The organism is Mammaliicoccus sp. F-M27 (assembly GCF_022387115.1).
GTDB lineage: Bacteria > Bacillota > Bacilli > Staphylococcales > Staphylococcaceae > Mammaliicoccus > Mammaliicoccus vitulinus.
Genome location: NZ_JAJNIE010000015.1, coordinates 1 through 48,320, shown reverse-complemented (window position 1 = coordinate 48,320; position 48,320 = coordinate 1). Strand labels below are relative to the sequence as shown.

Genomic DNA, 48,320 nt, shown 5'->3' with positions numbered 1-48,320 from the left:
TTCCCATGCCGAACACAGAAGTTAAGCTCTTTAGCGCCGATGGTAGTTGGGCTTACGTTCCGCGAGAGTAGGACGTTGCCGGGCAAATATTCATTATTCCACAGTAGCTCAGTGGTAGAGCTATCGGCTGTTAACCGATCGGTCGTAGGTTCGAGTCCTACCTGTGGAGCCATGGCCCCTTGGTCAAGCGGTTAAGACACCGCCCTTTCACGGCGGTAACACGGGTTCGAATCCCGTAGGGGTCATTTTTTATTCATGGAGAATTAGCTCAGCTGGGAGAGCATCTGCCTTACAAGCAGAGGGTCGGCGGTTCGAACCCGTCATTCTCCACCATTTTCAAGTAAATAAGCTGGAGGGATAGCGAAGTGGCTAAACGCGGCGGACTGTAAATCCGCTCCTTCGGGTTCGGCAGTTCGAATCTGCCTCCCTCCACCATGATTGGGCTATAGCCAAGCGGTAAGGCAACGGACTTTGACTCCGTCACCCGCTGGTTCGAATCCAGCTAGCCCAGCCATTTTTTTAGAGCCATTAGCTCAGTTGGTAGAGCATCTGACTTTTAATCAGAGGGTCAGAGGTTCGAATCCTCTATGGCTCATAAGTAAGAGACCTAGTTTATACTAGCGTCTCTTTTTTTGTTTTTTATTATAAGAAAAATATACATATATTTATACATATACGCATAAATATTTGGAATATATTAATATTATCCACAAAACCTTGTATAGCTTGATGTAAGTGCTTACATATACTAGAATGTAATAGTAATGCTAAATAAGGGGGATTTTATTTCATGAAAAAATGCATTGAGATTATAGGTGCACCAACAGCTTTTGGTCAGCGTAAATTAGGCGTTAATTTTGGGCCAGACGCATTAAGATATGCAGGTTTAATAGAAAGAATAGAAAATATAGGTCATGAAGTAATAGATAAAGGTAATGTCGAATCACCAGCTATTGACATGAAAAAATATAAAAACGAACAAAAAGGGTTAAGAAATTTAGATGAAGTTATTAAGTTTTCTACTAATTTATATGAAGCTGTAAATGAAACAAAGCGTAAAAATAATTTCCCACTCATTCTAGGCGGAGATCATTCTTTATCCATTGGTTCAATTGCAGGTATTAGTAAACACTATGAAAATTTGGGTGTGATTTGGTATGATGCTCATGGTGATTTAAATACATTAGATTCTTCTCCGAGTGGTAATATTCACGGTATGCCTTTAAGAGCATTATTAGGTGATGGAGACGAGAATCTGACTAATATTGGTGGGTATAAAAATAAAGTGAAGCCTGAGAATGTTGTCTTAATAGGGATGAGAGATTTAGACGATGGGGAAAAGGAATATATTAAAGAAGTAGGCATCCGTACATACACGATGGCAGATATCGATAAACTTGGAATGAGTAAAGTCATTTCTGAAACAATCGATTATTTGAAAGATAAAACAGATGGTATTCATCTTTCTCTTGATGTAGATGCTTTAGATCCTGTTGAAACACCTGGTACAGGAACGACTGTCCCTGGAGGTGTAACATATAGAGAAAGTCATTTAGCAATGGAAATGCTACATGAATCCAATTTGATTGTTTCAGCTGATTTAGTTGAAGTTAATCCTCTTATTGATGAATATAATAAGACTGCACACCAAGCTATAGGTTTGATGGGATCATTCTTCGGTGAAAAATTATTATAATTGACAATTGTCTGTAGAATATATTTAAAGAAAGAAGTCTCTAATGAAGAGACTTTTTTTATTTTATATATAATTAAATTAACAATATATCTAAAAAATTGTTATAATAAGCACTAGGTAAATGAAACACGGAGGAGATACTATGCAGTTACCTGATATTTTTGGTGAATTAAGTGCCTTAAAGGTTATAACAGGTATACTTGATTTAATTATTGTATGGTATGTATTGTACTTGATTATAACTGTTGTTAAAGGTACAAAAGCGATACAATTATTAAAAGGTATATTTTTCATCATAATAGGTAGAACAGTAAGTAATTTTTTAAATTTAACAACTACTACAGTCCTATTTGATTTTGTATTGCAGTGGGGTTTTTTAGCAATCATTGTAATATTCCAACCAGAGTTCAGAAGAGCTTTAGAACAATTAGGGCGTGGAAGTTTATTTAAACGAGTCAATGTCACGACATCAGCAGAACAAGAAAGGTTAACTGATAGTGTCGATAAAGCAGTACAATATATGGCTAAAAGAAGAATTGGTGCATTAATTGTGTTTGAAAAAGAAACAGGACTGCAAGATTACATAGAAACAGGTATACCTATTAATGCTGACATTTCTCAAGAGTTACTCACTAATATTTTCATTCCTAATACGCCATTACATGATGGAGCAATGATCATTCAAGAACAAAAAATTGCTACAGCGGCAAGTTATTTACCTTTATCTGATAGTCAGAAAATCTCTAAAAGTTTAGGTACTAGACATAGAGCGGCTGTAGGAATATCAGAAGTATCAGATGCATTTACAGTTGTTGTATCTGAAGAAACGGGTTCGATTTCTGTAACGATTAACGGCAAACTTAGAAAAGAAATATCAAGTGAAGCATTTAGAGAATTACTAGTTGAGCATTGGTTTGGTTCTGTTCAAAGCAGAAAGGATGTGAAGTAGATGCTAGAGTCTAAATGGGGATTACGTTTTGTAGCTTTAATACTAGCATTACTCATGTTTTTATCTGTTAATAATGTATTCGGAAGTTTGTTTTCAGAAAATGCATTGAAAAATTCTGCGCATACTATAGAGGATGTACCTGTTGATACGTTATATAATACGAAAGAATTATATTTGTCTGGTGCACCTAAAACTGTAGATGTAAAAGTTTCAGGACCTCAATCAACAATATTACAAGCTGAGAAATTATTGAATTTTAAAGTAGAATTGGATCTACGAAATAAATCAGTTGGTCAATATAAAGAAAACTTTAAAATTAAAGGTTTAAGTGATGAATTAAAAGCTACAGTTATTCCAAAAAGTGCTAATGTTACGTTACAAGAAAAAGTATCGAAAAAATATCCGATTGAAGCTGAAATCAATCAAAATAGAATTGCTTCAGGTTACGAATTAGTTGGAGAAACGATCAGTCCATCGCAAGTAACGATTACTGGTGGCCAGGAAGAGTTGAATAAAATTGCCTATGTTAAAGCAACGTTGGATGAAAACAAGCAATTAACAGACAATACAACTGAAAAAGCTGGTATCAGTGTGCTTGATAGTAACTTAAATAAATTGGATGTACAAATTAGACCAGATACAGTAAATGTAAATATAAAAGTAGCGAGATCTAGTAAAACAGTGAGTTTAAATCCCATTACAAAGGGTTCAACCTCAAAAGGTATTAATATAAATGAGATTAATTTAGATAAAACTGAAGTTAAAATATATGGTTCACGAAATGTACTTGATGGCATTGGATCAATAGATGTACCTGTTGATGTTTCTAACGTTGATGGAAATACAACTAAAACAGTTGGTTTGGACTTGCCTGATGGTGTGGATGAAGCAGATGTTAAAGATGTTGAAGCAAAAATTGAAACTTCTAAAAACTAATGGAATTAAAGGAGAATTATAATGGGCAAATATTTTGGTACTGACGGTGTAAGAGGTGTAGCCAATTCTGAGTTGACGCCAGAAATCGCATTCAGATTAGGTAGATTTGGTGGTTATGTATTATCAAAGAAACACAATAGTGAGAATCCAAAGGTATTAGTAGGTAGAGATACACGTGTTTCTGGAGAAATGTTAGAATCAGCTTTAATTGCTGGTCTTTCATCAATTGGTGCAGAAGTAATGAGATTAGGTGTTATTTCTACTCCTGGTGTTGCATATTTAACGAGAGAAGTAGATGCTGACCTTGGTGTAATGATCAGTGCCTCTCATAACCCTGTTGCTGACAATGGCATTAAATTCTTTGGACCAGATGGCTTTAAGTTAACTGATGAAGAAGAATTAGAAATTGAAAAACTATTAGATTCAACAGAAGATAACTTACCACGACCAACTGGGAACCAATTAAATCATACTTCTGATTATTTTGAAGGTGCTCAAAAATATATAAGCTATATTAAATCTACAGTTGATGGAGATTTAGATGGACTGAAAATTGTGTTAGATGGCGCGCATGGTGCTACATATTCACTTGCACCATACTTATTTGGAGATTTAGAGGCAAATAGTGAAACGATTGGTTGTAAACCTGACGGATATAATATCAATTTGAATGTCGGTTCTACACATCCAGAAGAATTGGCTAAAGCTGTAGTAGATTATGGTGCTGATTTAGGCTTAGCATTTGATGGAGATGGCGATAGAATTATTGCTGTAGATGAAAAGGGTCAAATCGTTGACGGAGATCAAATTATGTTCGTTTTAGCTCAAGATATGGCTAAAAATGGTGACTTAAAAGACAATATGGTTGTTTCTACTGTTATGAGTAATTTAGGCTTTTATAAAGCACTTGAAGAAGAAGGAATTAAATCTAATAAAACAAAAGTAGGCGACAGATATGTTGTTGAAGAAATGAGACGAGCTTCTTATAGTCTTGGTGGCGAGCAGTCTGGACATATTGTTCTTATGGATTATAATACAACTGGTGATGGATTATTAACGGGTGCACATTTAGCAAGCATCGTTAAAAGATCTGGAAAAAGTCTTAGTGATTTAACGAGCAAAATGAAAAAATATCCACAAAGATTAGTGAATGTAAGAGTTTCTGACAAATACGGCGTAGAAGAAAATACAAAAGTTGCAGAAATCATTACTAAAGTGGAAGTTGAAATGAATGGTGAAGGTCGTATATTAGTAAGACCTTCAGGAACTGAGCCATTAGTTCGTGTGATGGTAGAAGCTAAAACAGAAGAAGATGCTGAAAGATATGTAAATAGTATTGCAGAAGTTGTAAAAGACGAAATGGGCATTGAATAATAGTAATAGAGGTGGGGACAAGTTAATTGTCTCTGCCTCTTTATTTTATTGTGAGTAGCTGGCTGAATGGGAAATGTAGTTAAAAATGTGTTAGAAAGTAACATATTAAAATGAAATATCGTATTATAATTGCACTACTTACTAATTCATTGTAGAATGAAGGAAGCTTACTTAAGGAGGAATGTGAGGTTTGTTAAAATAAGGAAACTTATAGCGCCTGAACAAAGATCATACATGACTGTAGATGCGTGTATATTCAGATACATGTTGATTGAATGTTGTTGTCTTTGTTGACGAGGAGGATAGTTATCGAATTATCGGCGGATGCTATCCCGGATGTGGCCCATTCGAAAGTTCAATGTTTAAAGCATACAGGTGACTGTATGTCCAAAGTCATTGAAATAGCCATAAATTAAATTAAGTATTGAAAGCGACTGGACGATATTTTGGAATGTCTAACCGCTTATTTAAAATTGGAGGAAATTTGTTTATGTGTGGAATAGTAGGATATATAGGTTCAGAAAATGCTAAAGAATTGTTACTTAAAGGTTTAGAAAAACTAGAATATAGAGGTTATGATTCAGCAGGTATTGCTGTTAGAAACGAAGAAGAAATTAAAGTGTTTAAAGCAAAAGGTAGAATAGCTGAATTACGTAAAGCAGCTTCAGATGATTTCGATGGAAATATTGGTATTGGACATACACGTTGGGCAACACACGGTGTGCCCAACTATGAAAATGCTCACCCTCACCAATCTACATCTGGACGTTTTACACTAGTACACAATGGTGTAATTGAAAATTATGAACAACTGAAAAGTGAATATTTAGAAGGTATCACATTCAAATCAGATACTGATACTGAAGTAATTGTAGAATTGATTGGACATTTCTCTAATGAAGGTTTGACAACTGAAGAAGCTTTCAATAAAGTATTATCATTATTACATGGTTCTTATGCACTTGGTTTATTAGATGAGCAAGATGCAGAAACAATTTATGTAGCTAAAAATAAATCACCTCTATTAGTTGGTATCGGAGAAGGCTTTAACGTTATTGCTTCAGATGCAATTGCGATGTTAGCTGTTACAGATACTTACAAAGAATTAGTAGACAATGAAATTGTAATTGTTAAACGTGATGAAGTAATCATTAAAAATCAAGATGGTGAAGTAATCGAAAGAGATAGCTATAAAGCTGAAATCGATGCTTCAGATGTTGAAAAAGGTACTTACGAACATTACATGTTAAAAGAAATTCATGAACAACCTGGTGTTATGCGTAACATTATTCAAAATTACCAAGATGAAGAAGGCAATCTTAAAATAGATAAAGCAATCATCGATGATGTAGCTCAAGCTGATAGAATTTATATCGTTGCTTGTGGTACAAGTTATCATGCAGGTTTAGTAGGTAAAGAATTTATTGAAAAATGGGCTGGCGTGCCAACAGAAGTACATGTTGCATCTGAATTTGTTTATAACATGCCTTTATTATCTGAAAAACCATTATTTATCTTTATTTCACAATCAGGTGAAACAGCAGATAGCCGTGCAGTATTAGTAGAAGCGAAACGTTTAGGACATAAAGCATTAACAATCACGAACGTTCCAGGCTCTACGCTATCACGTGAAGCGGATCATACATTGATCTTACATGCAGGTCCAGAAATCGCTGTTGCTTCTACAAAAGCATATACAGCTCAAATAGCAGTATTAGCAATTCTTTCTCAAGTAGTGGCTAATGCACATAATAAAGAAACAGGTGTTGATATTATACCTGAGTTAGCAAAAGTGACGACAGCAATTACAGCAATTGTTGACGATGCACCAAAAATGGAACAAATTGCAAAAGACTTTTTAGAAACGACTCGTAACGCATTCTTCATTGGACGTACAATGGATTACTATGTTGGACTTGAAGGTGCATTAAAACTTAAAGAAATCTCTTATATACAAGCAGAAGGATTTGCTGGTGGAGAATTAAAACACGGTACAATCGCATTAATTGAAGAAGGTACACCAATTGTTGCTTTAGCTACTCAAGAAAAAGTTAACTTATCAATTAGAGGTAATGTTAAAGAAGTTGTAGCACGTGGCGCTAATCCATGTATCATTTCAATGGAAGGTTTAGAACATGATCATGATACGTATGTTATTCCACACGTACATGAAATGTTATCTCCACTTGTTTCAGTTGTTACATTACAACTTATTTCTTACTACGCAGCATTACACAGAGGCTGTGACGTAGACAAACCACGTAACTTAGCTAAATCAGTTACAGTTGAATAATTAATATAGAAAATCAGAGGCTGGGACAATTAATTTGTCCCGGCTTTTTTCATTATTATGTTTAAATTGAGCATTCACATTGAAAAATATACGATAGGGGGGTATAGTTGTATTTAAAGAGAGGACGTGAAGTTATGAGTGAGTTTTTACATGAACATACAGTAACACCAAGAACTAAAGAAGAGAAAGATAAAGTTATAAATAGACTTAAGCGTATTGAAGGTCAAGTTAGAGGAATTCAAAATATGGTTGAAGAAGATAGATATTGTGTTGATATTCTTGTACAAATTAGTGCCATTCAATCTGCATTAAAAAATGTAGGATTTGCTGTTACTGAACGTCATATTAAACATTGCGTTACAGATGCTATTCAAAACGGAGAAGGCGAAGAAACAATTGATGAATTGATGAGTGTACTTAAGCAATTTTCTAAGTAAGGAGGTCAACTAAATGAATGAAGACAAACAAGTTACTATTGGCGTAACAGGTATGACATGTGCTGCATGTTCAAGTAGAATTGAGAAAGTCTTAAACAGAATGGACGGCGTAGAAGCACAAGTGAATTTATCTACTGAAAAGGCTTCTATTAAGTTTAATGATGATTCAACTCAATTATCTGATGTAACGAAAAAAATAGAAAATTTAGGCTATGGTGTTTTGACTGAAAAATTAGATTTAGATGTTTATGGTATGACATGTGCTGCATGTTCAAGCCGTATTGAAAAAGTTTTAAATCGTCAACAAGGGATAGCAACTGCAACTGTAAACTTAACAACTGAACAAGCGAGTGTTGAATATAATCCAGAGTTAATCGATGAAAAGTCAATTATTGATAAAATTAAAAATATTGGCTATGATGCAGAGTCTAAAAATGATTCAAAAGACAAAAAGACATATAAAGAAAATGAAGTTAAACAAATGAAAATAAAACTTATTGTTTCAGCTATTTTGTCATTACCGCTTATATTAACGATGTTTGTTCATTTATTTAATCTTCCAGTGCCACAAATGTTAATGAATCCATGGTTCCAATTTGTATTAGCAACACCTGTTCAATTTATAATTGGTTGGCAATTTTATGTTGGAGCATATAAGAACTTAAAAAATGGTGGTGCAAACATGGATGTACTTGTTGCATTAGGGACAAGTGCAGCATATTTTTATAGCTTATATGAAGCGATAAAAACAATTGGTAGACCAGATTATATGCCTCATTTATATTTTGAAACAAGTGCGGTATTAATCACTTTAATATTATTTGGAAAATATTTAGAAAAACGTGCTAAAAGCCAAACGACAAATGCATTATCTTCACTATTAAGTTTGCAAGCTAAAGAAGCAAGAGTAATACGAAATAATGAGGAAATCATGATACCAATAGAGAATGTAGCTGTTGGTGATATTTTAAGCATTAAACCAGGCGAAAAGATACCTGTAGACGGTATTATTCAAAAAGGGCGAACGGCTATTGATGAATCTATGATAACTGGCGAATCTATACCAGTTGAAAAGTCAATAAACGAAGAAGTTATAGGTTCTACAATTAATAAAAATGGTTTAATTAATATGAAAGCAACAAAAGTAGGAAAAGATACTGCGTTGGCATCTATCGTTAAAGTTGTCGAAGAAGCTCAAGGTTCTAAAGCACCTATTCAAAGGTTAGCAGATGTTATTTCAGGTTACTTTGTTCCAATAGTTGTAGGTATAGCTATTTTAACATTCTTAATTTGGATTACTTTAGTTGATGCTGGTCAATTTGAAAATGCACTCGTTGCGGCAATTGCTGTTCTTGTTATTGCTTGCCCTTGTGCTTTAGGATTAGCAACACCAACATCCATAATGGTAGGAACAGGAAAAGCTGCAGAAAGCGGCATACTATTTAAAGGTGGAGAACATTTAGAACGCACACACCAATTAAATGCAATCGTATTGGATAAGACTGGAACAATTACAAAAGGTAAACCAGAAGTAACAGATTTTACAGGAGATATTGAGACATTGAAATTATTAGCTAGTGCTGAAAAAGGATCAGAGCATCCATTAGCTGAAGCCATAGTGGCGTATACAACTGAGCAAGATATAACACTAGCAGATGTAGAAGATTTTGATGCAATCCCTGGATACGGTATACGGGCATTAATAAATAGTGAGAATGTATTAGTAGGTAATAGAAAATTGATGTCACAAAACGGCATTGACACAAATATATTTGATGAAGATTTATCTAAATTAGAAACTGAAGGTAAGACAGCTATGCTAGTGGCAGTAGGTGGCGTTTTTAAAGGTATTGTTGCTGTAGCTGACACAATTAAAGAGAATGCACCTGAAGCTATTAAAATGTTACAAGATGAAGGTCTAGAGGTTATAATGCTAACTGGTGATAATGAGAGAACAGCTCAAGCAATAGCGAAACAAGTAGGTATTCATAATGTTATATCTGAAGTATTACCAGAAGAAAAAGCAGACAAAATAAAAGCCATTCAAAATACAGGTAAAAAAGTAGCGATGGTAGGAGATGGTGTTAATGATGCACCAGCACTAGCTATAGCAGATATAGGTATTGCAATAGGTACAGGAACTGAAGTGGCAATAGAAGCAGCTGATGTAACGATTTTAGGTGGAGAATTATTGCTCATTCCAAAAGCGATTAAGATTAGCCATGCTACAATTAAGAATATTAAACAAAATTTATTTTGGGCATTTGGTTACAATACAGCTGGCATACCGATAGCTGCATTAGGTCTCTTAGCTCCATGGGTTGCTGGCGCAGCAATGGCATTAAGTTCTGTAAGTGTTGTGTCGAACGCGCTAAGATTAAAAAAAGTTAAATTATAATAAAACTGGATCCAAAATAAAACTGAAAAATATTCATTCTTAAGTCTGACTCTTATTATGATTGTTTTATTATATAATTAAGTTAAGTATTATTTTTGAAGGTTTATGTTATAGCTTGAAAAGGTATTTATATAAAGATGATAACTTAAAGGAGCAAATTAATGGAGAGTTGGATTACAAGTATCATGGAGCAATTTGGTTATTTGGGTATAGCCTTATTAATATTATTAGAAAATGTTTTTCCTCCTATTCCGTCAGAAGTAATTTTGACGTTTGGAGGATTTATGACAACTAAATCAGAATTAACAATAGTAGGTGTGGTTATTGCCTCTACTATAGGATCAGTTTTTGGAGCTGTTATTTTATATTGGATTGGTCGTATACTTAACGTTGATAGACTCGAAAGAATTATTGAAAAGTGGGGCAAGTATTTAAGATTAACGAAAGAAGATGTAAGAAAAGCTGATGCATGGTTCGATAAGTATGGTCCATGGACGGTGTTCTTCTGCAGATTTATTCCACTTATTAGAAGTTTGATTTCTATCCCAGCTGGTATGAGTGGTATGAATCAATGGTTGTTCTTATTATTAACGACTTTAGGTACACTTATTTGGAATTTAATACTAGTTATAGTTGGTGCTAAAGTTGGAGATAATTGGCATCAAATAGTTAACTATATGGATGTTTATTCAAACTTTATGTATGCGATTATTGCTATTGGAATCATTGTATTTATTATCTGGTTTGTTAAACGTAAGAAAGCTTAATAAATTGAAATGTTGTAGGTGAAGTAATGATATCATTATGTAAGTTTTTAACGGAAAGACATTATGAATTGTTATCTTTAGCTGATGACAATCAACAAGCGATTAATGATTATACTTTAAGAGGTAAAGTTTACATTTATGAGGAACAAGGTCAAACAATCGGTATTGTAGTGGGATTGTTAACGAGACCAAATACTTTGGAATTAGTTAATTTAGCTGTTGATCCTCAATTTCAAAACAAAGGGATTGGTCGTCAATTAATTGAACATATTATAACAGTCGGTAAAGAATTAGACTGTCATACTATAACTGTAGGTACCGGAAATTCTGGTATTGGTCAATTAAAACTTTATCAACAAGCTGGTTTTAGAATGAAATCTATAGATATTGATTATTTCATTAAATATTATAAAGATCCTATTTTTGAGAATGGCATACAATGTAAAGACATGGTAAGACTTGAATTAGAGATATAAAAGAACTGTTCATAGACGGACTTACTGATGAGTATGACGTTTATGGGCATTTTTTTAAACATATTAGTATACTTTTTATAGTATATAAAGTATACTAATATTATTGATAAAGAAAATAGAAGAGGTGTTATATATGTTTCATGGTAAAGATGCAACATTAGTTAAAGGTATCACGTTAAATGTTACAGATTTAGAGAAAATGACAGTATTTTATGACAATATAATTGGATTAACAATAAGAACTAAGAATGAAACAGTATTTGAAATAGGTGATTCAGGACATACGATTACTTTGAAATTATTAGAAGATGGAAGAAAACCTAGTATAAGAGAAGCGGGTTTATTTCATATTGCAATATTACTACCTACAACAGCAGATTTAGCAGATTTCTTAATTCATGCTTCAAGATTAAATGTTCAGTTAGGGGCTGGTGACCATATAGTGTCTGAAGCACTATATTTAAATGATCCAGATGGAAATGGTATAGAAATATATCGTGATCGTGATGCACGTAACTGGGAATGGAACGATGGCAATGTTGCAATGGATACACATGAGGTGAATGCAGAAGCGCTAGTTGAACAAGCTTCAAATGAAGGTTGGAATGGAATGCCTGCTGATGCAAAAATTGGACATTTACATTTAAAAACAAATGATATTGAAGCGTCTAAAGAATTTTATTTAAATACTTTAGGTTTAAAAGCAGTAGTAGATAATTTTCCAAATGCTTTGTTTATGTCTACTAAAAATTATCACCATCATATTGCGATTAATACTTGGCAATCAAATCAAAAAAGAGAAGAATCAGACAATAGTTATGGTTTAGCAAATATAGTGGTACAAATGCCAAATGCAGAAAGCAAGATTCTAACTTCACCGGATGGTTTACGATTCGAAATAAACCCTGAAATACAATAAATTATAAATTACCTTCTGATCCAATCATCTTTAATATACTTAAACTTTCATGTACAATTAGTGAATATTATGAAAACAGTAAATTAAAGGGGATGTAAATATGCTTCTTGATTTGAAACATATTAACTGGATACGTGAAGGTAAATACATACTAAAAGATATTTCTTGGGAAATAGTTGATGGAGAGCATTGGGTATTGTACGGATTAAATGGAGCAGGAAAATCCACAATGCTTGATATTATTAATGCGTATACAGCGCCTTCTTCAGGTGAATTTGAAATATTAGATATGAAACAAGGTGAACTTGGATATTCAGCTGATGGTATTAGAAAGCAAATTGGTTATGTTTCTCAATCTTTATTTAAGAAAATGAGAAAAGAAGACAATGCTTTTACGACTGTTATTAGTGGTGCTTATGCGTCAATAGGTGTATATGAAGAACCAAGTAAACAAATTAAAGATAAAGCAAATGAAATTTGCGAAGCATTAGGTATTACCAAGGATTATATTAACCGAAGATTTGGGAATTTATCACAAGGTGAACAAACGCGTGTATTAATTGGTAGAGCTTTAATGTCAGAACCGAGACTTCTAATACTTGATGAACCAACAAATGGCTTAGATTTTGTTGCAAGAGAAGATTTATTGGAAAGAATTGAGAATATTGGTCAAGATAAAAGTGGTCCAACAATGATATATGTTACGCATCATCTAGAAGAAGTGTTGCCTGTATTTAAGCAAATTTTATTATTAAAAGACGGTAAGGTATTTCGATCAGGAAATATTAATGACGTTGTTAATGAAAAAAATATGAGTAACTTATTTAACATAAATGTTGATGTTTCATTTAAGAACAATAGACCAATATTATCTAAAAAGTAATATAAATCTAAAATATTGCCTTTATTATATGAGCATGAAATAATAGATATTGATAAATTATATGGAGGCATCAACATGACAACGCAAGTGGTTTTTTTAGATATGGATGGCACAATTTTAAATGAAGAAAATAGAGTAACTGATTATACTAATGAGATTATTCAAGAAGTTCGACAAAAAGGCATTAAAGTATTTATAGCTACTGGACGAGCTTATGATGAGATTTCATATTTGGTTCCTGAGAATTTTGAAGTTGATGGTATATTATCATCCAATGGTGCAGTAGGTTATATTAATGGCAAAGAAATATTTAAAAATCAACTACCGATGGAAACTGTACATAAACTTGTTGATTTAGCAGAAAAGCATCAAATATATTATGAATTATTCCCGTACTATAAAAATAGAATTGCATTAAACCGCGATAAAACATTGCTACTGTCAGAAATATCCACTGAACAAGCAGGAGATGTAGAAGCTAATGAATGGAAATCTCGACAAGAAGCATTAAGCGAAAAAATAAAATGGGTCGATGAAATACCAGAAGATGCATATTCAAAGTTTTATTTTTTCAAAAAGCATAAAACAGAAATTAAAAAATGGGAAGAACTTATTCTACCAATGAAGGAAGAACTTAATATTTCTATTTCTCATTCTACACCATGTAATCTTGAAACGATGCCTATGGGTGTAAACAAAGCGACAGCAATAGAAGCTGCGTTAAAATATTTAGAACTAGATAAAGATGTTAAGACATATGCAATTGGTGATAGTGACAATGATAAACAAATGCTAGAACATGTTGATTACCCAATAGTTATGAAAAATGCACCAGATCATATAAAAGAATTGGGTAAAGAAGTAACAAGAAGAACAAACGAAGAAAATGGTGTAGCTGACTACTTAAGTAAGAAATTTTTAATAAACTAAATTATTTAAATAACAAAATGATATTCAGGCTGTGATAATTAATTTATCCAGTCTGATTTTTATTTATAGTGACTTTATAGATCGTCAATCCCGCAAAATATATTGATAGCAATATATTTTGCGGGATTGTTTTATATTCGTTTGGATATAATAAAATGAAAGGATTTATAAGGAGTGATTATTATGATTAAAACGGTCGTTTTCGATATATATGGAACTTTATTCGATATAAATAGTGTCCAAGAAAAGTGTGAGAAATTATTTCCTGGAAACGGAGAAAAAATAGCTAAAGCTTGGCGTCATAAACTTATAGAATATACTCATGTTAGACAGCTAGTAGATCAATATAAACCATTTAGTAAAGTTATAAAAGATTCACTCGAATATGTACTTGATAGAAATGATTTTGACTATTCATTAAGTGACGTAAATGAGTGTGTGGAAGAGTATTATCGCTTGCAAGTATTCCCTGAAGTAACTCAATCATTAAATGATATATCACATATCGATAAAGTTATATTTAGTAATGGCAATCAAGAAATGATTCAAAAAGTATTGAAACATTCAAATATCGATAGTAGCTTTAAACATATTTTAGCGCTTGAAGAATTTGGTATGTATAAACCCAATTCTAATGGATATGTATTATTAGAAGAAAGGATTCCATATGAGAAACAAGAAATTCTGTTCGTATCATCTAATAAGTGGGATATTGTCGGAGCACAAAAGTTTGGATTTAAAACTGCATGGATAAATCGTAATTTTAGTGAGTTTGAATATATAGAAGTAGAGCCAGACTTTGAATTTCAATCGATATATGGCGTTAAAAATTTGATGTAAGAAAAATGGAAGGAGATAAAAAACAGGGGAAGCGTTCGTAAAGATAAATAAAAAAAGAGCTCAAAATTAATTGAGCTCTTAAAATTTAACTTTAGTTATTTTTTGGATAAAGTGCATTTTTATTTTTATGATAGAAGTTCATAAGGCTACCATATAAGAAGTAGAATACTGCAAACATAAATAGGTAGAATAGTATATAACCTATAATTGCGAATAATATTTGTATCACACTTGGCATCAATGAAACAATAACTGCTGCTATAATTCCAATGATTGCTATGATAATATACGCTGCTACAATATAAATTAAATTACTGAATAATAACTTCCAAGCACTATGAGGTCCCTTTCTTGTTATGTTCCAACCGATTGAGAATTTAGTTATTGTAGGTAATGATCTTTGATCAATATGGACAAGTACTGTGTTAACTATAAAGATAACAAAATAATATAAAGGTATAAATAAGGCAAATAATACCAATATCATAAATAACATGATTACGATGAATGATATAGACATTGCACCAATACCTTCACTACCTGAACTTGGTTGCAATAACGCCATTGAAGTACCAAATATTGCGAAGAATATCACTTCTACAATAATGACAACTATGTAAACAATGAAATACATTGCTACACTAATTAAACCAATAATTAAAGTTAGCTTTAATGTTTTAACATAGTTTCCTTTTTTTAAGAACATGAATAAATCACTAAAGCGTGGGCTAATGCCTAAATCTGTATCTTTATAGAATTTTAGAATTCCATAAGCTATAGGGATTAATATAAAAATATACATCAGAATAAATAATATAAACCCTATGACCATTGAGATTAGAAATGTTGCTATGCCACCGCCTGATGGTTCACCTGAAAAGTCTTGTGATGCCGCTAAAGAAAATCCTCCAATTATAAATGCAATACCCGGAATTAACATTAATAGAACCATAATAATTGAGGAAAGGATTGTTAATAAAATTGTTTTGATATGTAAGCCTTGTCCATTTCTATAGTAGTCCAATTGGAATTTGAACATAAGATTCACCTCATTGTTTATTTGTATAATTAGGGTAACATAAATAACATTGCAAATGTCATTTAATTGTCAAAAATATTATAATAATTACAAACTTTTAAAAGAAGGTAATAAGCACTTTGTTTGATATCGTATTAAATTACTCATATATTTAAAGTATAAGATTTTTAGGAGTGGACTATGAAAAAGTTATTCCGATTTATTGTGTTCATTGCTACATGGACTGCTATTATTGCAATGGCATTTCTTTTTAGAAGCCAAGGTGGATTTGATTTTATAAGTGATTACACTGAAGATATCAAAAAGCAAATAAAGGAAAAAGAAATAGCTATACGGACAGAACAAATTAAGAAAAATGATAAAACAGATGACCGCTCGTTAGGAAATTTTTATCAAGAAGGTCAATGTACATTTTATGTTTATGAAGAAAGATTAAATATTGATAAAAGAATTGGATCATCTTGGGGTGATGCAAAACAGTGGGATGATCGTGCTAAAGATGAAGGTTATAAAGTCGATGGTCAACCAAGAGAAGGTTCTATATTACAAACTGATTATGGTGAATTAGGACATGTTGCGATCGTTAATGAAGTGAAAAGTGACGGTTCTATTGTTGTATCAGATATGAATTATGAAAAGCCATATGAAGTAACAGAAAGGTTAATTACCTCAGATAGATTGCACAATTATCAATTTATACATGAAAAAATTTAAAGGAGTGTTTTAAATGAATATATTCGTAATAGGTGCTAATGGACAAATTGGAAGACATTTAGTAAAAAGTTTAATCGATCAAGGAAATGAAGTAACAGCAGCCATTAGAAAAAATAGCCAAGCAGCTTTCTTTGAAGAATTAGGTGCCAAAACAGTGTCACTTGATTTAGAATATGATGATATTAATGATATTTCTGAAAAAATAAAAGATGCAGATAAAGTTGTGTTTACTGCTGGATCTGGTGGTCACACTGGAGCAGATCAAACGATTATCATTGATTTAGATGGTGCTGTTAAATCAATAGAAGCTAGTAAGAAAGCAGGTACAAAACATTTCGTACTCGTTTCTTCATTTGATACTAGAAGATCAGCATTTGAAGGTGACTTGAAACCTTATACAATTGCTAAACATTATGCTGATGTTCATTTAAGAAATTCTGGTTTACCATATACAATTGTGCATCCAGGATTATTAACTAACGATGATGGATTAGGTAAAGTAGAAATAGCAGAAGAAGTTGAACGCGGAAAAGTACCACGCGAAGACGTTGCTAATGTGATACAAGAAGTATTAAATAATGATGGTAAAATTGGACAAGAATTTCAAGTGGTATCAGGAGACATAGAAATTAAAGAAGCGGTTGAGCAATTTAATAATTAATCATTAAGGAGTTGTATTATGGTTAAATTTGCAATTTTAACAGATATACACGGAAACTATGATGCTTTGACAGCTGTACTTACAGATATAGATAATAAAAAAGACATTAAACACATTTATAATTTAGGCGATAACATTGGTGTCGGACATCAAACGAATGAAGTTCTAGAAGTTATTACAAATAGAGATGATATGACTTATATTGCTGGAAACCATGATGAAGCAATAATGGCAGTTGCTAATAAAGAAGATTATCCTGAAAGTTTAAAAAATAAATTTTATGAACATCATCAATGGATAGTGGAACATTTAGATACTAAATATTATAACTTTTTGAATAACTTGCAACGTGAAGTTACTCAAGATATTGAAGGATTAAAATTTTATTTCACTCATTATCGTATACTTGAAGAAAATATCAAGCAACATATTAGTGACGATCCATTTGAACCAATCGTTGAGCCCTCATTAGAACATGTGCATGGATTATTTAATGGCTTAGATGCAGATTTTGTAACCTTTGGACATAATCATGTATTACACCATTTTGATGATATTGAGACAATATATTTTAATCCAGGATCTGTAGGTTTGAACAATGGCGCTTATGCAGTATATGGAATTGTAGAAGTTAAAGATGGTGCGATAAATGTAGAAAGAATTAAAGTACCATATGATAACCAACCATTCTTAGATGGATTTGATGAGAAAGCCGTACCAGGAAAACAACTAATATTTGAATCATTTATATAGATAAAATAAGTTCGAGGTTGAGACATTTGAATTGTCCCAACCTCGATTTTTTGAAAAAATGAGCTAAGTTGTAGATTAATACAGTAGTTAATCGAAGACATCCTCAAAATCAAAACCATACAATGAGAGGCTGGGACAAATTAAATGTTCCAGCCTTTCTACTTGTTTAATGAACATGTTCTGTTTGATCCATACAACATAATAAAGAATTATCGTGCTGATGGTCTGATGTTTCTAATTGGATAGTAGCATGTTGTATGGATTTATGGTTTAGTTTATGGTTAATTTCTTCTATTATACTGTCGCATTCTAATACTGTTTTTTCTCTATCTACAACTGCATGACAACTTAATGCTGTTAGATCACTTGTGATAGACCAAATGTGCAAATCATGTACATCGATTATTTCTGGATGTGATGTGATTGTTTCTGAAATTTCGTGTATATCGATATTTGATGGTGTTCCTTCCATTAATACGTTTAATGCTGATTTTGTAACACCATATCCGCTTCTTATAATTAGCATAGCAACAATAACACTTGCGATTGGGTCAGCGATCTTCCAACCAAATGTTAACATGATGAGTGCTGCGACTATTGCACCGACTGAACCGAGTAAGTCACCGAGTACGTGAATAAAGGCGCCTCGCATATTTAAGTTGTTTTTAGTATCAGAACCTTTAAACATTAACCAAGCAATAAATAAGTTAACGATTAATCCAAGTGTACTTATAATAAGCATACCTGTTGATGCGACTTCTGGTGGATTTATAAAACGTGTAATTGCTTCATAGAAAATATATAAGCTAATGGCAATCAACAAAATACCGTTAATAAAAGCAGCTAAAATTTCGAAACGACGATAACCATAAGTTTTACGTTGGTTTGCGACACGTTCACCAAACTTGAAAGCCATAAGTGCAATAAATAATGAAATTGCATCACTTAGCATATGACCAGCGTCTGATAACAATGCTAAACTATTTGTTACATATCCACCAATTACTTCTACAATCATAAATATCGTTATGATAAAGAATGAAATTAGCAATATTTTTTTATTGTTTGTATGAACATGGTTGTGATCATGTCCGTGATGTTCATGTCCCATGAAAACACCTCCAAAATTGTATTAATGTTTAGCGTGTTCGATTGCTTGTTTTAATAATAAAATAACGTGGTCATCGTCAATGGAGTAGTAGATACTCTTTCCTTCACGTTCAAATTTCACAAGACGAAGATTTTTTAAAAATCTCAACTGATGAGATACTGAAGATTGGCTTAATGAAAGTGTTTCAGCTATACAACCAACTGAATGTCTACCTGTACATAATAAATGTAATATTTTTACGCGTGTTGGATCACTTAACGCTTTAAAAGTTTGTGATACAAGTAACAGTGTTTCATCGTCTAATATATTGTAAGTACTCATTAACGTCTTCTCCTCTACATATGAATATATGTTCATATGTTAATTTTATTAAAAATAACGTTTTCTGTCAATGGATTATAAATTGACAAAATAGACGTTATTATGAGATGTTTGTTTGAATAAAAATTTTGGAGGATACTATGGTAAATATATATGGTTTAACAGTAGATGATGAATCTAGATGTGAGCATTACCAAACACCATTGGATATCATCGCAATTAAATTTAAATGTTGTAACAAATTTTATCCATGTTATAAATGTCATAATGAATGTGAAAAACATGAAGCTAAAAGATGGGATAAAAGTGAATTCGATGAACATGCAATTTTGTGTGGCGTGTGTAAACAAACAATTTCAATAAATGATTATATGCTTAAAGAAGTATGCCCACACTGTGATTCAAGGTTTAATCATCGATGCAAATATCATCACCATTTGTATTTTAAAATTTAATTTGCCAACGGAATGTAAAGGTAATTTATTACAAAATGTGTTATAATATTTTTAACTATAAAAACGAGAATTAAGAATAAAGTGAATGTTGCATAGAGAGAAGGAGGACATTGAATGAAAGATTTAATAAAGGGTCATATATTAAGTGGCGAATTTGATACTGCATATAGATTGATGTCCGAAGTGAATTTCTTGGAATTTGAGGAACACTTCATTTCAGCAGCTCACGAAGAAGAAAGTACAATGTTTTATACATTTATATTAGATTCTATTAAGAAGGAAGAAACAAGTGAACTTCATGACTTAGCGTTTTTGTTACATGTCTATCCTTATAGTGAACATGATGGTGCGTTTCGTTCAGCTTATTATCATGCTGAAAGATCGATGGTATTGACCGAGCACAAAGAAGTGAAGAGTTTGTTGCAAATGCTTTTATTACATGCAATTCCAGAACCTTTGCTTTCTGACAAACAAGCTTTTGATATCAGTAAACAAATACTAAAAATAGATCCTGAAAATAAAGTTGCTAGAAATATAATGAAAGAAACGGCTAAGAGAATGGATCAAGTTGTTGTAGACTTTGCACAACTATCTAAATCTCAAAATGCTTAAACCTAGTTGTTTGACTAGGTTTATTTTTTATGCCATTATTGGAAAGTTATAAAAAATAAATATTAGGAGATATAAATGGATAATCAGTTTAAAAGAAAAATAATTATGATTGTATTTTTAGTTGGTACATTCTTCATGATTTTAAACGAGACGCTTTTAAATATTGCATTAAAAGAATTAATGTCAGTGTTTAATGTAGATGCGCCAACTGTCCAATGGATGGCAACTGGTTTTATGTTAGTAATGGGTGTACTAACGCCATTGTCTGCCGTGGTGAATCAATGGTTTACAACGAGAAGGTTATTTTTAGGGTTAGTAACAATATTCTCAGTTGGAACTTTAATAGCAGGGTTAGCAGTCAATTTTCCTATGTTATTAGTAGGTCGAATGATTCAAGCTGCAGGAACAGGTCTTATGATTCCTACAGTTATGAATGCTATGCTCATGTTATATAGCGAAAATGAACGCGGGAAAATTATGGGGCAATTTGGTTTAGTCATTATGTTTGCACCAGCATTAGGACCGACATTATCAGGGGTAATAGTAGATTATATGGGATGGAGATGGTTATTTTTAATTGTCCTTCCATTTATGTTATTTACGTTTATTTTTGCCCATAGATATCTGCAAAATGTTGGCGAAATTACGAAACCTAAAATCGATATTTTCTCAATTGTTTTGTCTACAATAGGAATATCATCAATTATTTATAGTATATCTTCAGTGAGTAGTACAGCAGGAGGATTCACTAACCCATCAATTTTTATAACGTTAATTGTTGGTTTAATCGCGATGACGTTATTTGTATTGAGACAACTTAAATTAGAAGAACCGTTATTAGATTTAAAAGTATTTAAGTACCATAACTATACGAAGGGTGTCATCATATTTGTTGTTGTAATTATGACAATGTTCGCCTCTGAAATTGTTATGCCTATGTACTTACAAGGACCAATGGGATTCAGCGCTAAAGTTGCTGGACTTATTTTATTACCGGGAGCTCTATTGAATGGTTTCTTATCACCATTTATGGGTGCAATATTTGATAAAGTTGGACCAAGAAAACTAGTTGTACCAGGATTAATCATACTATTATGTGTTGCGATATTTTATTCAACGATTCACCCAGGTATTTCAGTTTGGGTATTTGTAGTCGTGTATATCATTTTAATGATCAGTATCTCTGCTGTATTAATGCCAGCGAATACGAATGCTGTAAATGCTTTACCAAAAGAATTGTACCCACATGGAACAGCTGTTTCCAATATGTTACAACCAATTGGTGGCGCATTAGGTATTGCGATATTTGTCAGTATTATGAATGGTGGTCAAACTGCTGCACTGAAAGGTATTAAAAATCCAACAACAGAACAAATTAATCATGCGATGACTGAGGGCATACATCAGTCATACTGGTTTGGTATTGTATTATTAGCTTTTGCGGTAATTGTAGGATTTACAGTTACAAGAGCAAACTATAGTAAATCATTGGAAGAAAATTCTTAATAAAATTTGTGGTTTCAGACTGAGTCTGGGACATAAATGTCCTAAACTATAATGATTTTGTAACGTGCATGCTTGCCTGGGGTATGGCTCGAGCCTGTAGTCTCTCGCACATACTATTCCCCCGGGCGTCAGCACTTTACAAAATCAGAAATATAAAAATCACCCAATCCGAAAATAATTCCAATGGATTGGGTGATTTATATTAAGGGGGATTTATGTCTCAGGCTCAGTCTTTTTTGATTTTATGGAATATTTTTGAATATATGGGGTATATGTCAATATGTTGAACATGTAAATAAGGAGGAACATTTGTGTCAAATGTTAAAGAAGCAACAAAAATAGGTTTTGCCTATGTAGGTGTCGTAGTTGGAGCAGGGTTTTCAACAGGCCAAGAAGTAATGAAATTCTTTACCCATTATGGTTTGTATGGCTATTTAGGGGTGATTATTTCAGGAATCATGTTAGCCTTTTTTGGTAGACAAGTAGCCAAAATTGGTACAGCACTAGATGCTGATGATCATAGTTCTACTATCAATTATTTATTCGGTAAAGCTGGTATTGTCATCGACTATGTATTGATATTCTTCTTATTTGGAATATCTGTCACGATGATAGCAGGTGCCGGTTCTGCATTCCAAGAAAGTTTTGGTGTGCCAACTTGGTTAGGCGCATTAATTATGTGTGCTGTTATTTATGTAACGCTTTTATTAGACTTTGATAAAATTGTAAAAGCTTTAGGTGTGGTGACACCATTCTTGATCATCATCATTCTTATAATTGCAGGTTATTTCTTTATAAATGGACATGTTAGTATTTTAGAAGTTAATCGTACTGTTGAAGAACCAAGTCTGTTTTGGGGCATTGCTCAAGGCTTTATTTACGGAGGATTAGCCTTTTCTGTAGGTTTTAGTACTTTAATTGCAATAGGTGGAGATGCTGATAAACGTCGAATTTCAGGATTAGGTGGAATTATTGGTGGCGTTATCTACTTAGTATTATTAGCGCTTATTAATTCTGGTTTATTAGCTGAATATCCTAGTATCAAAGATGTAGAAATTCCAACATTAGCGTTAGCTAGAACGATTTCTCCTATAGTTGGTTTTGCGTTATCAGTTATTATGTTAATGGTTATGTATAATACTATTTTAGGATTAATGTATTCATTTACTGCTAGATTTACAGTGCCGTTTTCTAAGAAATATGTTTTATTACTGACAATAGCAATGTTATTAGCGTATGGATTAAGTTTCGTAGGTTTCTCAGCACTAATTGATAAGCTGTATCCAGCAATGGGTGTAATTGGTTTAGTAATATGTGGTGCGATACTTGTTAAATACATTTCGAGAAAAAAAGATAATAAAAAACATATCGCATAAAATAATTGAATATGTTAAACTATCTTCTTACATGAGGAAGTGAAACATATGAAGAGAAAAAAACGACGATTGTTTATTTTGATTGTGGCGATTATCGTTGTTGTAAGTGGATTTTATATTTACAATAAATATCAGGAACATAAGCAACGAGAAATACAATTACAAGCTCAAAGAGCCAATCAATTACTCCTTAACAATAAAAAAGTGAAATTGATACGTGATGTTTCATACGGGCACACCGCTCCAAATAGTCAAATGGATGTTATTATGCCTTCAAATATAAAGAAAAACGAAAAATTACCTGTTATATTTTGGACGCATGGCGGTGGTTTTATCGCAGGAGATAAAAGACCTAAAAATCCATACTTGGCACAAATCGCTGAAAAAGGATATATCATTGTAAATGTTAATTATGCTTTAGCACCGGATTCACAATATCCAACACCGATAGAACAATTAGATCAAGCAACTAAATATACGTTGAAACATAAAAATAAATTTAATATTGATTATAAACAAATACTCTATGGTGGTGACTCTGCAGGCGCTCAAATTGCAAGTCAATATGTAGCAATTCAAACTAATCCTAAGTTACAACAGCAAATGGATATGAAGCCTAGTATTAAGAGAGATTATTTAAGAGGTGCCATTCTATTTGGTGGCCTTTATAATATGCAAACTGTCAGAGGTACTGAATTTCCAAGAATCGATTTATTTATGACAAGTTATACGGGTACGAAAGAATGGGAAAAGAACTTTGCACAAATAAATCAATTGTCTACTGTCGATCAAGTAACGAAATATTATCCACCTACATTTTTAACAGTGGGAGATGCTGATCCATTTGATCCACAAAATAGGGAATTTGATGAAGTTTTAAATGAGCAAGGTGTAGAAACAACGACTTCATTCTTTGATGGTACGCATGGTTTACGTCATCAATATCAATTTCACATGAATTTAAAAGAGTCTAAGAAGACTTATAACAGTGTCATGATGTTCTTAGGTGCCAATACAAAACAATCACCATATGAGAATAACGCAAGTCAAGAATCTGAAACAGTTATTAAAAAAGATGAATAAAAAAACAAACTAAGTTCGCTTAGTTTGTTTTTTTTATAATAATTTTCCCATCATAAATTCATCATAATATTTATCGTTGAAAAACAGTGTATTTTCTCTCTTACCTTCAACTTTAAAACCAAATTTTTCATATAAGCGATAAGCTGGTTCGTTCTCAGTAACAACATTTAGTTCTAGTCGGTGAAGTTGTTGTCTTATAGCCCAAGCTTCAGTTTCTTGGAGCAATTTATAGCCAATACCTTTGTTTCTAAATGATGGTAACAACCCCATTGCAATCTTAGCTGCATGACTATTTCTTTTAGTTCTTCCACCTTGAAGTGTCACATATCCAACTAAAGCATCGTTTAATTCTGCCACGATAATCGTAGAATTACTTGTTGTAATCATTTCTTCTAGAAATAACGTTTGATTTTGTATTGAAATTTGGTGTTCACCTGGATTAAATAATAGATATTCTGATTGATTAATGACGCTATCTAATAATTTATTAAAGTTCTCTACATCATTTATTCGAATTTCGCGTATGATTTCTTTCATAAAATATCTCCTATTTCTATTTATAAATTACAAACAATGTTATATTTATGGTAAATATGCAATAAGTTATAAATATTATAACACACATATAAAGTCCGAATGTAAAGGAGTGCTTAAAATGAAAGCGAATGTACTCATTTCTGGTGGTTCAGGATATATAGGTAAGCATTTAATCAGTACATTAAAAGATATCGGAAATTTATTTACTATCACAAAATATGAAGAGGACATGACTGATACAGATGTTACTTGGAGAAAATGTGATATTTATGTATTAAAAGATATGACAGAAGCTTTGAAAGATATAGACATTGCAATTTATTATTTAGATCCTAATAAAAAGTCTGCAAAATTGACGCAAAGCACTGCTCGTAATTTGAATGTAATCGCGAGTGATAATATGGCAAAAGCTTGCAAAGAGAATAATGTAAAGAAAATCATATATATTACAGGTTCACCATTTGATCAAGAAACGATAGACATATTAAGTTCAACAGGAATTGAAGTTCAAACAACAGCTCAGTCAATTAAACGACCCGCTGTATCTATAGAGTTACAAAAATCTAAATTTGATGATGTCAGAAGTGTAGACAGAATGCCTATACCTTATCAGTGGGATTTAGAACAAGTTGTAAAATATTATTTTGATTGGTTACAAGAAACGAGTGGTACGCTTGTGACGACTGAATTAATTGGAGATATGTATTATGTGTACTTTAAACATCGAAGCAATCCATTGCTGAAATTACAAAGAGTTAACCCAAGCATCCATGAAGATATCATTCAGTTTAAAGTTGTTGGAGGGGCACTTACGGTTAATAAATATGAAGATAATGGTGTGTTGGAATTTAGAAAGCTCAAACTGACGAATGAATTTGTTGTGCATTTATTTAACTATATACCTAAATTACCGTGGAGTATTTACTATTTATCACAAGCGCCTATTCATAATGTGACGATGAAAGGCTTTGAAGTTGATTGTAGAATAAAAGACTTTCAATTACGTACATTAGCTGGGGAAGTCAAAAAATATACAAAGTAAGAGGGATAGTATGGAATTACTAATTATTGAAGATGATGAAACGTTATTTAAAGCAATGAAAAGCCAACTAGAAAAATGGGATTGGTCTGTACATGGAATCAATGATTTTAGTTCAGTTTTTGAGGAGTATAAAACGATTGATCCTGATATGGTGATTATTGATATACAATTACCACAGTATGATGGATTTTACTGGTGTCGAGCGATTAGAAAACATTCTAATATTCCGATTGTATTTCTTTCTTCAAGAGATCATCCTATGGATCAAGTGATGAGTATGGAACTTGGTGCTGATGATTTCATTCAAAAACCTTTTCATACTGAAGTGCTCGTTGCTAAATTACAGGCCATTTATAGAAGAGTTTATCAATACAATAAAGATGAACCTAGAATTAAGTTGTGGAATAAAGCGCGTGTAGATTATGGTAAACACATCATAGAAAAAAATGGTTCTGAGATATCGTTAACTAAAAATGAAATGTTTATATTAGAAATTTTGCTCAATCATAAGAACGAAATTGTGAGTCGAGATAAGATTATAACGGCATTATGGGATGATGAACAATTTGTAAGTGATAATACTTTAACCGTTAATGTAAATCGTTTAAGAAAAAAATTAGCGGATATTGGACTCAATGATTTAATAGAAACGAAAGTAGGTAAAGGCTACATAGCTCATGAGCTGGAGGGATAAAATGATAAAATATTTTGTTGAGGAAAGATTGACATGGATATTATTTTTTATGCTTATGCAGCTTATTATAATCTTAACAAGTTGGTTAGATGTAGCATTTTCAACAAAAAGTGCGCTGTACTTAATAGGTATAAACGTTATTTTATTTGGCGTATTTTTATGGCTAATTTATACGAGAGAAACTCGTTTTTATGATGCTTTAAAGAAAGATGTTCCAATAAAAGAAATTGAGCATAAAGAGTTGAATCAATCTGCATATGAAAAAATAATTTTTGATTATATCCAAAACTATGATGAAAGTACAAGACGTACAATTCACGATCAAAATAAAGAAATTCAGCTGACTAAAAATGACTTGTTGGATTGGATACATGAAGTAAAGACACCTATAACAGCAATGAAATTGTTATTAGATCAAATAGAAGAAGCGGAATTAAAGCAAGATTTATTATATGAGTGGAGTCGAATAGACTATTTGCTTGATCAACAACTTTATATTAGAAGATTATCTTCAAAAAGTAATGATTTTTATTTTGGTCATTATTCTTTAAAAGATATGGTTATTAGTGAAATTCAGCATACACGTAATATTAGTATGGCTAAAAGGATAGGCTATGATATTCAAATCGATAAGGAAAAAGTTTATACAGATGAAAAATGGTCTCGTACCATCATTAGACAAATTATAAGTAACGCATTGAAATATACAGAAAATAGTGAGATCACCATTTCCACTTTCGAACAAAATAATCAAATGCATTTGAAGATTCAAGATACTGGTAGAGGGATAAAGTCACGAGATATACCACGTATATTTGAAAGAGGGTTTACTTCTACTACAAATAGACGAGAGTCAACAGCCACAGGAATGGGGCTTTATTTGGTGAAAGAAATTGCTGAAGGCTTAAGCATTAAAGTAAATATTCAATCTACATATGGAGAAGGTACAACAGTATTGCTCATCTTCCCTCATCCTAATCATTTTACAGCGCTTGAACAATCAAGTGACAATAATGTCACTTCAAACCTTAAAATGTGCGATGATTCGAAGGAACTTAACTAAAAAAGCCTTTAATATGGAATCATAGACAAATTTCAAAGGAGTGCTGAAGATGAGTATTTTAAAAACTGAACAACTGGTAAAAGTTTATGGTTCTAAAAAAAATCAACAAGAAGTATTAAAACAAATAGATATGACGGTAGAAAAAGGTGAATTCATTAGCATTATGGGGGCATCAGGTTCTGGTAAAACAACGCTTTTAAATGTTTTGAGTTCAATTGATTATGCTACGAACGGTCAAATTGAAATTAATGGACATCAATTACAAAACATGAATAATAGACAAATGTCTAACTTTAGAAAAAAAGAATTAGGCTTTATATTTCAAGAGTATAATTTGCTGAATACGCTCACTGTTCAAGAAAATATTATGTTGCCTTTGACGATTCAAAACATTTCAAAAAAAGAAGCGCAAATAAGATATGAAGAAATAAGTAAAGCATTAGGTATTCTAGATATTCAACATAAATATCCAAGTGAGATTTCAGGTGGTCAAAAGCAAAGAACATCTGCAGCAAGGGCATTTATAGGACAACCATCTATTATATTTGCCGATGAACCAACTGGTGCTTTAGATTCTAAATCCGCATCTGACTTATTAAATAAGTTAAATCAAATGAATCAGACGACGCAATCTACAATCATAATGGTTACACATGATTCCGCAGCGGCAAGTTATTCAAATCGCGTTATTTTCTTGAAAGATGGTAAAATCTATTCTGAACTTTATAAAGGAGACGATGATAGAGAGACATTTTATAAGGAAATCATCAAAACACAAAGCGTGTTAGGTGGTGTTGTAAATGAGCTTTAATCACATCATTATTAAAAACTTAAGACGTAACATCCGTCATTATAGTATGTATGTCTTTTCAATTACGATGAGTGTCATGCTGTTTTTCGGGTTTGTTACTTTGAAGCATTCAGAAGATTTGAAGGGTCTACAATCTGGCGTTAAGCTAGGAGTGGGTATTCAAATAGGTGTCACAATATTAACGATTATTATCGTCGTATTCTTGCTTTATGCAAACAAACTTTTTATTAAAAGAAGATCAAGAGAAATAGGGTTATACCAGTTAATCGGTATGACAAAACGAGAAGTCTTCAAAATATTTGCTTTAGAAAACTTTATCTTATTTGCAATAACTGCTGTGCTAGGTTCCATTCTAGGCTTTTTCTCTTCGAAAATATTATTAATGATTTTGTATAAGATTATAGATGTTCAGCAAGAAGCGCATTTAAATTTTAGTATAGAAGCCTTTATTCAAACAGTCGTTTTAATGGTTGGCATTTATATGATCATATCTCTTCAAAATATTGTGTTTATTAAGAGAAAAACGATTCTAGCACTTATGAATGAATATAATGTTACAGATACAAAAATTAAAAAAATTAAGTTATATGAATTAATTTTTGGTGCAATTGGCATTTTGATGATTATCGGAGGGTACTATTTATCTAGTGTAATATTTGATAATCTTAAAGGAAATGCCATGATGGGTCTTTATTTAAGAATGATCACTGTATTGTTCTTAACGATCGTTGGGGCGTATCTATTATTTAGGTGTTCAATATCACTTATATTCAACACCATTCGTAAATATAAAAAAGGTATGCTTAGTGTAACAGACGTCGTTTCAACATCATCTATCATGCATAAGATGAAAACTAATGCTTTATCGCTTACAATAATTGCAATTGTTTCAGCTATGTCAGTGGGTCTTTTAGCATTAAGTTATGTCTCATATTACAATGCAGCAGAAACTGCTCGGAATAATGCACCTGATGATTATATTTTTATAAACAAAGATGCAAATAATCAATTCAAAAAAGCGCTAAATGACAATAATATCAAGTTCAAGGAAAATAATTATCATGTGACGCGCTATGAGATTGATGATACTAAAGTGTTCGCATATGATGATGAACTGACTAGTACATCATCTCAATTTCCTTCAACAATTGCTAAATCATCAGAATTTAAAGATTTGAATTTACAAGATAACGAAGTTGCTATAGTAGGTTATAGTGATATTCTTGATAAAATGATTACAGTTCATGATGATGAAAACATATCATATAAATTAAATGATCAAACTAAGCAGCTTAAAGTGAAGTCCATTAGTAAAGAAACTTATTTATCAACTAATATTTCATATAATGCACCTGTTTATGTTGTTTCAAATCATACATTTGATCAGATGAAACAGCATGAAGCGAAAAATGATAGTCTTAATGATCAGTACGGTATTAATTTAAGTGACGAAAAAGACGTTAATAAAGCAGAACAAATCTTTAGTAAACAAGTAAAGTCAAATGAATCATCGCTTTCATATCAACAGATATATAAGGACTCTAAAAGTAGTCTTGGCGTCATGTTATTTATTCTCGGATTTTTAGGCGTCGCATTTCTACTATCAACTGGCTGTATCATTTACATTAAGCAAATTGATGAAACAGAAGATGAGACTTCAAACTATGTTATATTAAGAAAATTAGGTTATACATCTAAAGATATGTCTAAAGGAATTGCATTGAAAATTGGATTTAATTTTGCATTACCATTAATTATTGGATTGAGTCACGGGTATTTCGCAGCTAAATCAGCGTGGTTCTTCATGGGACAATCATTCTACACACCAGTACTTATTGTCATGTCGCTATATTCTTTAATTTATATATTATTTGCAATATTAGCTTATGTACATTCTAAACAAGTTATCCAACGCGTATTATAAAACTATTTTAGGACTAATGCTTGTCATTAGTCCTTTTTTATGTTATAAAATACCAATGTGAACTTTGTGTATACAGAAAGTTTACAAACAAGACGAAAATTTAAAAATTAATTAATAAACAGTGGTCGAATTCATTTTGAAAGAGTACAATGAAAGAGTAATTACGTAAATTAAGATGTAAATTTTGGGAGGATTACTAAATGTTTAATAAGAAGAAGGATAAGTTTGGTATTCAGCTAGAAGCTATAGCTGAGAATTTAAGCCGCGCGTCAGTTGAATTTGGAGAAATGGATTTTGATTCAGATTTCGACTTAAAAGCTTATTCAGATAAAATAAAAGCCTATGAGTCTAATGGTGATGATCTTATGCACCAAATGATCACTGATTTAAATCAGACGTTCATCACACCAATTGAAAGAGAAGATATTTTAGAATTGTGTGACGCATTAGATGATGTATTAGATGAAATGGAAGAAACTTCAGCAATGTTTGAAATGTACTCTATCAGTTATTCAGATGATTACATGGCTGAATTCGTGAAAAACATCCAAGCAGCTGTAAAAGAAATTGAAATAGCTGTAACTTTAGTAGCTGAGAAGAAATTCTCACATATTCGTGTGCATTCTATTAACATTAAAGAATATGAAACGAATTGTGATAGCATTTTAAGACAATCTATCAAATATATTTTCAATAGCGAAACAGACCCAGTAACTTTAATTAAAATTAAAGATATTTATGAATCTTTAGAAGATGTAGCAGATAAATGTCAATTAGTAGCAAATAAATTAGAACAAATTATTATGAAAAATAGCTAAGGAGTTTTAGAAAAATGGATAGTTTACTCATTATTACCGTAGCTATTGTTGCATTTGCGTTAATTTTTGACTTTATTAATGGTTTCCATGATACAGCCAATGCAATCGCTACAGCAGTATCTACTAAAGCACTTAAACCAAGACATGCAATTTTATTAGCAGCAATCATGAACTTTCTTGGTGCATTAATGGCAACTGGTGTTGCTCAAACGATTGCAAAAGATATCGTAGATCCATTTAAATTAGAGAATGGTTCAATTGTTATTTTAGCAGCTTTAATTTCGGCAATAGCATGGAATCTTTTAACTTGGTACTTCGGGATTCCAAGTTCATCTTCACATGCATTAATAGGGTCGATTGCAGGAGCAGCTATCGCATCTGCAGGATTTGGTGTATTACATTACCAAGGATTTTCTAAAATTATATTAGCTTTAATTGCATCACCGATATTAGCTTTTATAGTTGGTTTTATAGTATATTCTATTTTCAAAGTAGTATTTAAAAATAATAATTTGACTAAAACAAATAGAAACTTTAGATTTATTCAAATTGGTACTGCTGCGTTACAAGCATTTTCTCACGGTACAAATGATGCTCAAAAAGCAATGGGTATTATTACGATGGCACTTATTTCAGCTAATATGCAAACAACAACAGATATTGAGCTATGGGTTAAAATAAGTTGTGCTACCGCAATGGGACTTGGAACAGCAGTAGGTGGATGGAAAATTATTAAAACTGTTGGTGGAAACATTATGAAAATACGTCCAGCTAACGGCGTAGCAGCAGACTTATCATCAGCATTCGTTATATTTGGTGCTACTTTCATACACTTACCAGTATCAACTACTCATGTTGTATCTTCATCTATATTAGGTGTAGGTTCATCACAACGCGTTAAAGGCGTTAAATGGACAACAGCACAAAGAATGATCATTACATGGATTGTAACTTTACCAGTTTCAATTTTACTTTCATTTGTTATTTATCACTTTTGTATGTTATTTGTATAAAAATATTAAAAAACATCCTAATTATAAAATTTGGATGTTTTTTTGTTTGGTTATAAATAGAGCTGTTGAATTTATCAAGTCAGGGTCCACATGATAAAAAAGCTCTTCACTAGGTTATCGCCTAATGAAGAGCTCTTTTTGTTATGTCCCTTACTCTTTGGATATTAATGAATATAAGAGTAGTTATAAACTTGTGATGCAGGTATTGTTCTATAATCAGTTACACCAGGAGGCGTATTGTAGTTAGTTTCTGAAATAAGTAAACTACCGTCTGAGTTAATAGATTCAACATATGAAACGTGACCATATTGACCTGATGTAGATTGCATGATTGATCCTACTGCAGGTGTGCTATCTACACGGAAACCGTTAGCTTGTGCTGCGCCTGCCCAGTATTTTGCGTCTCCCCAATATGTGCTTATTGCACTACCAGCTTGTGCTCTACGGTCGAATACGTAATATGTACATTGACCCCAGTCGTATAAGTTTTGGTCATTAAATGTTTGGTTACTACTCGTTTGAGATGGTTGTGTATTGTTTGATGGGGCAGTTGATGTTTCACTACCGCTTCCACCTGCAATTTTTAAAGTTTGACCAGGATAGATAATATAACCTTTTAAATTATTTGATTTCATAAGTTGGTCAACTGAAACACCGTGTTGTTGAGCGATTACATCTAATGAATCACCACTTTTAACTGTGTACGTAGAACCTGAAGTTGCTGTACTTTCTTGAGAGCCACTTCCTCCAGTTGAACTACTTCCGTTTACAGTAATGACTTGTCCTGGGAAGATCATGTTTCCTGAAATGTTATTACTAGATTTCAGTTGGTCTACAGATACACCATATTCGTCTGCGATAACCCATAAAGATTCACCATTTTTTACAGTGTGTTGAGTTGATGCTTCAGCGTCGTTATGAGCTGCTATAGCTGCAACACCTGAAACTGCTGTTACTGCGAATGCAAATTTTTTCAAAGGCTTATCCTCCTCATTATTTAAAATATATAAAAACTACATGCAAATATATAAATCCTTCGATAGCATTAATGGTAACAAAAATAGCATTATCTGTACTGTATGTAATCACTTTGTAATAAAAAAACAATAATTAGAATGCGCTTTTATGAATGTATATAACCCTACCAAAACTGTTGTGAACGCATCTATATGCAATATGGCAAATTATGTAAGGGGAAGATTGTTACAATTGTGAAGAAACATCAAGATTGATATATATAGTAATTGCATGTAAAATGTTGGTATTACTTTAAAAAGGATTGATTATGAATGAGTTATGAACATAATTATGGATCTTATGAAGCTGCTGATACACATGGTTCAGCAATTAGAAAAACGTGGCTTTATTTCTTATATTATTGGGTTATTTTTGGGATTGGAACATATTTAGGTCAATTTGTACCACCTGCTCTTCAACTTCCAATTACGATAGGATTATTTGTACTTATAATGATTTCACTATTTGTAAAATCATCTAGAAAATTTGGTGGTCTTATATCTAATGTGTTTGCATTCTTAATTGGTGTACTATCATATACATCGTTTATGTATTATTTAGGTGCATTAGGCACGCAAGCATTTTATGGAAATATAGCGTTAGCTATTGGTGCATTCGCAGCGTTCGGAATTTTAGGCTATTTCATGATTGATGATGCATCAGGTTTAGGTAAATATTTATTCGTTACATTAATAGCACTTATTTTCGCAAGTTTATTAGGATTATTTATAAATAACCCAATCTTTCATACCGTATTATCAGTAATCGGTATAGGTTTATTCTTGTTATATACAGTTTATGACTTTAACCGTATGAAACTCGGTAATTTCTCTCCAAGAGAAATGGGCTTTAATTTATTTATAAATCTACTGAATATTATTATGCACATATTAAGACTTGCAAGTATTATTAAAGATTAAAATACGTTTACTAGAGCTTGTGACATTAACATCCCTGGTTAACGTAAAAGAGCGTAAATTCTTATTTTTCGAAGAATTTATGCTCTTTTTATTATAATTTCTACTATTGGATGAGGTCGGTGTGTGTAGCGGCAGCATGTTCGGGGTCTGAATGTTGCTTGTTTAGGTAGTCTTGCAACTTACAGAGCTTCTATGTTGCTTGTTTGATAAGTCTTGCAACATTCGGACCTTCTATGTTGCTTGTTTGGTGAGTCTTGCAACATACAACATATACTTAAAAGAACAAACGAAAAAATATAAGAAAAATGAATACTTATAACGATTTTGTGAAGTACTGACGCCCGGGGGAATAGTATGTGAGAAAGACTACAGGCTCGAACCATACCCCTAGGCAAGCATGCACTTTTAAAATCGTAAGATTTTAAAACATATCACGCTATTTTGAGTTGAGATTTATGTCCAAGATTTTATTGAACGGTAAACTTTGCCAGATTAGATCAATATTGTATAATAGGTATGTTAAATAACTCACTTTGAAAGAGAGATGGAATTATGGGACGTAAATGGAATAATATTAAGGAAAAGAAAGCCCAAAAAGATAAAAATACAAGTAGAATTTATGCGAAATTTGGCCGTGAAATATATATGGCAGCAAAATCAGGTGAACCAGATCCTGAATCAAACCAAAACCTTAAATTTGTATTAGAAAAAGCTAAAACTTATTCTGTTCCAAAACATATTATAGATAGAGCCATCGAAAAAGCAAAAGGTGGATCAGAAGAAAACTACGATGAATTAAGATACGAAGGTTTTGGACCAAGTGGTACAATGTTAATTGTTGATGCGTTAACTAACAACGTTAACCGTACAGCTAGTGATGTTCGTGCAGCATTCGGTAAGAATGGTGGGAATATGGGTGTATCTGGATCTGTAGCATACATGTTTAATCACACAGCAGTATTTGCATTCAAAGAAAAATCATCTGATGAAATTTTTGAGCTTTTATTAGAAGAAGATTTAGATGTTAGAGATGTTATTGAAGAAGAAGAATTAACGATTGTATACGCTGAGCCTGAGCAATTTGCACAAGTTCAAAATGTTCTTAAAGAGAATGGTGTAGAAGATTTTGAAGTTGCGGAACTTTCAATGTTAGCTCAGTCAGAAGTTACTTTATCAGAAGAAGATCAAGATACTTTTGAAAAATTAGTAGATGCTCTTGAAGATTTAGAAGATGTTCAACAAGTATTTCATAATGTAGATTTGTAATGGGAGAAGCTATGAATAAAGATAAATGGATTGAAATGCTTGATTTAACACCACATCCAGAAGGTGGATATTTTAAAGAAATCATTAAATCACAACAAACATTAAGTGATCATAATGCTATGTATACAAGTATTTATTTCCTATTAGAGAAAAATAATATCTCTCATTTTCATAGAATACAATCAGATGAAGTTTGGTATTATCATGCTGGTCAAACATTAACTGTTCATATGATACATCCAGATGGAAAATATGAACAAGTTAAAGTAGGACCTAATATTGAAGCTGGCGATGTATTACAGGCACTCGTACCTAAAGGCGTAATATTTGCTTCAACGGTTGAAGGGGATAATGACTATGCGTTAGTAGGCTGTATGTGTTCACCAGGTTTCCAATTTGAAAAGTTTGAACTGTTTACACAAGCGCACTTGCTAGAACAATATCCACAGCATGAAGAAGCTATTAAAAAGTATGCATTTGAATCTATATAAAACTAAAACAACAGAGGGCACACGATTAATAAGTGTGCCCTCTGTCTCTGTTTATAGACTTTAATTTATCTTATACAAGTGTTTATAGCTCACCATATACTTCTTTTGCCGTTTCTATCACGTAAGATAATTTACGCCATTGATCTTCTTCAGATAAAATATTACCTTCTTCTGTTGAAGCAAAACCACATTGTGGGCTTAGACATATTTGATCTTTTGAAACGTATTTTGTAGCTTCATCTAATCTGTCTAAAATGTTTTGTTTGTTTTCTAGTTCTCCAGTCTTCGATGTAAAAAGACCTAATACAATATAAGCATCATCTCTATTGAAATGTCTTAAAGGTTCGAAATCGCCTGAACGATTATCATCATACTCTAAGAAGAAGCCTTGTAATTTTTCTGTGAATAGTTCTTTAGCGATTGGTTCATAACCACCTGTGATGGCCCATGAGGATTGATAGTTACCACGACAAATATGTGTAGTAATCAGTAAATCTTCTGGCAAGTCTGCTAAAGCGTCATTCACGACCTTTGCAGCTAATTTAATAGCTTCTGCTTTTTCATCTTCAGTACGTTCTCTATTTTTAATTAATTGTTTTGTTGCTGCTAATCCAGCCCAATAAACATCATCAATTTGTAAATAGCGACATCCTAAGTCATAAAATTTAAGTATAGATTGGCGGTAAGCTTCTGATACATCTTTAGCATATTCGTTAATATCTGGATAAATATCATGATTTAATATGTTTGGATGGAATAACTGGTTAGGGCTCGGGATGGAAACTTTACTCATAGCTCTACCATTTACTTGTTTATGTAAATAAGAAAAATGTTCGAAATGTGGATGTTCTGGATTAAATTCAACTTTTCCAGCTACTCTTACATTATGTTTTTTAGTTTCAACACCATTAAACGTAAGACCGATTTCTGGTACGTAATCTTCAATACCAGTTAAATTTTCTAAGAAATCAAAATGCCAATAAGAACGTCTGAATTCACCGTCAGTTATACTTTTTAATCCGACTTCTAATTGTTTTTCAATGATTTGATCAATTTCTTGATCTTCAACTTGTTGTAATTCAGCTTCAGATATAGCACCTTCTGAATATTGTTGACGTGCTTTTTTTAATGGTTCAGTTCTTAATAAACTTCCGACATGATCAGCGCGGAAAGGTCTTAATTGCTCAGTCAATTTAATTCACTCCTATTTATATACTCTAAAAATTCTGAAAAATTCAATATTCATTAAAAGTAACAAAGTAATACATCGTTGTCAATTTAATTTTGGTATAATGAGATTAAAAGGAGGTTATTAAACACTTGGCTAATAAAACTAAAAAAATTACAAAAAAGAAGCGTCAACCTGTAAAAAATAAAAATCAGAAAAAGAAACATCCAAAAAAGAAGCATAAATTTCAAAAGAAGTATTTATTATGGCTTGCATACATATTATTAGCATTTGTTATAGCGGTAAGTATTTTCCACGTGTTTAAAATTTTACCTCACGGCGTTTCAAAAACAAGTTCTGAAACTAAGACTGAGCATGTAGAATTATTAACGGATGTTACTTATAAATCCGGAGACGAAATGAATTATGATCATGAAATCTTTGATAAAGTTAATGAAACGATAAATGAAGCGAATGACTTTATTATTATGGACATGTTCTTATTTAATAGTTATAAAACGGGAGATAAAACTTATCCAGACATAGCGAATCGACTCACACAGTCTTTAATCGCTAAAAAGCAAGAGAATCCAAACATGAGAATTATTGTGATAACTGACCCACTTAATTCATTTTACGGTTCTTATACGCCAGAAAATATTAAAGATTTAAAAGAATATAATATAGATGTTCAATATACAGATTTAAATAAATTAAGAGACTCGAATCCAATTTATTCTGGTACATATAGAACATTCTTTCAATGGTTTGGGAATAGTGAAAACGGCAAGTTAAGCAACCCGATAAGTAGTGAAGCACCAGATGTTACAGTAAGAGGTTATTTGGGAATTTTAAATATGAAAGCGAATCATAGAAAAACGCTTGTAACAGAAAAACACGGCATGGTGCTTTCAAGTAATCCGCATGACTCAAGTGGCTATCATCAAAATGTCGGTGTAAGAGTAACAGGACCTATCCAAAATGCGTTGATTAAATCTGAATTAGCAGTAGCCAATATGAGTGGTGCACAGTATTCGGCCAGCGATTTTAAAATTAATCATAATAGTTGGCGTGATGACGCTACTTATTCAGTGCAACTGGCAACAGAAGGGAAAATTAAAGAGCAAATTATTAAAAATATAAAAAAAACACAATCTAAAGATCGTATTTCTATAGGAATGTTTTACCTTTCTGATAGAGATGTGATCAATGAACTGATTAAAGCATCTAAGAGGAATGTGAAAATCAAACTCATATTAGATATCAATAAAGAAGCTTTTGGAAAAGAAAAACCAGGTGTCCCTAATAAGCCTGTAGCAAGTGAGTTAGTTAATCGCTCAAAAGGAAATATTAAAGTGAAATGGGCGCTCAGTAACGGAGAACAGTATCACTCGAAATACTTGTTATTTGAACAAAATGAAAATAAGAATGCTACTATGATATTAGGTTCGTCTAATCTAACGCGTAGAAACATGGGCGATTATAATTTAGAGTCAGATATCATTATTAAAGGTAAACAAACTGACGAAGCATTTGCAAAACTATCTCGAACTTTTAATGATGCATGGGATAATAAGGAACATACGATGACTGCTCAATATGATGATTTTAAAGATGAATCATTATGGAAAAGAGTCATGTATAGAATACAAGAAAAGACCGGATTATCTAGCTTTTAAGATTATAATATTTCGTAAGAATATTGTTTATCAGCAACCAAAAAATCACACCTCAATTATGAAGGTGTGATTTTTTTGGTTATCTATTAATTTTAATAATATTGCGATACATAATGTCAGCCATTTTTTCTGGTGTTTCTTCACAACCATTTTTTAACCATCTATAAATAGATGCAATTTGTCCACCAACTGTGTAATCAAGGAAGAAGTTTATATCTTGAAGTGTACTTATACTGCGAATCAACTTCTCAAATCTAAACTTTATGAGTTTAATAAAACTAATAATCAATTCTTTCTCAGGATGTACGACGAATACGCTTGTAAAAAATCTTTGATGTCTTGCAATGTAATAAAATACATTTGTGAAATACTGTTTAACGTATTTTCGTTTGTCATCAGGATTATCTGTTATAGATTGTTCAATATTATCCATTAAAGTTTCATAGTTCGTCATATGGAATCTTTTAATTTCTTCATACGTTTCATATTTATCTTTAAAGTGTGCATAAAATGTTGAACGGTTAATGCCACATTCAGCACATAACATTTTTATAGTGATTTCATCAAAATGATAATGTTCTAATAAGTAAACCATGTTACTCGTTATTAATTGTCTAGCATGTTTTTTCATAGTTCACCTCGAATAATTACATAACATATATTTTAACAAAAACAACTCTAAATATACATTAATTTTCATTTTAAATATGAAGATATTATGAATAATTATCTGATTTTTCCGCTATTTTAACCCGACAAACTTATGAAATTTGTTGGTTTAAATCATGGTTGACGAGGCTTATAATAAACAAATCATTGAAATTTGGAGGAAATAGAGTAATGAAAAAAATCGTGCTTGTAAATGTTATTACTATAGTGATTTTAGTGGCTATCGGCCTAGTAGGATTCCACTATTATAGTGAAGCGACAGATTATGTAAAAACAGAAAACGCAAAAGTTGACGGTGAGCAAATTAAAATTGCGAGCCCAGTATCAGGTAATTTAAACAGCTTTGATGCTGAAGAAGGAAAAACATTCGATAAAGGCGATAAAATTGGCGAGGTAGCTGGTAAAGGTGAAGATGGCGAATCTCAAAATATGGATATCAAAGCACCTTCAAAAAGTACAATCGTCAAAACTTCAGCAACAGAAAATAATTTAGTTCAAGCTGGATCACCAATCGCTTATGCATATAACTTTGATGATTTATATGTAACAGCAAACATTGATGATACAGATGTTGAAGATGTTGAAAAAGGACAAGCTGTTGACGTTTATATCGATGGCCAAGAAGCTAGTGTTAAAGGTAAAGTGTCTCAAGTTGGATTAGCAACTGCATCAAGTTTCTCATTGATGCCTTCATCAAATAGTAATGGAAACTATACAAAAGTGACGCAAGTTGTTCCAGTGAAAATCACATTTGATTCTAAGCCATCAACAAATGTTGTTCCAGGAATGAATGTTGAAGTTCGAATCCACAAGAATTAAGGAGGGTGTATTATGACATCAACCTTTACGGTGGCTTATATAATCATTGCAATCCTTTTATGGGTTGGAATTAACGCGTTTGTAGTAAAACGTAAAAACACTAAATCAATTTCTAAAGATAGCTCAGATCATTCAAGCGTGAATGATGAGACTCAATTGAAATCTAAAGATGAAGAAAACATCGATCAAAACAAATATTCACATATTGAAAAAATGGAAGAAGATAATAAAACGTCTAAAACAGAGACGGAAAAAACGACTTCTAACGATATGAATTCAGTAGAGCAAAATCAATCTACTGAAGAACAGGAAGATACATCTGATCGTGGTATGGAATTAAATGAGCATGAACCTATTAATGAACAAATTAAAAAAAATCATGTTAACTTCGTATACGGAAAAGGTATCTCAAGAAATAAAATATTAGTTGCAATGATGTTCGGTATGTTTATAGCAATATTAAACCAAACGCTATTAAACGTTGCATTGCCTGTTATTAATAATGAATTTAGTATCTCAGCGTCTACAGGACAATGGTTAATGACTGGATTCATGTTAGTAAATGGTATTTTAATACCGATAAGTGCTTTTTTAATTAGTAAATATTCTTATAGAAGATTATTCCTAATAGCGATGACGTTATTTACAATTGGTTCTATAATATGTGCATTATCATTTAACTTCCCACTGATGATGTCAGGACGTGTTATTCAAGCAGTTGGTGCCGGTATATTAATGCCGTTAGGTTCAAATGTATTTATGACAATCTTCCCACCAGAAAAACGTGGGGCTGCAATGGGTACATTAGGTATCGCTTTTATTTTAGCACCTGCAATTGGTCCAACGTTATCAGGTTGGATTGTTCAAAACTATCATTGGAACGTTATGTTCTACGGTATGTTTGCTATAGGTCTAATAGCGATATTTATTAGTTTCTTTTGGTTTAAAATTTACCAACAAACATCTAAACCGAAAGCTGACGTTCAAGGTATTATATTCAGTACTTTAGGATTTGGCATGTTATTATATGGATTTAGTGAAGCAGGTAATGATGGATGGACGTCTGTGACAGTTTCAGGATCATTAATTATCGGTCTAATCTTTACGATATTATTTGTTGTTCGTGAAGTTAGAATGAAAAATCCAATGCTTGATATGTCAGCACTTAAATATTCAGGATTTACGTTAACAACGTTAATCAATGTAATTGTAACAATGAGTTTATTCGGTGGTATGATCTTACTACCAATCTACTTACAAAATTTACGTGGATTCTCCCCATTAGATTCAGGTCTATTGTTATTACCTGGTTCATTAATTATGGGATTCATGGGTCCTATTGCTGGTAAAATGTTAGATTCATTTGGTATTAAACCACTTGCTTTAATTGGTTTAACAATCATGACAATAGGAACATGGGAATTAACACAATTAAATATGGATACACCATATACAACAATTTTAGTTATATATATCGTGCGTTCATTCGGTATGAGTTTTATCATGATGCCAATCATGACTGCAGGTATGAATTCATTACCTCAAAGACTTATTCCACATGGTAATGCGATTAGTAACACAGTGAGACAGTTAGCAGGATCAATTGGTACAGCAATACTTGTAACAGTGATGACGCAAAATACAACTTCTCATTTAGCTAATATGTCAGATAACCTGGATTCAACTAATCCTATGATTCAAGAACAAGTTAAAGCACTTTCTGAATCAGTTGGAGGAGAACAAGCAGGAACATCTGCACTTTTAGAATATTTTAATAAATTAGCAACAGTTCAAGGTATCAATGATGCTTTCTGGATTGCCACATTATTTAGTGTGATTGCATTAATATTAAGTTTATTCTTAAAAGGTAAATCACATTATTTATCTAACGAATAGACATGAATTCGGGAATTAAAAATATAAATTCACTTTGTATTTTTAAATTATATATTAAAAATTAATTGTTGAAATACTACAAGAAACATAACGTTTCTTGTAGTATTTTTTTATAAATATAAATTTAATTTTGAAATCCTATCTTGAATGCTTTGAATCGGGCTTGTTTTTTTATATAATGTAAAAAAGGAGTTGGTAACTTGTGAAAGTTAAGTATATTGACAAACGTCATTGGCGACGTCTCCTTAATCGCGAATATAAAGAAGTTGTGCTGGATACAAATCATTTTAAAGGACTTGTAGGATTAGTTACAATGGTACAAGTCAAGGAACCTTTAAAGGTAAATGTTGTAGGGAAAGAAATCACAGTGGCGGATAATGGTTATAAATGGATGCAAATATTACCTGAGAAAAAGCCGTATAGTATAACTGTCATGTACGACAAACAAAACAAACCAGTGCAGTACTATTTTGATGTGAATTTGAGGAATATCACGCAACTCGGTAATGCTAGAACATTAGATTTATGTTTGGACGTGTTGGTCATACCGAAGTCGGGTGAATATGAACTTGTTGATGAAGATGACTTAGAAAGAATGCTCAATGAGAAGAAAATATCTAAAGCGCAATTTCATAGAGCATACGTTACAGCTCATGAGATTATGTTTAAATTAGAAACAGACTTTAAAGGTATGGAAAAAAGAATTAGATATTGTTTTCATGAAATTATGAATGCAAAGTAATTAAATAACTGTATCATTGCATATTTCTATATAGAAAAACGAGGAAGCCCTTTAAAGATGGCGTTCCCCGTTTTTTTTATAAGAATATTAAAGCTAAAATGATAGCGATTGGTCCAACGATGAAACAATATTTACTAAAGATACCTAATTGACCACGCTCCATAATACCTTGTAACCATTTCAATGAGAAATAACTCGCTACAAGTGAAGCAACGAGTGCGAATAAATATGAAATCATTAATGATGTGTCTGGTGGTGTCTCGACAATATCTTTAATACCTAGTAAAGCTGTTCCTAAACTTACAGGAATATAAAGTAAGAATGAGAATTTAAAAGCTGTTTTTTGATTCATACCCACACCTAATGCACCAACGATAGTAGCACCACTTCGGCTGAGTCCTGGTATGAGTGCAACCGCTTGGAATAAACCAACAATGATTGCGTCTTTAAGTGTTAAATCACGTTCTAACTTTTGACCACGTTTATTTTTAATAAACCATAATGCGATACCTGTTACGATCAACATGATACCTACTAAGAGTACGCTTTTAGTATCGCCGATAACGTCTTTAAAGATAACGCCTAAAATACCTGCAGGGATAGTAGCGATAACTAAATACATAGCAAGTTGGAAGTTCTTTTTAACAGTTTCAGTACGCTCACCTTTAATATATTTAAGCGTGTCGATTATTAATTCGATAATGTCTTTTCTAAATAAAATGAGAACAGCAACCAATGAAGCGGTATTCACGACAATTTCAAATGTTAATCCGTCTGTATGTAATCCTAAAAATTCTTGTGCCATTACAAGGTGTCCGCTTGAAGAAACGGGGATAGGTTCTGTTATACCTTGGAGCAAGCCAAGAAAAATATATTTGATAATTTCTATAATAAGCATGATTGGATCCTTTCTGTTTAATTTACATGCTCAACTATAACGAATTATTTATTGAGTTTCAATTTTATAAATAAAAAAACTTATATTTCGGTCTAAAGTTGTAGTTCATAGTCGTCAAATTAAATCATGTTATAATAAAATGAAAGTAAGGAGTGTGTCATTTGAAAGTAGATGATTATAAGTTACTCGTAACATTAGAAGATGTAAAAACTTTACGAAAAGCAGCAGACATTCTCTACATATCACAACCAGCAGTGAGTCAAAGATTAAAATCTATCGAAAACTTTTTCGGTATAAATATATTTATAAGAACAAAAAAGCAACTCATTACAACGAATGAAGGGGCACTTGTGATTGAGCATGCACGAAAAATGTTAAAAGAAGAACGTCTATTGTTAGATAAAATTAGTTCGAAAATAGGAGAAGTAAACGGCAGTATTTCTATAGGTGTTTCTTCATTAATCGGACAAACAATACTTCCACAAGTTCTAGGAGAATATACAAACTTATATCCAAATGTAGACATTCAATTACAAATTGGTTCTAGTGAACATATTAAACAATATCAAAATGACTTTCACATCATGGTTGTGAGAGGGAATGAAGTCATGAATGTTCAAAATGACCTTTTACTAAATGAACAACATTATTTTATTTATCCTAAAAATAGAAAACAAGACTTACATCTATTACCAATGATAGAGTTTCAGGCAGAACCTATTTATTTAAAGCAAATAGAAGAATGGTATTCAGATTATTTACAGAAAGAATATCATGCGCTTATTAAAGTCGATCAAATCGCAACATGTAAAGAATTGTTGTTGAATGGTGTAGGGGTTACAGTTTTACCAGAGTTGGTTATTGGGGATATTGATACAAATAGATTTGAAATTAAAAAATTAAATGTTATGCGCAAACCACTTACACGTTCAACATATATTTGTTATGAACATAATGTATTGCAGCTACCACAAATTAAGTCTTTCATAGAAGTATTAAAAAATTATATTAGTAAACTTGAAATAGGTAAAAAATAAGAGCCTGGTACATAGTTCCCACTCAAAATAAAAAACAACTCATTTCACTGATTTATTCAGCTAGAAATGAGTTGTTTTTTTATAGAATCTTACGATTTTGAAAGTGCATGCTTGCCTAGGGGTGTGGCTCGAGCCTGTAGTCGCGCGCGGCATACTATTCTCCCGGGCGTCAGCGCTTTACAAAATCGTGAGAACGAACCAAAGTAAAATTAGGGTGAATCGTATGAAGAATGTAGAGACATTATGCTCAATTCACGCTACTGTTTTTTTAGTAAATAGCGTAATATGTTTTAAAATCTTACGATTTTGAAAGTGCATGCTTGCCTGGGGTATGGCTCGAGCCTGTAGTCTCTCACTCATACTATTCCCCCGGGCGTCAGCACTTTACAAAATCGTGAGTAATATTCATTTCTATAATATTTTTTCTTTTGTTCTTTTAAGTACATGCTCTATGTTGCAAGACTGACCAAACAAGCAACATAGAAGGTCTGAAAGTTGCAAGACTGACTAAACAAGCAACATAGAACGTCTGTATGTTGCAAGACTGACCAAACAAGCAACATAGAAGGCCTGAAAGTTGCAAGACTGGCTAAACAAGCAACATAGAACGTCTGAATGTTCCAAGCTCTTACTTTTTTACACAGAACTTAACTTAAATAATATACCAAGTATCTCAGTTGTATCGATTATGATAAACGTTTCTGTAATTTAGTGAATATATCTTTCGTTTCTTCATTTATGCCATCGTGATTCAATATGTATTTTATGCGTTCGGCATTTTTATGATCTTTGAAACGTGTTTCGTTAAGTTCATAAATAGAAAGTTGTGGCTTGTATGTATTTAGCAATTTCATATTATCATTTTGAGCAACATAACCTTCTTTAAGTACACGAAAATAGCAACCTGTTTTAAAGCTGCTTGCCATACGTTTGACTAAATCTTTAATACCGTATCTTTGAGCGATGGTTGCACAAGGTTGTCTTGGACAAGAAACTTGAATGACTGCCTCTCCAAGTTGATAGCTATCTCCAATATTTAAGTGTTCTTCTGTTAAACCAGATACTGTGATGTTTTCACCGAAAATAGCATATTTAGGTAAAAGGTCAATGATGTCATTCCAATATGGATAATGATCTTTACTGTAGAAACAAATCGCTTTTTCAGGGCCACCATGACCTTTGTATTGTTGTTCATCTTCAACAAATCCCGTTTTAGATAGGTACATGTTACCTTTAAATGGTTCTTTTAAAATAGCAGTTTTTTTAGATTTTTGGTCATCAAATGTGATGTTTGTGACTTTTCCGATTGAAATGTAGTCAACTTTGTATTCCACTGAAATAACCCCTTTAATAATATTTGTTATTGATTTTACATGTTAGAGTGAAATATATCAATAAAGCATTGACGTAATGGGTGATTAGCATTAAAGTACAAGCATATAATAAAATAGAGGAAGTTGTGAATTCATGTTTTTGAAATTATTTCAAATAAAAAATTATAAACTCTTTTTAATAAATATGGGTCTATTAGGAATGGCTATTGCTATAACAGTACCATTTTTAGTGTTATATGCGACTCAACATTTAGGCATGACAAAAGGCCAGTATGGCTTGTTAATGGCGTTAGCTGCTGGTGCATCATTTACAGTGAACTCAATTGTTGCAAGGTATTCAGATAGTGGGAAAATAAACCGTAAATATCTCATCATTACTGCACTTATAATGGGTGCGCTATGTTTCTCTATTTATTTCTACATACATACAATTTGGATATTCATTGTTTTATATGCAATGTTTCAAGGACTTGCTGCACCTGCAATGCCTCAAATGTATGCCTCTGCACGTGAATCTATAAATGAATCCTCTTATAAGGATAGAAGTATATTTGCAAATACTGTTTTGCGATCAACATTTTCATTAGGATTTTTATTTGGACCATTAATCGGGACAGTATTGCTCGGTATATTAGGATATGATGGCTTGTTTGGTGGAACGATGTCATTATTTTTAACCGTTTTAGTCTTATTGATCATTTTTTATAAAGAACCTAAAAAAATTATTAACAACGCAATCGGAAACTTTCCAGAAAGGAAAGCACCAAATTTAATATATGAACCAACATTACTGATACCTTTTTTAGCGTTTATTCTATTACATGTTGGCCAATGGATGTATACATTAAATATGCCATTGTATGTTACAGAGTATTTGAAAGATGATGAATCACATGTGGGCTTTTTAGCAAGTTTATGTGCTGGATTAGAAGTGCCATTTATGATTATTTTAGGCATTATTGCAAGTAAATTTAAAACTAAAACATTGCTCATGGTCGGTTCAATATTCGGCTTCGGTTATTACTTTAGTATAGGCGTGTTTGATAGTTTTGTAGCCATGTTAATTGGGCAATTAGCATTAGCATTTTTCTTAGCCATTTTACTTGGATTAGGTATCAGCTATTTCCAAGACATTTTACCAGAATTTCCAGGATATGCTTCAACATTATTTGCGAATGCAATGGTGATCGGGCAATTAGGCGGAAATTTACTCGGTGGTTATATGAGTGATATAGTAGGTTTAGGAAATGTGTTCTTCGTATCAAGTTTATCTATTGGAGTAGCATTCATATTATTAATTTTTACAGTAGAACATTCAACACAAAAAGAAGCTAAAATAAGTTAGGAGTAAAATTATGACAACAATTAGTTGGTTATTAATTATATTAATGTTTGCCATTGCTTTTATCGGTTTAATCAAACCCATCATTCCATCAGTGTTATTTTTATGGGTAGGTTATTTTATATATCATTTTGCTATCGATTCAAGTAAATTATCATGGGTTTTCTGGACAGTAATGGTGCTATTCACTATATTTATGATACTTTCCGATATCATTATGAATAGCTATTTCGTGAAGAAATTTGGTGGATCTAAACTAGGAGAAACAATGGCAGCAGTTGGTGTCATTATTGGTTGTTTCGTATTCCCACCGTTTGGTATTATCCTCGTACCGTTTGTATTAGTATTCGTTACTGAAATAATTCAAAAAAGCGATATAACAGCCGCTACAAATGCAAGTATCGGCTCATTACTCGGATTCTTAACAAGTTCGATTGCTAAAGCATTAATCATGATCGTTATGATTATATGGTTCTTTATCGATATTATATTTTAATATAAAACCCCATTCGTTGGATGTCTGATATGCTCCCTGTTAAGGAAACACTTAAATAGTGAAAACTTAGCAGGGAGTTTTACTATGACTAGAAATATTAAAATAGATATAAATA

47 protein-coding genes, 6 tRNA genes and 1 rRNA gene are annotated in these 48,320 nt (G+C 32.1%); 45 read left to right on the top strand and 9 right to left on the bottom strand.

Annotation, left to right across the window (positions count from 1 at the left end):
- The 20 genes from rrf to LQ598_RS12135 form a co-directional block, all read left to right on the top strand.
- Window positions 1–84 (top strand): 5S ribosomal RNA (rrf, locus tag LQ598_RS13955); the annotation flags it as partial.
- A 13-nt stretch (window positions 85–97) separates the two neighbouring features.
- Window positions 98–172 (top strand) — tRNA-Asn (locus LQ598_RS12225).
- A 1-nt stretch (window position 173) separates the two neighbouring features.
- Window positions 174–245: transfer RNA gene (locus LQ598_RS12220), tRNA-Glu, on the top strand.
- A 12-nt stretch (window positions 246–257) separates the two neighbouring features.
- Window positions 258–333, top strand: a tRNA-Val gene (locus LQ598_RS12215).
- Between the two features lie 18 nt (window positions 334–351).
- Window positions 352–435 (top strand) — tRNA-Tyr (locus LQ598_RS12210).
- A gap of 4 nt (window positions 436–439) precedes the next feature.
- Window positions 440–514, top strand: a tRNA-Gln gene (locus LQ598_RS12205).
- A gap of 8 nt (window positions 515–522) precedes the next feature.
- Window positions 523–595 (top strand) — tRNA-Lys (locus tag LQ598_RS12200).
- A 195-nt stretch (window positions 596–790) separates the two neighbouring features.
- Entirely contained in the window at window positions 791–1,696 is a 906-nt protein-coding gene (rocF, locus tag LQ598_RS12195; protein WP_016913251.1) for an arginase, read from the top strand.
- A 142-nt stretch (window positions 1,697–1,838) separates the two neighbouring features.
- A complete protein-coding gene (cdaA, locus tag LQ598_RS12190; protein ID WP_016913008.1) occupies window positions 1,839–2,645 on the top strand; it encodes a diadenylate cyclase CdaA in 807 nt (268 codons plus the stop codon).
- A complete protein-coding gene (locus LQ598_RS12185) occupies window positions 2,646–3,581 on the top strand; it encodes a CdaR family protein (protein WP_016913009.1) in 936 nt (311 codons plus the stop codon).
- 21 nt (window positions 3,582–3,602) lie between these two features.
- Window positions 3,603–4,955, top strand: coding sequence for a phosphoglucosamine mutase (gene glmM / locus LQ598_RS12180; RefSeq protein ID WP_016913010.1), 1,353 nt, complete (start codon window positions 3,603–3,605; stop codon window positions 4,953–4,955).
- 490 nt (window positions 4,956–5,445) lie between these two features.
- Complete coding sequence (gene glmS, locus LQ598_RS12175; RefSeq protein ID WP_107557154.1) at window positions 5,446–7,248, top strand: glutamine--fructose-6-phosphate transaminase (isomerizing); 1,803 nt, start codon at window positions 5,446–5,448, stop codon at window positions 7,246–7,248.
- Between the two features lie 134 nt (window positions 7,249–7,382).
- Window positions 7,383–7,685, top strand: a complete 303-nt coding sequence (locus LQ598_RS12170; protein ID WP_078358455.1) for a metal-sensing transcriptional repressor — start codon at window positions 7,383–7,385, stop codon at window positions 7,683–7,685.
- Between the two features lie 13 nt (window positions 7,686–7,698).
- Entirely contained in the window at window positions 7,699–10,083 is a 2,385-nt protein-coding gene (locus tag LQ598_RS12165) for a heavy metal translocating P-type ATPase (RefSeq protein ID WP_107557155.1), read from the top strand.
- 161 nt (window positions 10,084–10,244) lie between these two features.
- Window positions 10,245–10,850 (top strand): DedA family protein, encoded by a 606-nt coding sequence (locus tag LQ598_RS12160; RefSeq protein WP_107509160.1) that lies wholly within the window; start codon window positions 10,245–10,247, stop codon window positions 10,848–10,850.
- A gap of 26 nt (window positions 10,851–10,876) precedes the next feature.
- Complete coding sequence (locus tag LQ598_RS12155; protein ID WP_107509161.1) at window positions 10,877–11,326, top strand: GNAT family N-acetyltransferase; 450 nt, start codon at window positions 10,877–10,879, stop codon at window positions 11,324–11,326.
- Window positions 11,327–11,459: 133 nt separating this feature from the next.
- Window positions 11,460–12,245, top strand: coding sequence for a VOC family protein (locus tag LQ598_RS12150; protein ID WP_239745623.1), 786 nt, complete (start codon window positions 11,460–11,462; stop codon window positions 12,243–12,245).
- Between the two features lie 100 nt (window positions 12,246–12,345).
- Complete coding sequence (locus tag LQ598_RS12145; protein WP_107509162.1) at window positions 12,346–13,128, top strand: ABC transporter ATP-binding protein; 783 nt, start codon at window positions 12,346–12,348, stop codon at window positions 13,126–13,128.
- Window positions 13,129–13,203: 75 nt separating this feature from the next.
- Complete coding sequence (locus LQ598_RS12140) at window positions 13,204–14,058, top strand: HAD family hydrolase (RefSeq protein ID WP_107509163.1); 855 nt, start codon at window positions 13,204–13,206, stop codon at window positions 14,056–14,058.
- 183 nt (window positions 14,059–14,241) lie between these two features.
- Entirely contained in the window at window positions 14,242–14,898 is a 657-nt protein-coding gene (locus LQ598_RS12135; RefSeq protein ID WP_107509164.1) for a haloacid dehalogenase type II, read from the top strand.
- A 91-nt stretch (window positions 14,899–14,989) separates the two neighbouring features.
- Here the strand turns inward: LQ598_RS12135 and LQ598_RS12130 are convergent, their stop codons facing one another.
- A complete protein-coding gene (locus LQ598_RS12130; RefSeq protein WP_107557156.1) occupies window positions 14,990–15,937 on the bottom strand; it encodes a hypothetical protein in 948 nt (315 codons plus the stop codon).
- Between the two features lie 180 nt (window positions 15,938–16,117).
- Here LQ598_RS12130 and LQ598_RS12125 point away from each other — a divergent pair, with 180 nt between their 5' ends.
- From LQ598_RS12125 to LQ598_RS12115, 3 genes are read left to right on the top strand one after another with little or no spacing between them, the layout of a single operon-like run.
- Entirely contained in the window at window positions 16,118–16,651 is a 534-nt protein-coding gene (locus LQ598_RS12125; protein ID WP_078358441.1) for a CHAP domain-containing protein, read from the top strand.
- A gap of 13 nt (window positions 16,652–16,664) precedes the next feature.
- On the top strand, window positions 16,665–17,312 hold the full coding sequence (locus tag LQ598_RS12120; RefSeq protein WP_107509165.1) for an SDR family oxidoreductase: 648 nt from the start codon (window positions 16,665–16,667) through the stop codon (window positions 17,310–17,312).
- An 18-nt stretch (window positions 17,313–17,330) separates the two neighbouring features.
- Entirely contained in the window at window positions 17,331–18,065 is a 735-nt protein-coding gene (locus tag LQ598_RS12115; RefSeq protein ID WP_107509166.1) for a metallophosphoesterase family protein, read from the top strand.
- Window positions 18,066–18,231: 166 nt separating this feature from the next.
- On the opposite strand, the gene LQ598_RS12110 is transcribed toward LQ598_RS12115, so the two are convergent.
- Both LQ598_RS12110 and LQ598_RS12105 read right to left on the bottom strand, forming a co-directional pair.
- On the bottom strand, window positions 18,232–19,176 hold the full coding sequence (locus LQ598_RS12110) for a cation diffusion facilitator family transporter (RefSeq protein ID WP_107557157.1): 945 nt from the start codon (window positions 19,174–19,176) through the stop codon (window positions 18,232–18,234).
- A gap of 21 nt (window positions 19,177–19,197) precedes the next feature.
- Entirely contained in the window at window positions 19,198–19,497 is a 300-nt protein-coding gene (locus LQ598_RS12105) for an ArsR/SmtB family transcription factor (protein WP_016912821.1), read from the bottom strand.
- Window positions 19,498–19,637: 140 nt separating this feature from the next.
- On the opposite strand from LQ598_RS12105, the gene LQ598_RS12100 reads away from it, so the two are divergent.
- From LQ598_RS12100 to LQ598_RS12080, 5 genes are all read left to right on the top strand, one after another.
- The gene (locus tag LQ598_RS12100; protein WP_016912822.1) at window positions 19,638–19,952 is read left to right on the top strand and encodes a CHY zinc finger protein; all 315 of its coding nucleotides are present in this window, start codon (window positions 19,638–19,640) and stop codon (window positions 19,950–19,952) included.
- 114 nt (window positions 19,953–20,066) lie between these two features.
- Window positions 20,067–20,564, top strand: a complete 498-nt coding sequence (locus LQ598_RS12095) for a hypothetical protein (protein ID WP_016912823.1) — start codon at window positions 20,067–20,069, stop codon at window positions 20,562–20,564.
- Between the two features lie 75 nt (window positions 20,565–20,639).
- Window positions 20,640–22,070: an MDR family MFS transporter gene (locus LQ598_RS12090; protein WP_107557158.1), complete on the top strand. Its 1,431-nt coding sequence runs from the start codon at window positions 20,640–20,642 to the stop codon at window positions 22,068–22,070.
- 311 nt (window positions 22,071–22,381) lie between these two features.
- Window positions 22,382–23,446 (top strand): YkvI family membrane protein, encoded by a 1,065-nt coding sequence (locus LQ598_RS12085; protein WP_016912546.1) that lies wholly within the window; start codon window positions 22,382–22,384, stop codon window positions 23,444–23,446.
- Between the two features lie 48 nt (window positions 23,447–23,494).
- Entirely contained in the window at window positions 23,495–24,529 is a 1,035-nt protein-coding gene (locus LQ598_RS12080; protein ID WP_107592866.1) for an alpha/beta hydrolase, read from the top strand.
- A gap of 33 nt (window positions 24,530–24,562) precedes the next feature.
- Here LQ598_RS12080 and LQ598_RS12075 read toward each other — a convergent pair whose 3' ends face one another.
- Entirely contained in the window at window positions 24,563–25,066 is a 504-nt protein-coding gene (locus tag LQ598_RS12075; protein WP_239745621.1) for a GNAT family N-acetyltransferase, read from the bottom strand.
- Between the two features lie 118 nt (window positions 25,067–25,184).
- Here LQ598_RS12075 and LQ598_RS12070 point away from each other — a divergent pair, with 118 nt between their 5' ends.
- The 7 genes from LQ598_RS12070 to LQ598_RS12040 all read left to right on the top strand — a co-directional run bounded on the left by LQ598_RS12070 (window position 25,185) and on the right by LQ598_RS12040 (window position 32,431).
- Window positions 25,185–26,108: an NAD-dependent epimerase/dehydratase family protein gene (locus tag LQ598_RS12070; protein ID WP_016912543.1), complete on the top strand. Its 924-nt coding sequence runs from the start codon at window positions 25,185–25,187 to the stop codon at window positions 26,106–26,108.
- A gap of 10 nt (window positions 26,109–26,118) precedes the next feature.
- Window positions 26,119–26,802 carry a response regulator transcription factor gene (locus tag LQ598_RS12065; RefSeq protein WP_239745619.1) on the top strand — a complete coding sequence of 228 codons (684 nt, stop codon included), beginning with the start codon at window positions 26,119–26,121 and terminating at the stop codon, window positions 26,800–26,802.
- Between the two features lies 1 nt (window position 26,803).
- Window positions 26,804–27,865 carry a sensor histidine kinase gene (locus LQ598_RS12060; RefSeq protein ID WP_107592865.1) on the top strand — a complete coding sequence of 354 codons (1,062 nt, stop codon included), beginning with the start codon at window positions 26,804–26,806 and terminating at the stop codon, window positions 27,863–27,865.
- A gap of 49 nt (window positions 27,866–27,914) precedes the next feature.
- On the top strand, window positions 27,915–28,676 hold the full coding sequence (locus LQ598_RS12055; protein WP_016912540.1) for an ABC transporter ATP-binding protein: 762 nt from the start codon (window positions 27,915–27,917) through the stop codon (window positions 28,674–28,676).
- A complete protein-coding gene (locus tag LQ598_RS12050) occupies window positions 28,666–30,600 on the top strand; it encodes an ABC transporter permease (RefSeq protein ID WP_107559006.1) in 1,935 nt (644 codons plus the stop codon). The genes LQ598_RS12055 and LQ598_RS12050 overlap by 11 nt, the downstream gene beginning before the upstream one ends.
- 200 nt (window positions 30,601–30,800) lie before the next feature.
- Entirely contained in the window at window positions 30,801–31,418 is a 618-nt protein-coding gene (locus LQ598_RS12045; protein ID WP_016912538.1) for a DUF47 domain-containing protein, read from the top strand.
- Window positions 31,419–31,432: 14 nt separating this feature from the next.
- Window positions 31,433–32,431, top strand: a complete 999-nt coding sequence (locus LQ598_RS12040) for an inorganic phosphate transporter (protein WP_016912537.1) — start codon at window positions 31,433–31,435, stop codon at window positions 32,429–32,431.
- A 164-nt stretch (window positions 32,432–32,595) separates the two neighbouring features.
- Here the strand turns inward: LQ598_RS12040 and LQ598_RS12035 are convergent, their stop codons facing one another.
- The gene (locus LQ598_RS12035) at window positions 32,596–33,408 is read right to left on the bottom strand and encodes a LysM peptidoglycan-binding domain-containing protein (protein WP_107559007.1); all 813 of its coding nucleotides are present in this window, start codon (window positions 33,406–33,408) and stop codon (window positions 32,596–32,598) included.
- Window positions 33,409–33,720: 312 nt separating this feature from the next.
- Here LQ598_RS12035 and LQ598_RS12030 point away from each other — a divergent pair, with 312 nt between their 5' ends.
- From LQ598_RS12030 to LQ598_RS12020, 3 genes are all read left to right on the top strand, one after another.
- Window positions 33,721–34,368, top strand: a complete 648-nt coding sequence (locus LQ598_RS12030; protein ID WP_016913238.1) for a Bax inhibitor-1/YccA family protein — start codon at window positions 33,721–33,723, stop codon at window positions 34,366–34,368.
- Window positions 34,369–34,920: 552 nt separating this feature from the next.
- Complete coding sequence (locus LQ598_RS12025) at window positions 34,921–35,634, top strand: YebC/PmpR family DNA-binding transcriptional regulator (RefSeq protein WP_016912520.1); 714 nt, start codon at window positions 34,921–34,923, stop codon at window positions 35,632–35,634.
- 11 nt (window positions 35,635–35,645) lie between these two features.
- Window positions 35,646–36,125, top strand: coding sequence for a cupin domain-containing protein (locus tag LQ598_RS12020; protein WP_182477282.1), 480 nt, complete (start codon window positions 35,646–35,648; stop codon window positions 36,123–36,125).
- Between the two features lie 82 nt (window positions 36,126–36,207).
- Here the strand turns inward: LQ598_RS12020 and LQ598_RS12015 are convergent, their stop codons facing one another.
- Window positions 36,208–37,317 (bottom strand): 5-methyltetrahydropteroyltriglutamate--homocysteine S-methyltransferase, encoded by a 1,110-nt coding sequence (locus LQ598_RS12015; protein ID WP_107536433.1) that lies wholly within the window; start codon window positions 37,315–37,317, stop codon window positions 36,208–36,210.
- A 128-nt stretch (window positions 37,318–37,445) separates the two neighbouring features.
- Between LQ598_RS12015 and LQ598_RS12010 the strand changes: the two genes are divergently transcribed.
- The gene (locus LQ598_RS12010) at window positions 37,446–38,972 is read left to right on the top strand and encodes a phospholipase D-like domain-containing protein (protein ID WP_107536434.1); all 1,527 of its coding nucleotides are present in this window, start codon (window positions 37,446–37,448) and stop codon (window positions 38,970–38,972) included.
- Between the two features lie 79 nt (window positions 38,973–39,051).
- On the opposite strand, the gene LQ598_RS12005 is transcribed toward LQ598_RS12010, so the two are convergent.
- Entirely contained in the window at window positions 39,052–39,603 is a 552-nt protein-coding gene (locus LQ598_RS12005; protein WP_016912524.1) for a TetR/AcrR family transcriptional regulator, read from the bottom strand.
- 209 nt (window positions 39,604–39,812) lie between these two features.
- Here LQ598_RS12005 and LQ598_RS12000 point away from each other — a divergent pair, with 209 nt between their 5' ends.
- The 3 genes from LQ598_RS12000 (at window position 39,813) to LQ598_RS11990 (ending at window position 43,098) form a co-directional block, all read left to right on the top strand.
- On the top strand, window positions 39,813–40,460 hold the full coding sequence (locus LQ598_RS12000; protein ID WP_016912525.1) for an HlyD family secretion protein: 648 nt from the start codon (window positions 39,813–39,815) through the stop codon (window positions 40,458–40,460).
- A 12-nt stretch (window positions 40,461–40,472) separates the two neighbouring features.
- Window positions 40,473–42,356 carry a DHA2 family efflux MFS transporter permease subunit gene (locus LQ598_RS11995; protein WP_016912526.1) on the top strand — a complete coding sequence of 628 codons (1,884 nt, stop codon included), beginning with the start codon at window positions 40,473–40,475 and terminating at the stop codon, window positions 42,354–42,356.
- A 202-nt stretch (window positions 42,357–42,558) separates the two neighbouring features.
- Window positions 42,559–43,098, top strand: coding sequence for a ribonuclease FAU-1 family protein (locus LQ598_RS11990; RefSeq protein ID WP_016912527.1), 540 nt, complete (start codon window positions 42,559–42,561; stop codon window positions 43,096–43,098).
- A gap of 76 nt (window positions 43,099–43,174) precedes the next feature.
- On the opposite strand, the gene LQ598_RS11985 is transcribed toward LQ598_RS11990, so the two are convergent.
- The gene (locus LQ598_RS11985) at window positions 43,175–43,996 is read right to left on the bottom strand and encodes an undecaprenyl-diphosphate phosphatase (protein ID WP_107536435.1); all 822 of its coding nucleotides are present in this window, start codon (window positions 43,994–43,996) and stop codon (window positions 43,175–43,177) included.
- 161 nt (window positions 43,997–44,157) lie between these two features.
- Here LQ598_RS11985 and LQ598_RS11980 point away from each other — a divergent pair, with 161 nt between their 5' ends.
- On the top strand, window positions 44,158–45,033 hold the full coding sequence (locus LQ598_RS11980) for a LysR family transcriptional regulator (RefSeq protein ID WP_016912529.1): 876 nt from the start codon (window positions 44,158–44,160) through the stop codon (window positions 45,031–45,033).
- 686 nt (window positions 45,034–45,719) lie between these two features.
- Here LQ598_RS11980 and LQ598_RS11975 read toward each other — a convergent pair.
- Entirely contained in the window at window positions 45,720–46,367 is a 648-nt protein-coding gene (locus LQ598_RS11975) for an MOSC domain-containing protein (RefSeq protein WP_107537153.1), read from the bottom strand.
- Between the two features lie 133 nt (window positions 46,368–46,500).
- On the opposite strand from LQ598_RS11975, the gene LQ598_RS11970 reads away from it, so the two are divergent.
- Both LQ598_RS11970 and LQ598_RS11965 read left to right on the top strand, forming a co-directional pair.
- Window positions 46,501–47,712 carry a sugar efflux transporter gene (locus LQ598_RS11970; RefSeq protein WP_016913218.1) on the top strand — a complete coding sequence of 404 codons (1,212 nt, stop codon included), beginning with the start codon at window positions 46,501–46,503 and terminating at the stop codon, window positions 47,710–47,712.
- 10 nt (window positions 47,713–47,722) lie between these two features.
- The gene (locus LQ598_RS11965; protein WP_016913217.1) at window positions 47,723–48,205 is read left to right on the top strand and encodes a DUF456 domain-containing protein; all 483 of its coding nucleotides are present in this window, start codon (window positions 47,723–47,725) and stop codon (window positions 48,203–48,205) included.
- Window positions 48,206–48,320 lie beyond the last annotated feature (115 nt).

Bases quoted from the DNA above. Each gene is read 5' to 3' on its own strand.
- rocF (WP_016913251.1), top strand. From the start codon at position 791: ATGAAAAAATGCATTGAGATTATAGGTGCACCAACAGCTTTTGGTCAG.
- cdaA (WP_016913008.1), top strand. From the start codon at position 1,839: ATGCAGTTACCTGATATTTTTGGTGAATTAAGTGCCTTAAAGGTTATA.
- LQ598_RS12185 (WP_016913009.1), top strand. From the start codon at position 2,646: ATGCTAGAGTCTAAATGGGGATTACGTTTTGTAGCTTTAATACTAGCA.
- glmM (WP_016913010.1), top strand. From the start codon at position 3,603: ATGGGCAAATATTTTGGTACTGACGGTGTAAGAGGTGTAGCCAATTCT.
- glmS (WP_107557154.1), top strand. From the start codon at position 5,446: ATGTGTGGAATAGTAGGATATATAGGTTCAGAAAATGCTAAAGAATTG.
- LQ598_RS12170 (WP_078358455.1), top strand. From the start codon at position 7,383: ATGAGTGAGTTTTTACATGAACATACAGTAACACCAAGAACTAAAGAA.
- LQ598_RS12165 (WP_107557155.1), top strand. From the start codon at position 7,699: ATGAATGAAGACAAACAAGTTACTATTGGCGTAACAGGTATGACATGT.
- LQ598_RS12160 (WP_107509160.1), top strand. From the start codon at position 10,245: ATGGAGAGTTGGATTACAAGTATCATGGAGCAATTTGGTTATTTGGGT.
- LQ598_RS12155 (WP_107509161.1), top strand. From the start codon at position 10,877: ATGATATCATTATGTAAGTTTTTAACGGAAAGACATTATGAATTGTTA.
- LQ598_RS12150 (WP_239745623.1), top strand. From the start codon at position 11,460: ATGTTTCATGGTAAAGATGCAACATTAGTTAAAGGTATCACGTTAAAT.
- LQ598_RS12145 (WP_107509162.1), top strand. From the start codon at position 12,346: ATGCTTCTTGATTTGAAACATATTAACTGGATACGTGAAGGTAAATAC.
- LQ598_RS12140 (WP_107509163.1), top strand. From the start codon at position 13,204: ATGACAACGCAAGTGGTTTTTTTAGATATGGATGGCACAATTTTAAAT.
- LQ598_RS12135 (WP_107509164.1), top strand. From the start codon at position 14,242: ATGATTAAAACGGTCGTTTTCGATATATATGGAACTTTATTCGATATA.
- LQ598_RS12130 (WP_107557156.1), bottom strand. From the start codon at position 15,937: ATGTTCAAATTCCAATTGGACTACTATAGAAATGGACAAGGCTTACAT.
- LQ598_RS12125 (WP_078358441.1), top strand. From the start codon at position 16,118: ATGAAAAAGTTATTCCGATTTATTGTGTTCATTGCTACATGGACTGCT.
- LQ598_RS12120 (WP_107509165.1), top strand. From the start codon at position 16,665: ATGAATATATTCGTAATAGGTGCTAATGGACAAATTGGAAGACATTTA.
- LQ598_RS12115 (WP_107509166.1), top strand. From the start codon at position 17,331: ATGGTTAAATTTGCAATTTTAACAGATATACACGGAAACTATGATGCT.
- LQ598_RS12110 (WP_107557157.1), bottom strand. From the start codon at position 19,176: ATGGGACATGAACATCACGGACATGATCACAACCATGTTCATACAAAC.
- LQ598_RS12105 (WP_016912821.1), bottom strand. From the start codon at position 19,497: ATGAGTACTTACAATATATTAGACGATGAAACACTGTTACTTGTATCA.
- LQ598_RS12100 (WP_016912822.1), top strand. From the start codon at position 19,638: ATGGTAAATATATATGGTTTAACAGTAGATGATGAATCTAGATGTGAG.
- LQ598_RS12095 (WP_016912823.1), top strand. From the start codon at position 20,067: ATGAAAGATTTAATAAAGGGTCATATATTAAGTGGCGAATTTGATACT.
- LQ598_RS12090 (WP_107557158.1), top strand. From the start codon at position 20,640: ATGGATAATCAGTTTAAAAGAAAAATAATTATGATTGTATTTTTAGTT.
- LQ598_RS12080 (WP_107592866.1), top strand. From the start codon at position 23,495: ATGAAGAGAAAAAAACGACGATTGTTTATTTTGATTGTGGCGATTATC.
- LQ598_RS12075 (WP_239745621.1), bottom strand. From the start codon at position 25,066: ATGAAAGAAATCATACGCGAAATTCGAATAAATGATGTAGAGAACTTT.
- LQ598_RS12070 (WP_016912543.1), top strand. From the start codon at position 25,185: ATGAAAGCGAATGTACTCATTTCTGGTGGTTCAGGATATATAGGTAAG.
- LQ598_RS12065 (WP_239745619.1), top strand. From the start codon at position 26,119: ATGGAATTACTAATTATTGAAGATGATGAAACGTTATTTAAAGCAATG.
- LQ598_RS12060 (WP_107592865.1), top strand. From the start codon at position 26,804: ATGATAAAATATTTTGTTGAGGAAAGATTGACATGGATATTATTTTTT.
- LQ598_RS12055 (WP_016912540.1), top strand. From the start codon at position 27,915: ATGAGTATTTTAAAAACTGAACAACTGGTAAAAGTTTATGGTTCTAAA.
- LQ598_RS12050 (WP_107559006.1), top strand. From the start codon at position 28,666: ATGAGCTTTAATCACATCATTATTAAAAACTTAAGACGTAACATCCGT.
- LQ598_RS12045 (WP_016912538.1), top strand. From the start codon at position 30,801: ATGTTTAATAAGAAGAAGGATAAGTTTGGTATTCAGCTAGAAGCTATA.
- LQ598_RS12040 (WP_016912537.1), top strand. From the start codon at position 31,433: ATGGATAGTTTACTCATTATTACCGTAGCTATTGTTGCATTTGCGTTA.
- LQ598_RS12030 (WP_016913238.1), top strand. From the start codon at position 33,721: ATGAGTTATGAACATAATTATGGATCTTATGAAGCTGCTGATACACAT.
- LQ598_RS12025 (WP_016912520.1), top strand. From the start codon at position 34,921: ATGGGACGTAAATGGAATAATATTAAGGAAAAGAAAGCCCAAAAAGAT.
- LQ598_RS12020 (WP_182477282.1), top strand. From the start codon at position 35,646: ATGAATAAAGATAAATGGATTGAAATGCTTGATTTAACACCACATCCA.
- LQ598_RS12005 (WP_016912524.1), bottom strand. From the start codon at position 39,603: ATGAAAAAACATGCTAGACAATTAATAACGAGTAACATGGTTTACTTA.
- LQ598_RS12000 (WP_016912525.1), top strand. From the start codon at position 39,813: ATGAAAAAAATCGTGCTTGTAAATGTTATTACTATAGTGATTTTAGTG.
- LQ598_RS11995 (WP_016912526.1), top strand. From the start codon at position 40,473: ATGACATCAACCTTTACGGTGGCTTATATAATCATTGCAATCCTTTTA.
- LQ598_RS11985 (WP_107536435.1), bottom strand. From the start codon at position 43,996: ATGCTTATTATAGAAATTATCAAATATATTTTTCTTGGCTTGCTCCAA.
- LQ598_RS11970 (WP_016913218.1), top strand. From the start codon at position 46,501: ATGTTTTTGAAATTATTTCAAATAAAAAATTATAAACTCTTTTTAATA.
- LQ598_RS11965 (WP_016913217.1), top strand. From the start codon at position 47,723: ATGACAACAATTAGTTGGTTATTAATTATATTAATGTTTGCCATTGCT.